The sequence below is a fragment of the Vibrio sp. TMPB1044 genome (assembly GCF_030442075.1).
Taxonomy (GTDB): domain Bacteria; phylum Pseudomonadota; class Gammaproteobacteria; order Enterobacterales; family Vibrionaceae; genus Vibrio; species Vibrio satsumensis.
The window spans coordinates 17,476-57,899 of record NZ_JAUJED010000027.1; the positions used below are offsets into that span (position 1 = coordinate 17,476).

The window sequence follows — 40,424 nt, forward strand, 5'->3', positions numbered from 1 at the left end:
AAGAGATGAGTTAGCTTCTTGCCGAGCTTGGTGCTTTCATCGCATCGATAAAGCCAATAATCACACCAGCGGCTAGGCCAGCTAAATGCGCAGTATTGGCGATAGCCATAAATGGCTGCATGTACCCAAGTACCAACCACACCAACATAAAGCCGACAATCTGTCTCGGAATACCTAAACCAAGTTGCGGCGCCTTCGCACCGACAACCCATAAGTAACCAACCAAGGCATACACAACACCAGACAAACCACCGAAGTTCGCCCCCTCAACCCAATACTGCCCAGCACCTGAAAGCGCAGAAGAGACAGCAAATATTTGCAGTAACTTAAGACCGCCTAACTTTTTCTCAATATCTCCACCCAGTTGCCACCACCACAAGATATTAAATGCGATGTGCATAACTGAGAAATGCAAAACAGCATGACTGAGCCAGCGCCACAATTGCCATTGCTGCCCATCAACCGCAGGGAAATGCAATGCGTTAAAAATCGCTTGCCCGAACCCTATCTGCTGCAAAGCAAAAATCACCACACACACCAACATGATACTCAGTGTCACTGGGCCAGCTTTGGCTTTTATCATGCCCATGAAGCTTGGCGTGTGATAATGAAAGTTGCTCTTTCTAGTCTCTGCCATATCCCAAGACGCCGCTTGATAACGCTTATGATTGGGTTCCGACAAAAAGCGGTTGAGCTCAGCTTCAGTTTCCACCTGAAATTGACCATCAATAAGCCAAAGAGCAAAACGCCCTTCCCCCTCAGGAGACATCTGAATAGGGATCTGACGAGACGCCATATAATCAATAAATGCTTGAGCAAGACGTGGGTTGTCTAACACCATCAATCTAATCATTGTTACTTCCTATTCATACTATGAGAGATGCTTGAAGCGATAAAGGTAATTAACCAGCAATCACAGGAAGTTCAGCACGGTGCCAAGCTTCGAAACCGCCGTCTACACTATATACCTCTTCAAAGCCTTGGTTCACTAAATATTGTGCTGCACCTTGGCTACTAATACCGTGGTAGCACATCACCAAGATAGGTTGTTCGAACTCAACCTCATCCATGAACGACACCATTGTATCGTTAGTCAGGTGGTAGGCTGTTTGTGAGTGAGCAACCGCAAAAGACTGCGGGTCACGTATATCGACAAGTCGAGCGTTGCCTTGTTCAATGAGGGCTTGAGCGCCTTTAACATCGATATGTTTAAACTGGTCCATGACTTTCTCTTTTATACTGATTTACTTTGCTGCCATTGTAACCTATCCCAAGGCTAACATTCACATCCACTTAATAAGGTTATCCACCAGCGATCACTTTTACACCATTTGTGGATAAATCTGTGAATTGCGTGAATAAAGTGCCTTTTTAAAAATAGATCCACAACATGTAGTAAGGATCCTGATCTAACTGTGGGTTAACTGAAAAATATCCCCACTCTAAAAACCCCGTCAAAGCCTTACTACACCCTGCTTTTAGACAGCTGACGAATAAACTTCTCACAGAGTTATCCACAAAATCATTTTGCAAATTTCGATCGCAAAAGTTGAGAAATCGATCCAAAACAAAAAGGCCGAGATCTCTCGATCTCGGCCTTTTCAAAATTCAGTTATTTGCTAGCTCTACTATTAGAAGGTAGAAGCTAATAGAAACTAGATGCTATTAGAAATCGCCAACGGCTTGCTTCAATTTCTTCATCGCATTCTTTTCTAACTGGCGAACACGCTCTGCAGAAATGCTGTAGGTATCCGCTAAGTCTTGCAGGGTTGCTTTGTTGTCGTCTAACCAACGTGAGCGAACAATGTGTTGGCTACGCTCGTCTAAGCTTGCTAGTGCGAGTCCTAGGCGATTATTGGTGTGTGACTCCCAGTTAGCCGCTTCTACCGTTTCAGCAACGTCTGATGCTTTGTCTTCTAGGTAGTAAACTGGAGCTGTGTAAGCAGAACCGCCGTCGTCATCGTCCATAGGCGCTTCAAACGTCGCGTCTTGTGCCGCCAAGCGAGATTCCATTTCACGAACTTCAGAAGGCTCAACACCTAGCTCACGAGCAACTGTCTCAACTTCACCGTTATTAAACCAACCTAAACGCTTTTTAGACTTACGAAGGTTAAAGAACAGTTTACGCTGTGCTTTAGTTGTCGCAATTTTAACGATGCGCCAGTTACGCAGAACGTATTCATGGATTTCAGCTTTAATCCAGTGAACTGCGAAAGAAACCAATCGAACACCAACTTCTGGATTGAAGCGCTTAACAGCCTTCATCAAGCCGATGTTACCTTCCTGGACGAGATCAGCCATTGGCAACCCGTAGCCAGAGTAGCCTCTTGCAACGTGCACCACGAATCGTAGGTGGGAAAGGATCAAACCTTTCGCAGCATCGATCTCACCTTTGTAATGTAATCGCTCTGCAAGTCCACGTTCCTCTTCAGGTGTCAGCATTGGGTAGCTGTTCGCTGAGCGGATATAGCTATCTAAACTATCTTGTGTGACTAAAGCCATTTGATACGCTTGGTTTGCCATTCGGTTCCTCATCAATCTCTGATCTGGAGTAATACATCTATTAAAACCCGACAATCTTGAACCTAAAATGAACAGGTTTCAAGGAGGGGGAAGTAATTATGCATAATCAATTCGTCTATACAAGACAAAAACTGGTTAAGAAGTGCCTATTTTTCGTCTAAATATGACTCTATTCACCTAAACTGGTTCAATTTCTTTTAGGTGACGCTGTGCAGAAAGCTTCGCAGCCACACTACCCAGCAGGGTTCCGACGATCAAAAGCAGTAAAGACTCATCCCAACTCAGGCCAATTAAACGGAAGTGACTGTCGTATAGCTGAGCCAAGTCATCCACTGCGCTGTTCAGTAATACGGTAATCAATGCCGTCATTACCCAAGCGCTAATCGAACCTAAAACGCCAAACCACATCCCTGCATAAAGGTATGGTCGAAGAATATAACTGTCGGTCGCACCAATCAGCTTCATGGTTTGAATCTCTTCTTTATGCGCCAACACATTAAATCGTAGTGTATTGCCGATAATCAGAAATACCGCGCCCAACATCAATACCGTTAAGGTAATCACGATGACAGCCGCTAATGCTTTGATCGCATCTAATCGAGCTAACCAATCTTCGTCTAAACGAACATCGGTGACTAATTCTTGTTGTTTAACTGTGCCTGCCAGTTCTTTAATTAGGGTATCGCTGTGTACGCTTGGCGTAATCACCAGCACACCTGGCAGTGAATAATCGTCTAAGATGGTTAGGGCATCTTCAAAACCAGAATACTGGCTGAGGTCTGCAAGCCCTTGCTGTGGAGAGATGTACTCCACCAGCTCGACTTGAGCCCAACTTTCGATTTCATCCTTAAGCACCATTACTCGGGGCTCAGGAATACCATCCTCTACATAAGCACTTATTTGTGACGGGCTAGTGACATCTTGCGCTACTTCACCCACATTTTTACCCAATAGGTACAAACAAGCTGGCATCGCCAACGCCATTGAGATCACCGCAAGGGTCAGCAAGTTGCCTAACGGGCGCTGCCACATTTGCGAGAACGATGACTTGGCTTGTTTCCAGTGAACGATAAAGAAGCCGTCGCTTGAGGTGCGGTTCGCTGCTCGATTAGATTGAGGTTTCTTAATGCGCTTATTCGCGGCCATAGTCTTCAACCTCACTCAAAAATCCTTGGTTTAATTCAAGATGGCGGTATTGAGGGCGAGTGTTCACTAACCCGATATCGTGCGTCGCTAGGATGATCGTAACACCTGCGCGGTTGAACTCTTCAAACAATCGCAACACACGGTTAGATAATTCAGGATCTAGGTTACCGGTAGGCTCATCTGCTAAAAGCAGAGTTGGGCGGTTCACCACAGCTCGAGCAATACCCACGCGTTGTTGTTCACCACCCGAAAGTTGGCTTGGCAAACAACGGGCCTTGTCTAGTAAACCTGTTTTGTCCAACGCAGCACTGACTCGGCGTTTTATTTCGTTTTCAGAAATAGATTCAATGCGCATAGGCAGAGCAACGTTATCGAAGATCGAGCGATCCATCAGCAGGCGATGGTCTTGAAAAACAATCCCAATATTACGACGTAAGAAAGGAATGTCTTTGGCTGGGATACGAGTGATATCGTGATCGTTGAACCAGACTCGTCCATCGGTTGGACGCTCTATCGCGCAGATCAACTTCAGCAAGGTACTTTTACCAGCCCCAGAGTGCCCACCCAAAAAAGCCATCTCTCCACGTTTCAGGTGAAAGTCTACTTTTTGGAGCGCTTGTCTTCCACCTCGGTAAGCTTTACTCACTTGCTGAAATTTGATCACCGAAAATTCCTCTTACGATCACTAATATCAAATTTAAAAACGGTAGCAAATTAAGGATAAACCACTTTGCTACTCGCGTTACTCTTCGCGGCTAAATAGTGCTTCAATGAAGTCTTTAGATTCAAATGGACGCAGGTCATCAATACCTTCACCCACACCAATGTAGCGGATTGGAATCTGGAACTGGTCAGCAATTGAGAAAATCACACCACCTTTCGCCGTACCATCTAGCTTAGTCAATGTAATACCCGTGACCGGAGCCACTTCACTGAATAGTTTCGCTTGGCTGATAGCATTCTGACCCGTACCTGCATCTAGCGTTAGCATGATTTCGTGTGGTGCAGAGTCATCAATCTTCTTCATTACACGAACGATCTTGCGTAGCTCTTCCATCAGGTTGCTCTTATTCTGCAAACGACCCGCTGTATCGGCAATCACAACATCAACGCCACGCGCTTTCGCTGCTTCAATCGCATCGTAGATAACAGACGCACTGTCCGCACCAGTGTGCTGAGCGATAACTGGCACATCGTTACGCTGACCCCAAACCTGAAGCTGTTCAACCGCTGCTGCACGGAAGGTATCACCCGCAGCTAGCATCACTTTCTTGCCTTCATTTTGGAATTGTTTCGCCAACTTACCGATCGTAGTTGTCTTACCCACACCGTTCACACCAACCATTAAGATAACGTAAGGTGTTTTAGTGGTATCAACAACCAGTGGCTGTTCCACTTGACTTAAGATGTCTGCCATCTCTTCTTTGAGCAAACCATATAGAGCTTCGCCATCTTTTAAGTCATTGCGAGATGCTTTTTCTGTCAGGTTTTCAATGATCTTAACGGTAGTATTCATACCCACGTCAGCAATCAGAAGTTGTTCTTCTAGCTCTTCAAACAGATCTTCATCGATTTGCTTACCTTTGAATAGACCAAAGAAACCCGCACCGATGTTTGCTTTAGTACGACTTAGGCTGCGCTTAAGGCGAGCAAAGAAGCTTTCTGTCGGCTTCTCTTGTACTTCTTCAACCTTAGCTTGAGGAGCCACCACTTCTTCCTGCTCTGCTTCTGCTTCTGCTTCTGCTGCGACAGGTTGCTGCTCTTGTTGAGTTTCTTCAAGCGCTTGCTCAGATTCAGTTGGCATAGCGACTTCAGCTTCAGGCGCGACCTGTTCAGCCTCAACTTGTGATTCAACTTCAGTTTGATCTTCAACGCTTTCTACGTTCGCTTCATTCTGAGTTTTTAGGCTTTGTTCTTCTTCACCAAAACCAAGCCACGATAATAATCCGCGCTTCTTTTTTTCCGTCATCAGAGGAGTTTCCTAGATCTACTAATTAGCTGTATTGACTTAATACACGTCGACTCTTTGCTATTGTTATACAATACAAGCTTGTACAAACGAATAGTAAAGAAAAATGACAAAGCAGTGATAAGTTTGCTTTTAGCTTGATACACTTTGTCATTGCAAATTTATTTAATACACAAACCCACTTAAATTGGGCTCGGTATAGTATCACTTTATTAGCGGTCAAAAAATCTATGGTAAGACGTCGCCAGCAAAACACATCACAAAAAAAGCCATCCGGAGGCTTTGTTCGAATTATTAGTGGCTCATGGAGAGGTAGAAAGCTACCAGTTCATGATTTAGAAGGATTACGCCCAACCATTGACCGAGTAAAAGAGACACTCTTTAACTGGGTGGCTCAAGATATCCCACATTCAACTTGCTTGGATGTATTTGCTGGTTCTGGCGGTCTAGGTTTTGAAGCAGCTTCTCGCCAAGCAAAAATGGTGACACTGCTCGAAATGAATCAAAAGGCAGCCAAACAGCTTTCTGATAACGCGAAAGAGCTCAAAGCAGACAACATCAATGTCGTGAATACTGATGCTATCTCTTTCCTTAAGAAACCGGGCACTCCTTACGATATGGTTTTCCTTGATCCACCATTTCGTAAAGGCTTACTGGCAGAAACAGTACAACTGCTTGAGAGTAACGGTTGGCTTGCAGACAATGCCATCATTTACGTCGAGACAGAAAAAGAACTGAAACTCGAAGCTATGCCAGAGAACTGGGAATTGCATCGCGACAAGACCACCGGACAGTCAAGCTACCGACTGTTCAATCGAATCACTGAAGAATAGGAGTTATTGAATGAAGTTCTTGCTTCCACTAGCAAAAGCAGCCATCGCCTTTGTTTGGTTTATCTTAATCGTAAATATTTTCTACCCGTTCCCGGGTAATGCTGCGATTGCGCTTTATATCATGACAGCATTCTTGTTCTTCATGCACGGCCTGCAGATGCTGATTTTCATCGGTGCATTCGGCGATAAGATCGAGATGTCACGTTGGGAGAAGTGGTCAATATTGATTTTCGGCGTCTTTGCCTTACTCGATATCCGACGCAAACACATGATGTAATCAAGCTTAAGCTCAGATATAAAACGCTTAGCTACAGAAAACATCATGACAGAAACAGTGAAACAAAAACGCCGCTCATTTGAGCGGCGTTTTTTTATTTACTGTGGTAACGACATTAAGCCATGTAGCCTTTCACACCATCTAGGAACATTTGCGTCGACAACATAACCAGCAACAAGCCCATCAAGCGTTCGATGGCTTTAAGGCCCCTCTCACCCAGCACTCGCAGGAAGAAACCATTAAACATCAGAATAAAGAAGGTAGCCCCCCAAGCCAGCATCACCGCGCCTGAAAGCTCTAACATATTGTCAGGGTGCTGAGTCGACAACAGAATCAATGCCGCAATAACTGAAGGGCCAGCAATCATTGGGATCGCCATCGGCACAATAAACGGTTCTTCACCCGCCGCAAGGCCGGTAATACTGCCCGCACTTGGGAAGATCATCTTAATCGCGATGATGAACAGAATAATACCGCCAGAGATACTCAAGGTTTCAGGCTGCACGTGCAGGAAGTTCATGATGCTTTGACCAGCAAACAAGAACAACAGCAGAATAATCAGCGCAAACATCAGTTCACGAACAAGAACAATACGGCGACGCTTCGGATCAATATGCTTAAGGATAGAGAGCACGATTGGTAGATTACCAAGCGGATCCATAATAAGAAACAGCATGGTCGCTGCAGATAAAATTTCCATAAGTTTGTCTCGAAAAGCGTAAGTGCGCGGAGTATAGCAGCCTCAACATTGATTTTCGAACGCAGTAATAAAAGGATTAACTTATGTAATTAGAAGGGAATTTTTCGAGAGCAAATAGAAAGGTAGAAAGGTAATTTAAAGAGTGGAACCGAAAACATCGCATCCACTCCTCTTAATCTATAAAAGCCAAAAGGCTCTAAAAACCAAGTCACTGGGAATTAGTGGTTACACACACGTTCGCGATTAGTGCAAAGCTTGTCATCAATAACTACGACCTTTTCCATCTTCAAGAAAAACTTCAGCAATCCATCTAAATCCAGGCCGTTCAGCTTACAGGTATGAAAGCGCGCTTCTGCGCCATAAGTTTGAGCAAGCTCCTGCGTCAACTCTTCGCGAGTCAGTGGCTTTTCACTCAGTAGATTTAAAACGTTGTGTGCATGAATTTCGGTAGTCATAACTCTATCTCATGTTTAATGAAGTAGATGTAGAGTACCTACTTTCATCTGAGCTGTCTTGATGTAGCTCAGAGTTAAGCTAGCTCTACCCTAAATGGTAAGGGAAGCAACAATGAGAGCGTGAGCCAGAAAGTAACTGCCCGTCACCCAAAAGTAGGCACCCTTAATTGGGCTACGATAGAAATTTAGCGCGTATGCTAATGCCGAAAGCAGCAACACGGCACAACCAGCAAAGCCCACCGCATGCGACAGTTGAGGATCAAGCAACCAGAGTTCACCAGAAGCCCATGCAAGCTGAATAAGCACAATACCCATGATAACCACAGGAAAGACGAGTTTGTCTAAGCGAGGCAGTAATAAGAAGAAAGCAACGACACAAGCCGCCAACAGCAGCGCGAACAACCACCAGACCATTTCTCCTGATAGCTGTAACCAAAATGCTTTGCTGTAACAGAGCTGAGCCAACAAGAAGCAAACAAAATGCAGAGAACGTTTTTGAGTAACAGTATGCAAGACATCTGCGATCGCAGAAACCGCCAACCCAGCAACGACCCAATAGGTAAAATCAGCAACGACAGATTGAGTTAAAGCAATGGTCGCTAATAATACAAAGGTAAAAACCTTATACGATAAGGCCTGACCGATATGTCCATGTTTCGTTCCTGCTATTGCTCCGATACCAGACAAGGAAACCGCCAACCAACTCCACATACCATTTGCCCTATTGCTTTAAATCGTCGCCAGTCTAGGCACACGAGTGTTGATGTAAAGCCTCAGCGCCTCAAAGTTGGATCTTGATTACGCTTCCACTAAAAAGAGTCTCTTTAGATTGAAGTCGTAACAATTACTACCGTGACAATGGCCATTCGTTTAAAACTAGCGCGAATCATCATAAAACCCATTCAAAATGGCATTAGAGTCATCATACTTGAATTTTGGTCAATTCTAACCTATCAGACCCACCAAAACCGACCATATTCCGCCAAAAACCACACTTGAAAAATTAAAATAAACACATTTAAAGCAAACAATAACAATAACTTAAAGAGATAAACTCAAGTTTAATAGGAAAATAAAAACACCAACCAACCCTAGACTTGTAAAGTAGCCAGTTTTCTTTTTTAAAGCCCAGTTTTGTCAGGTTATTTCAAGCCCCCGGTAAAAACCGCCACAAAAACCAAGCCGAAAATTTAAAAAACTAACCAAAACAAACCTCACCACCACCAACCCCCATTAATACAGTTTAACAACCTTTAACAATATAAATCACACATAACAACCATTATAAAACAGCAACTTAAGATAAATAAGAACAAACATGAATCACAACGAACAAAATAAGAACACACCAAAATACACAGTTAAACAGAGCCAAACAAGCCAAAAACTAATAGTTTTCTACTACTTTTGGAGCTTTCGAAAGTAATTCTTGATCTAAACCTATAAGTGGGCTATTCTTTAAAACATAGCGAGAGACAACCAAATTTAGGAGTAGTGTTATGATTTCATCTTCGCAAAGACAAGGACTTGTAATGATCGCGGTAGTTGTAGGTCTAATGACACTACCGATGATGTACTAAGCAAGTTACAGATAAAAAAAAGGGACGCCATGAGCGTCCCTTTTTTTGTTCAATTTTTTCACTTCGAAAACAGATGCAGTGTTAGCACATCCCAGTTCGCATAATAGAAACCTGCGGCAGCTAAAGTCATTGCCATCATCAGTAAAATCGCAACTCGCCAGATAAAACGACCACTACGTGGAGTCAGCTCCTTCTCACAGTCGTTACACATCATGATGAATTTATGTTGGTCTTCCAACTTAGCCTCATGTTCATTGACTACCTTGTTACGACACGTTGCGATATAACGCAGCTTACTCACCATATCGTGCGGTAACCTTTCTTCACAGCTTGTTACAAGCTCATGCAATCCTTCGCCTTCGGCATGATATTGAAGCCTCAATAATTTCTCTATATTGCGAGTTCTTGTCACCACTTTTTCAATATCGGTCATCTTGGCCCTCCCACTCCACACTATAAGTCTAGTCGAGCATTTCCCTATTCTTATACAAAATCACTGTTATTTACGAGAGAAAGAGACAATAAATAACAATGCTTTATCCCAAACTGGCCATTAAATGTGATGTCTGCCGAAAAATAATCAGCTTGGCTTACAACAGTTCACGAATAACGGCTTTAAACACATATCCCTATTGCCTGAAAGACTAGAATAACCATCACGACTACATGGAGGTTATATGCCTAATTCACTCTTTTTTGCCATCTTTGCACTCGCTGCTCTAGCGGCTTGGGTATTTATTGGTTTCTATAGAAAACACTCGCAAGGTGAAAATGCGCCAGAGAAGAAAGTGAATGTCACGGTGTTAGACAAACAATCCATCGACCTTCCTGACGCAGAACCTGGCCAAGAAGATCAAGAGTACTGGATTTACGTTCAACGTGGTGTGGTTGGTCCGAAGCGAGAATTCCAAGTCGGCATCCACTACTTCCACGCCCTTAACCCGGGCGACAAAGGAACCTTAACCTACCAAGGCGATAAGTTCTTACACTTTGCGTTGAAGCGCTAAACGTCAGCCGCTTCAACTGTCTCCCCTAAGCAATCCATCAGAAAGCCTTAGCACTCACCGCTAAGGCAATAACCAACGTGTTTTCTCTGACTTAGAGACCAACCAGCTCATCCATAACGCGCCAGCTCCGCTGATCACAATCCATAATGGAATAACCCAAGCTGGATGTCCTTGGTACCAACCGAACTCTTTCATTGGCCACAAGACAATAGGGTGCAGCAGGTAAATACCTAAGCTGTGCTTACTGATAAAGCCAACTACTTGGTTACTCTTCTCAGACAAGCCTTCACCATAGTAACGGCATACCATGAACACCATGCTCGCTGCTAATACGGTATTCAACGTCTTGTAAGATAACCAGCGCCCTACCGTGTACTCTTCTGCCACCAAGCTTGCATCAACCACCATGTAAACCGTGGTTAGTAACGCAAATCCACCCAGTAATACACTCACGCCAACTGTCATCTTGTTAAGTGGCACAATCTTATACAGCAAGTAACCCAATGGTAAGTAACCGGTGTACAACCACAACTCGTGACTCCAAGGGCCATCGATTTTCAGTAAGAACAGCAATGTTGTGAACAACCATACCGCCGTAAAGGCATAGACAGATCTATCACCGTACTTTCTGACCATGATCTGCAAGAACGGAATCACAAAGTAGAGCGGGATGAAGTAATAGAAGAAACCAAGGTGGTAATAGGTGTAATGATGGTAGCTATTAAGCAACACGTCCCAACTGACGTCGGCATCAAAGCCTATTGCCGACCAACCCGAAAGATAGGTATAGAAAAGCGACCAGACAATGAAAGGTATCAGTACCTTACCCAGACGACGCTTGAGGTAGTATTTGGCGTCAAACGGGCGCTGATCACTGAGCATCAGTGCGCCAGTAATCAAAATGAAAACAGGTACTGCCCAGCGGCTGAAACCGTTTACCGTAATGGCAGTAAACCATTCACCGAAAGGAATAGTGCCCAATTCATTGCGATAAGGCGCCAAAACATGAATCGCGATAACCGCTACGGCCGCGACACATCGTGCTAAATCAAAAAAGAGAATTCGCTGCTTCATGTAAATGCCTGATTAATATTCAATCATTCTACTATAGCAATAAAAAAGCTGACCGGAATAAATACCAAGTCAGCTTAGTGTTAAAGGAGATGCTTATCGCGAATTTAGCTCATACGACGCTAGCTCATACGACGCTAGCTTATGCGACTTGAGCTCTTACTCATGCGGCTGAAGCTTATGCCGCTGAGATTTGCGGTACTTTAGGTAAACGCAGAGAGATCACCGTCGTTATAGCTAAGAATGCGAAGGAAACCCACAGACACGCAGACAAACCTGCCATTTGGAATACCAAGCCCGACAATATCGTGCCAATCAAACGGCCCATCGCGTTTGCCATGTAATAGAAACCGACATCAAGAGAAACGCCATCGCCTTTCGCATAACTCACAATCAAATATGAGTGAAGTGATGAGTTCACCGCAAAGATGGCACCAAATACCATCAAACCACCCACGATAACGAGCTCTGGTTGCCAACCAATCTGTACTGCATAAGCGATAGCAGCAGTCACGATAGCCAGCGCACCTGCCCATAACAGCGCAGCATGGCCATCTGGCACCTTGCCTTGAGCTTTACCAGTAATCTTCGGCGCAATGCCCTGTACAAAGCCATAAGCGATAGTCCAAGCAGCTAAGAAACCACCAACCCATGAATGATCCCAACCAAACACACTGCCTAGGTAAATCGGCAAAGCAATCACAAACCACACATCACGGGCACCAAATAGGAACATACGCGCTGCAGATAGGATGTTGATGGATTCAGACTTAGAGAAGATCTGTTTGAATTTAGGCTTGGTTTTCGCTTTACCCATGTCCGCTTCTAAGCTCAACACACTGCCAACGAAGACTAATGCCAACACGACTGCCATCGCAAGCACAGCGTATTGGAAGCCAATCGTTGAAAGCAACAAACCACCAATAAAGAAGCCTGCACCCTTCAGCGCATTCTTAGACCCAGTCAGAATCGCAATCCACTTATACAAAGCACCTTGCTGCTCATCCGGTACCAAGGTTTTGATTGAGCTCTTGGCACTCATCTTATTGAGATCTTTAGCGATACCTGACAAGGCCTGCGCTGCCATTACCCAAGGAATAGTCAACATAGCCGATGGCAATGCCAACATACCCAAGGCAAAGACTTGCATCCCGAGGCCAATGTTCATGGTCTTATTGAGGCCAAGACGCGCCCCCAGCCAGCCACCGATTAGGTTCGTCACCACACCAAAGAATTCATAGAAAAGGAACAGTGAGGCGATCTCTAACGAACTGTAACCAAGGTCGTAGAAATACAGGACCACCAGCATACGAAGTGCACCATCGGTAATGGTGAAGTTCCAGTAGTTGAAAGTCACCAACATGTATTGGCGAACGCTCTTACTTAGATTTGAAAACATAATGCTATCTCTGCAATCAAAACAAAAAGAGCTTTTGGATCACGATAAGCTTAACACTCCAGATACCAAAAGCTCCTTGTCTAACACCGATGACTATTAGCTATTCGCTACGCCATTGATGTACTCAACCTGGATAGGTTTAGTGAAAGCACCTGGACGCAGTGCTTGAACTTCTTGAACGATCTTGTCGAGATCCCAGCCTTTTTCTAAAAGCAGATGAGCCGCGAACAAACCGGTACGACCTGAGCCGCCCATGCAGTGCATTGCTACCTTAGCGCCACTATCAACAATTTTGTGTAGCTCTGGGCTTGCTGCAGACCATTTCGCCGCAAACTCAGCACCCGGAGCACAATCGTCTTCGATTTCGATTTGGAACCACTGCATGCCTAGCGCACGCGTTTTCTCGCCAAGTGCTGCCACGTCTTTGCTTGCTAGCTCTGCATCATCGAGCGCAGTCACAATAGCTTCAACGCCTTGCTCTTTCAGTTGTGCCAGAGATGTATCAAGATCAGCGTCTTTAGTACCTGGGCATGGAGTCAGAATCAGCGCGCCTTGTTCAAGGTCTAGTTGCCATGTTGGGTGTGTCATAGTGTTATCTCTTAAATTCTTATAGAACCAATACTCAAAATAATTGGAGTTGCAGCTAGGTAACCTTTTCCCTACAAAGGAATGAAGTTCAGCCCTATGAGCATAGGGGCTCTATGTGATTAGGGCGGCCGGCGCTCCAGTGAACTTACGCAGTTAACAACGCTGCAGCTTCAAGTATGAAGAGTATTAAGCTAAACCAACGGTACGCACTAACTCAGCGGTACGTGTCGCGTAACCCATTTCGTTGTCGTACCAAGCGTAGATCTTAACCATGCGCTTACCTACCAACATAGTTGATAGTGCATCTACGATGGTTGAACGTTGGTCACCTTTGTAGTCGATAGACACAAGTGGGCGCTCTTCAAAGCCAAGGATGCCTTTTAGCTCGTTCTCAGATGCTTCTTTCAACATCGCGTTCACTTCTTCTGCCGTCGTGTCTTGCTTCACTTCGAAGATGATGTCAGTCAGAGACGCGTTCGCTAGTGGTACACGAACCGCGTGGCCGTTGATGCGGTTTTCTAGCTCAGGGAAGATCTCAACAATCGCCTTCGCAGAGCCAGTTGTTGTTGGGATTAAGCTCATGCCACATGCACGTGCACGACGTAGATCTTTGTGTGGCGCATCTAGAATGGTTTGCGTGTTAGTTAGATCATGAATCGTTGTGAATGACGCATTCTCGATACCAAGCTTCTCGTTGATCACTTTCACTACTGGAGCGATGCAGTTAGTGGTACAAGACGCAGCCGTCACAATTTTGTGTACTGCTGGTTCAAAAATGTTGTCGTTCACACCAACAACGATGTTTGCGATGCCTTCTTCTTTCACTGGCGCTGATACCACAACACGCTTCACGCCTTGCTCTAGGTATTTGTTTAGGAAAGAAGTCTTACGGTGAACACCGGTCGCTTCGATAACCACATCACAGCCAGACCAATCGATCGCATCGATGTCGCGCTCTTTGGTGGTTTTGATGCGTTGACCGTTGATGATCATCTCATCGCCTTCAACCGAAACTTCGTGGTTCCAACGACCTTGAACTGAATCGAACTCTAGAAGATGTGCTAACGTTGCGGTATCGCCCGCTACATCATTAATTTGTACAAACTCTAGCTCTGCCCAATCGAATGCTGCGCGAAGTGCTAGACGGCCGATGCGGCCAAAACCATTAATACCTACTTTAACTGTCATCGTATGCTCTCTCAGCTAGTGGGGAATCTAAAAATATTCAATTAAACGCAACATTGAGGGCGTGAAGTCATAGCTTCTAGGCGTTCAATGTCTTGTTGATATTCAGTTTTCAAACAGTTCGATGCGATAAGGTCATCAATTAACTTTAGCATCCAACCCGGTAAATCTTTGGACAAGCGGTAGAAAACCCATTGTCCTTGGCGAACGTCAGTCAAAATGCCGTTTGAGCGCAACTGCGCAAGGTGGCGTGAAACCTTTGGCTGACTTTCTTGTAATGCCTGAGTCAACTCACCAACAGAGAGGCACTCTTGGCGCACAATCATCATTAAGCAACGCACTCGCGTTTCATCAGACAGTAATTTAAAAAATTGGTGAGGAAGCATAACTACATACTCATATATGGATATGCGCATATATTAATTATAAAAAAACGCACGTCAAGGCGTGCGTTTCAATTGTCATAAAAGTTTAACGAAGAAACATCAGAGCTTGTTGGTCACGGTATGACTCCAACGGCGAGCTTCGGTAAGCTCCGTTTTTACCTGATCCACGCTTAATCCTAAATCAGCGCAGTGCTCATCAAGCTGTTGCCAATCGGCATGTTCAAAGCTCTCTTCAAGCGCGAGCAAGGTACCATATGGCCCTTCTCTACGTAGCAGAGCCACCTTGATACTTTTACACAAAGGCAGTTGCTCAACTAAATTCTCTAACGATAGATCGAGCAATGCATCCAACAATGAGAACAAACCAATCATAAAGGCTTGCTCAGTGTGCCCTTCAAATACCTGATAACGAGACATACGCTGACAAAATTGCGCTCGCTGTAAAGACAAGCCATACAACTCTTTCGGCTTTTTATCAGAGACATAAGACGCCACCGCCAGCGAAACAAACATTTTCAGCTTCTCTTGCCCCAAGTAAACCAAGGCCTGACGGAATGACGAAATAGTTACCTCAAGACGAGGCGACATTGTGTTCACAAAGCGCAGTAGCTTATAAGACAAAGCGACATCCTTCGCGACGATGCTCTCGACACGTTGGAAGTCGACATCCGGCTTACACACTTCTTGGAACAGCTCCATGGCAATCACTTGTTCAGGGCTGATGTACTTGGTCTTGATGATTTCCGGTTTACTAAAGAAATAGCCTTGGAAGAACTTAAAGCCCGCCTCTTTGGCTTGCTGGAATTCTTGTTCGGTTTCGACTCGTTCAGCAAGAAAGCTAAACTTTTTCCCTTGATGAGCTTTTACCAAATCACACGCCTCATCCAAGCCCATCTGCATGATATCGAGCTTAACAATATGTGTGTATTTAAGGAAACGCTCCCATTCTGGCGTCGAAGTAAAGTCATCTAGAGCAATCATGTACCCCGCTTGGTATAGCTCTTTAACGGCTTCTAATAATTCGTCGGTCGGTTGGCAGGTTTCGAGGATCTCAACCACAACCTTGTCTTTCGGCAAGCTCAAAGGCAACCGACGAATCAAGCTTTGATACGGGAAGTTAATAAAGCAACGTGAAGATGGGATCGACGGGTTAAGACCAACCGACAAGAAATTCTCAACAATCAGACGATACGTTGCTCTGTTAGACTCTATATGCGCTGGATAGGCATTCCTTTCTCCGTCACGAAACAGCAGCTCATAACCAAGTGTGTTCTTGTTACGGTTTAAGATAGGTTGTCGAGCAACGTACGTAGCGGTCATTTCTTGATAACTCTAATTGATTTAACTATAACTCTATTGCTTTCACTAGGCTTTAGCGGCAGCCAGCAATGCGCCGCAGCCCATGAACATACCACCAAAGATTTTATTTATCTTACCCATTATGCGATCTGAACGAATAAAACGTCCCATTTGTGAAGCTAATGAGGTGTAGCCCAACATAACAACGCTATCAATGAATACCGTCGTCACACCTAGCACTAATAACTGCGGTGCTTGTGGTTGTGTGGGATCGATAAATTGAGGAAACAAAGCCACCAAAAATACGATAGATTTTGGGTTGGTAAGGTTAATCAGCACCGCATTTCTAAGCAGCTTGCCACTCGATAGCGTCGAGTTTTCTTGTGAAGCCACTAAGCTAGAGTTGTCACGCCACTTTTGAATACCCAACCAAAGAAGGTAAATCACGCCCACCCATTTGATGATAGTGAATGCCAACGCAGATTGAGCGACTAATGCGCCAATACCCGCGCCCACCAGCATTATGTGGAATGCAAGACCGAGCTGTAAGCCTGCGATCGACGCGAGCGACTTCTTGGTACCATAACTTAGTCCATTGCTGATTGAGTTAACGGTACCTGAACCCGGAGCCAAACTAAACAATATCGCCGTGACGACATAAGCAAGCCAAACATGAGTATCCATTTGCATTTCCTTACTAGTTCTTTAATCTAACAACATTAGTAGCGATAAAGCTCTCACATGCACCAGTTCAGGTAATTTCCCATGGAAAACCACAGCGTCGCCCCGTTTTCGTACACGCAAGAACCTCAGTTCGAGCAAGCGATTAAACACCCGATCCCCACTCTTTGGCAACAACGAAAAGATGGGTATGTAACATCATCCGGTAAAAAGAAGCTGTACTGGTGTAGCCTAACCTCACCGACTCATACCAAAGCCATCGTTATTTCAAATGGCCGTATCGAGTGCTGCCTAAAATACCAAGAACTCTTTTATGATTTCTATCAACAAGGCTATGACGTTTATTCATTTGACCACCAAGGTCAAGGTCAGTCGGAACGTATGGTAACAGACTCTGACATTGGTCACATTCATGAGTTCGATGATTATGCATCAGACATGTCTGACATCATTGCCAGTTTTGACTTAAGTAAATATACCGAGCGTTATCTTCTTGCACATTCAATGGGCAGTACCATCGCGACTCGCTATCTACAGACTCATCCGGATCACCCGTTTGATAAGGTAACCCTGTGTGCGCCGATGTTTGGCATCAACACTGAATGGTACCTAAAACCTATCGCGATGGTTGTTGGACAAGTGCTTACCGCGTATCACGCTAAACCAACTTATGCGCCAGGCCAACAAGCGTATTACTCAAAACCTTTCGAAAACAACTTACTGAGCCACAGCAAGGTTCGCTATCAGTGGTTCCGCCGTTTGTATGACGAGTCACCCTCTTTGCAGGTAGGCGGACCGAGCACACGCTGGGTGTGGCAAGGGTTAATGGCAGCCAAGCAGGCCATCCAACAAACTCGCCAAATCAAAATCCCACTGCTTTTGATTCAAGCAGGGGAAGAGAAGATTGTCAGCAACAGTGCCCAAGTAAAGTTCATCTCTAAACTGAAGAAAACCAACTCTAATTGCCAGTTTAAGTTGATTGAAGGTTCTAGGCATGAAGTGTTGTTTGAGCAAGATGAATACCGCAATCAAACACTGGATGCGATCAATCAGTTTTTTTCCCAGAGCTAACACGCTAAGCAACCTACCAAGAAGATATGTGCTAAAGAGGAAGAGAAGTAAGTGAGCTTTGCCCTCTTTTCTTGCATGAATTTGGCATACAATTTCTAGATAGAGATATTGTATTTCAAAGGGCGCTAGCATTGGCTGGTGTCGATATTGGTTAAGCATTTTGCAATGAGGGTTAAATGACTATTCCTGCACTTAAAGATTCCGTGAAAATCGTTGCCTCTGATTTAGATGGTACGCTTCTGGCTCCCAACCATCAGTTAAGCGATTTTACCAAGCTGACACTCAAGAAGTTACACGACCAAGGTTACACCTTTATCTTCGCGACGGGTCGCCACCATGTCGATGTTGCGGGTATTCGAGAGATTGCTGGTATTCCGGCCTACATGATCACTTCAAACGGTGCGCGCGTACACGACCAAAATGATCAGCTAATGTATAGCCAGAACGTGCCTCAGGATTTAGTTCAGCCTGTTATTGATGTGGTTCGCCAAGATCCAAACATCTTCATTCACATGTACCAAAATGAAGATTGGTTGCTGGATCGTGAAGATGAAATGCTGGCTAAGTTCCACAGTGAGTCTGGCTTTAGCTACAAGCGATTTGAAGCTGACAACGCGCCGAGTGATGGCATTGCGAAAGTTTTCTTCACACACCCAGAACAAGACCATGAATACCTAGTGACGTTTGAACAAAAGCTAAGAGACATGTTTGGCGACAAACTGAACATCGCTTTCTCAACACCTTGGTGTCTAGAAGTGATGGCAGCAGAAGTATCGAAAGGCCATGCGTTAGACGCGGTTGCGAAATCACTGAACCTGACTCTTGATAACTGCATCGCCTTTGGTGATGGTATGAATGATGCTGAGATGCTAGCTATGGCGGGTAAAGGCCTGATCATGGGCACATCACACGAGAAAGTGATGAAAGCTCTGCCAGACAATGAAGTGATTGGCAGCAACGCAGACGACGCCGTTGCTCACTACTTAGAAAAACACCTACTCTAAGCAGTCCCAATAAAAACATAAAGGCAGCCAATGGCTGCCTTTTTTGAACCTTACGCTAAAAGCTTCCTCTAAGGTTAGCGAGAACCGAGTACTTCTTTGCTTAAGATGGCCAGCCACTCCTGTTCAGTAACAGGCATGATGGACAAGCGATTACCGCGCTTCACCAATGGCATTTCTGATAGCTCTGGCATGGCTTTCAATGTTGCTAAGGGAATCAAACGCTCAGTCACTCGTACAAACTCGACATCCACCATAATCCAGCGAGGATTATCAGGAGAAGATTTAGGATCGTAGTAATCACTCTCGGGATCGAATTGAAAATGATCTGGGTAGGCTTCTTTGGTTACTTTTGCGATCCCTGCTACGCCAACTTTTTTACATGATGAGTGGTATATCATCACCAAGTCTCCAAGCTTGACATCATCACGCATCATGTTTCGAGCCTGATAGTTGCGTACACCCTCCCAACAAGAGGTTTTTTGTACTCTAAGAGTCTGAATAGAAAAGGTGTCGGGTTCTGTTTTAAATAACCAATATGCCATAATAAATCCAATTAACGGTTGCTCCGAGGAAGATATAACATGAAGGTAATGAAAAACCCAGTGACATGGCTAGTCGCATTCGCGCTACAAGGTTGTGTAACGGCGCCAGATACGCCGCAACAATCTGAAGTTCCACCAGCAACCTTGGATGAGCCACTGAGCATTCAACCGCAAACCTTCATCATGCGTGGTCAGGTTGTGGTTGGCCACGAAAGCCGAACCTTCACCCCTTGCGGTAGCCAACAACAATACTGGTTAGATTTAACACCAGAACTCGCATTAGAAGCGCAAGGGCTCTCAGCGAGACCTTACCAAGCCTTATACGGCGAGCTGATTGGTCATCTAACCGTACCGAGCCAAACAGGGTATAACGCAGATTTCACGGCACGTTTCGTGGTTGATCAAGTGAATATCCTAACCGCAGAAAACCCTGATCGTTGTGACCAACCCTTGCGTTCAACACGTGTATTCGGCAATGAACCTTTCTGGTCAGCAAGCTTCGATAAAGACCAGCTCAAATACACTAAGATGGGCGAACAGCCACAGATCCTCGATATTGAATCAAGCCGCACCACACCAAGCAGTCGTGATTACCAATTAGAAGGTAAAGCAGCGCAAGGCAAACTCAACCTTACAAAAGAGAGTTGCAGCGACGGCATGAGCGATTCGATCTATGGCTGGGAAGCGAAACTCAACCTTAATGACAACAAATACAACGGTTGTGCAACAGTATCTAACCAAGATCCAACTCTGGACTGGAGCGGACTCTACTTCGCAAGCTCAACACAAAACTCTGGGTTCTCAATTAACCTAGAGCTCAACGATGACCACAGCGCGATCACGACTTACTCTTACAGCAATGGCGATCCTTCGATTGTTGAACAAGGCTTCTGGCAGCAACTCAACCAAAATCAGGTTCAAGTTGTGATGACTCGCCACCAGCAGCAATACCTGATCTCAGAGCGTATCTTCACGCTCAATAACGGTAAGCTGGTCGCTGAGAAAGAAAAAGTGGGCAACGTTGTCTATCCGATTGCCAATGGTGGTCTGGTGCTATTTGAGGCCAAGAGTGAACAGGCACAAGTGAACACGACCACGGCCGTGGATCTAACCGCAAAGCAGGTCAACTCTAGCGATCAACTTGATCCAAAAGTCGACCAAGCGATCCGCGAGTATTTTAAGATCAACAGCAGCTCACCTGACGACACCAAATACCGCTGGTTAACCTACGACCTCAATGGCGACGGTAAAGAAGAGCTGTTCGCCCAACTCGATTGGTGTGGTTCTGGTGGCTGTACACTGCTAATTTTCGAAAACCATCAAGATAATTGGCGCTTCAATAGCCGAGTGACATTGGTTAAGGGCGACATACGCTTAGGTAAATCGCAAAACCACGGCTGGCAGGATCTGATCTTCAACGTCAGTGGCGGCGGTGCAACAGCCGCGAAACACACACTGTCATACTCTGGTGTCAGCTACCCACTCAACCCAAGTGTCGCTCCAGTTGCAAATGATGCTGATATCAGCGATGTGGTTTTGTTTGCTGATGGTGTCTCACCTGCACAAAGTGGGGTTAAGCTGTAAACATGAGTAACCTACAAGCTTGCCCTGGTTGTGGCTTCACTCACCAATGTATTTGTCACCTGATACCTAGTGTCGAAAGCCAAATCGATCTTGTACTGCTCACTCATGAGAATGAACTGTCGCGCGATACCAATACTGGAAAGCTGCTTCAGCAATCCCTTGATCAGTGTCGGTCCCTTGTATGGCAAAGGAAAACACCACCAGCGGAGCTAATGGCGCTGCTTGACGATGAAACACGGCAACCGTTTCTGTTATTCCCAAGTGATAAAAGTATCGAGTGCCAGCAAGCTGTGATGACCCAAGCCCTGAGTCGTAAACCGCTATTCATCATCTTAGATGGCACATGGCAAGAAGCGAAGAAGATGCTTAACAAGAGCTCATGGTTACAAGCCGTTCCACAAGTTCACCTCGACACCACTAGCGAATCTTCATACACCTTGCGCCGTAATCAAGACAGTGGCCACTTGTGTACTTGCGAGGTGGGCGTTGAGTTACTCAAGTCTTTAGGTGAGGGTGAACCTGCCAAACTCATTGATGACTACTACCAACAGTATCTAAAGGTATTCCATGCCGACAAGTGTGGCCATGCCCTCAAATAGACCAAGCAGGCGCGCGGGAAGGCAATAAACACATTTCAGGACGGAACAGATACTAAAAACAAAAAGGGTGAGCCATAAGCTTACCCTTTTTACATCGTACTTTAGCTATTGAGCCACTAGTGTTTCACGTGAAACTCTCGCTCCATCAGAACAAACGCTGAGGCTGACCAAAGTAGTAACCTTGCAGGTAATCGACACCCATATCCTCTGCGATTCGACACACCTGTTCATTATGTACGAACTCCGCCACCGTCTTAGCATTCAGAATCTGACATAAGCTCACCAGCTGTTGCGCTATCTTACGTTGCTTTTTATCCGTATCGATATTGCGAATTAGACTACCATCAAGCTTTATGACTTGTGGTTCTAGCTTCAATATCTCATCAATGTTCGAATAGCCTGAACCAAAATCATCGACAATAATATTCACACCAAGATCACGGAAGTGGTTACACACCTCAATCAAGCGACCGTAATCCTGAATTTGTTCCGTTTCCAACACTTCTAAACCAATACGCTGTGGGTGACTGATTTTCTTGATGGCTTGTTCAAGATGAAGAATGGTTTTCTCATTGCTGAAATCTTGTGGCGCTAAATTAATTGAGAACGAATCGGTTCGCTGACTCATAAAATCAAAGGTGCGCGTTATCATCTGACGACTGAGGCGTGTATAGAGGTGCGTTCCTTCTATGATTGGCAAAAACTTACCCGGTGCAATCAACTGACCGTCTTCTTCAATTCGAACCAAGCACTCGTAGCTCTCTACCTGATGGCTATGCGCCGAAACAATCGGTTGAGAACACGCCACAATATTCTGATTAAGCACAGCGCGACTCACGCACGACAGCCAACCAAGTTGTTCTTGGCGATGCTTCTCCAGTTGAATTAACGTCTTAGCATTAACTAAGTGTTTATTCTGGCTGACGGCACTGCGCCTCGCATCAATCGCCTTCAATAATAAGTCATCAATAGAGGTCGTTGGGAAATCTCGACGGCTGGCAATACCCGCACAGATAGACACCGACAAGTAATCAATATCGGGTAAACCTGTAGGTTCGAAATTTACATGCTCGGTTTGATCGGCAAACTCCGAGAATCGCTGATGAATATGTTCTTGGCTCGCCCAGCTATCGAACACCACTGCCCATTCACCAATACCGATACTGTAGAGCTGACATCCCTCATCAAAGAACTGCCACAGCGCCTTTTGAAAATACTCACTCAAATCATGCAGAAGCTTGTCACCCACTCGATAGCCGTACTTTTCATTGATCTGACCAAAGGTCGTGACCTTCAAAGCTAACAAGTGGCTATCACTGCTCATCTTCGACAGCTTCTCACGCAATACACTTCGATTAGGCAAGCCAGTACGGTGATCAATTCGGTAGCTCGCCGTTAATGCGGTGGCTTGTTGCTGAATCTTACTCGCCATGCTGTTGTTCATGTCATCGACATCAAGCAGTGCATTTCGGATCAATGAAAACAGAGGGGATATATTGGTCGCGGGTTGTGTATCTAATGGCAATACTACCTTACCCTCGCCTTCTCTTAATGCGAGGTAAGTGAGGCTATGGTGCAAGATTCGCTGTTGATCATTCTCTTGATAGAGTTCTCCCATGCAGTACACGCCATAGCTGTCGGCCAGCTTCTGGAAAACCTCAACCTCTTGGTTGCCATCAATAAAGTCGATGCGAGAGATACAGTTATAGATAAAAAACTGTTCCGGCTTATGAGAGGCAAGCTGTTGAACCCCCAGTCGGACCTGCTCCAGGGTCAATGAGGGATGGTCATAACAAAACCGGACCTCATCACCCACTTGGAATTGGCCACTGAACTCTATCTCTCCATATTCCGTCACCTTGAGCGGTAAGTGAATCCTTTGCTCTTTCGGATCACCAACCATCAAAGGAAAATTATGCAGTTGCTCAAAAGGCAATTCAAGGCCATCAGCGAGGTAACGATTGTAGAGCTCACGAACAGGTATACCATCCAATTCAACCAACCAGTTATCTTGGGCTCCTGTCACTCGGAAAGTCCGGCCAATAGGGTTCCATTCAGTGAAATAACCTTTAGTGATGGATAGCTCTGCACTGTGCAGCGCCAACATCACATAGGCATTTTCATAGCAAATACCGTTTAGCATCACCCATCGTCCATTATCTGTGATGGTCGATGCACCACCACAGATAGGTAATAAATATCTCGACTGCTCAAACGCTGAAAATAGAACTCGGTTATTTATCTGCAAGCGGTCTGCGAAACAGATGATGCTTTGAGTATTATCATTGCACTCAAGCTGTTGCCACATAGCGTGGCTATCGACCAATGGTTGCTCGCTATATTCGACAACACCACAAGAGTAAGACGTCGCGTCAAAACGGGTAACAATCAGATAAAGACCTTGGTGCAGGATGACGCCTTGGCTGATGTAGTGGTTAGCACTGCAACCAATCAGTTTGGCATTGGGGAAAGTCGATTGAATCACTTGGCAGGCAGCCGCAACAGAACCCTTCTCGAAAGACGAAAACACCTGAATTAGTAGGCTTTCGTGTTGATGAAAATCTATCTTTTCCAATTCACGTTGGGTTTGCTCAATGTCTTGTATCAGGAGAGAAGTCGACTGCATATTCACATTAATCGCTAGGTTAATGATTTGTTATTGTGCTTATTATAGATAAGGCTTGCACGGAATACTTACAATCGTCTTATAAATAATGTGACGTTAGTTAGACATCACTTATTCCACCACAAAGCAGACATCAATGGTGATTGAGCATTTTCGAAGCCAGCCGGCATGAGAATCCATTAGTTTTAATAACTAAAACAATCGCTTAGGCTCACCAAAGTAATAACCCTGCAGATAATCGACACCCATTTGTTCTGCTATCTCACAAACCTGTTGGTTATGGACAAATTCAGCAACCGTCTTAGCATTGAACACTTGGCATAAGCGAACCAACTGAGAAGCGATATTTCTTTGTTTTTGGTCTTTGTCGATATTACGAATCAAGCTACCGTCGAGCTTAATAATCTGTGGCTCAAGCTTAATGATCTCATCAATATTGGAGTAACCAGAGCCAAAATCATCAACAATGATTCTCGCCCCGAGTGCACGGAAGTGATCACACACCTCTATCATGCGGCCATAATCCTTGATTTGCTCAGATTCCAAAACCTCTAAGCCAAGTCGAGTGGGATCGTTCATACCACTGATCGCAGCCTCGAGTACCTCAAGCGTCTTGTCACTCAACAAATCTTGTGGGGATAGATTGATAGAGAACGAACTCTGTTTATCCGCCATATAACCGATAGTGCTCTTAATCATATGTCGACTAAGGCGTGTGTAGAGGTGCGTGTCGGCAATGATAGGTAAGAACTTTCCTGGTGCCACAATAGTACCGTCCGACTCCATGATTCTGACTAAACACTCTTGGCCAATCATTTCGTGAGTGCCCGATTCCACAATCGGCTGAGAGTAGGTAATGATGTTCTGATCTAAAATCGCACGGCTCACACAGCTCAACCAACCGAGCTGCTCTTTGCGGTCCTCTTCGCTCACCTGAATGTCTTTGGCATTGGTGATGTGGGTATTGTTCCGCACCCCATAACGTCGAGCTTCGATCGCTTTTAATAAGATCTCGTCACCGCTGTCGGTTAAGAAATCACAACGACTAGCAAAGCCGCCACACAGAGAAACTGACAGGTAATCAATATCAGCCAAACCATACGGCTCAAAATTTATGTGTTCGATGTCATCGGCAAACTCAACGAAACCTTCTTTTATTTTTGTACTACCAACACTGGCGTTAAAGATAATCGCCCACTCTCCGACCCCAATACTGAACAGCTCAACCTTCACGCGAGGCTCCTTCACGACACGAAGCTGCAATCGCTCAATAAAGTGATTAGACAGGTCAAGCAGTAACTGGTCACCCACCTGATAGCCGTATTTTTCGTTAACTTGATGGAAATTCGTGAGCTTTAACGTGAGTAAGTGCTCACTAAATAGAATCGTATTGAGGCGCTCCTTCAGTACAATACGGTTCGGTAAGCCAGTGCGTGAGTCAATGCGATAGCTCTCGGTTAAGCGACGCGCTTGTTGATGGAGTTTTTTCTCCATCTGGGTATTCATACTGTCGAGATCAGCGACTGCATTTCTGACCAAGTTAAGCAATGGCGACACTGTTGAGCCACACTGAAAATCTTCACAACGAAACTCTTTAACCTCGTCAGACTCGCGCATAGCGATATAAGTCAGGCTGTGGTGTAGTATCTCTTGGCGGTCTTCATTGCGGTATAGCTCACCCATGCAGTAGGCACCACATGTATTCACTATCCCTTCAAATGGCTTAAGCTCAAGTTTACTGTCGATAAACTCAAGTCGAGATACACAGTTATAGATGATCACCGATTCAGGCTGATGCATGGCTAGCATCTCGGCACCGTGACGCACCTTTTCCGCGGTCAAAGAGGGGTGGTTATAACAAAACTGCGCCTCTTCACCGACATGCCAAGGGCTATCAAACTCGATACTGCCATCATCATTAATGCGTAGAGGTGTTGAAATACCCTTCTTTCTGCCAAGTTCTCGATAAAGTGGAAAGCTCATCAGTTGGCTAAAAGGAAGGTCTTTGCCATCCGCAAGGTAATGTTTGAATACTTCAATCGCCGGCTTGTCATTCAACGCGTATAAGCGATTTCCGACCGCATGTGTGACTCGCAGTTTCATCCCAATCGGGTTCCACTCAGAGTACGCATCCGACCAAACCTTCAATCTTGGGTTAGTCAGAGCCACAGCAACACAGGCATGCTGGTAGGTTTGCTCGTTATACATAACCCAACGGCCAAATTCATTCTCATGGCACAGTCCACCAGCAATCGGCAATGCGTAAGGCAGGTTTTCAAAAGCGCTATAGATAGGGTAATCACGCCCTTCGACCTGATCGCACAAACTGATGACCGTTTTGGTGCCTTCGGTAAGGTGCAGTTGCAAAGCTAAGTCTTGGCTATCTTGATTTGGATTACCCGTAAAAGGCTGGACTGCCGAGGTTAGATGGGTTTCGTTGAACTCACTGATGATAACTAAGGTGCATGCACTTTCAAGGCAATTATCACAGATAACATGACGAGCACTCTGACCAATTAGCGTCGCATTGTTTAAACGATTGAGAGCGACACTCGCGATTTGACGAGCTAGATCTGAAGATTGAGCTGAGAAAATTTGGATAAGGTACTGTTTGCTGTCACACCATTCTCGCTGATCAAGTTGAGCTCTAAACAACGCCTCAGTATTTGCGAGAAATGTAAATGTTTGCATGCCAACCCTTGTTCAAATTCTAATGGAGTAGAGAACCCGCAACCACTGCTATGACTGAAATGAATCGATAAAAAGTAGCCGCCAATTATCCTAGCCTAATCAGGCTTTTATAGGCGACTAATGTAACAATTCACTATCATAAATGCGACACAATAAGCTTACCAAGCCATTAAATTAGTCGCATAAGATCGCTAAGTTGGTCTATTTCAACATCAGGGAGCACGCTCGCCTTCGAAGAGAGGTATAAATTGGAACCAGTGTCATTAAACCAGCACGCTTGGAAGCCATTTTGCTTGGCTCCATAGACATCCGTTTTGAGGTGATCACCAACATGAAGAATATTCTCAGCGTCACAATCTAGGTGTTGCTGAGCTTTTTCAAACATATCTGGGCAGGGTTTAGCTCTTCCATCAGGGCCAGCTTTAAGGATTAATTGAAAGTACTGCCCTAAGCCAATTTTGTGTGGGTCGACATTACCATTAGTAATCGCAACTAGAGGAATGCCTTGACTAAGCTCAGTCATCACACGATGCGTTTCGTCAGGAACATTGACTTGATTACGTAGCCATAATGCATGCTCAATACCTTCTCGAGCCGCTTGTTCTGCTTGCTGCTGAGAATAACCCAATTGCAGCAAACCACTTTTAATCTGAGTTTCACGCCATACTGTGACATCATGTTTCAAAGCTGGGTTTTCAGAGGCGATTTGCTGCTTAATGCCCTGCCACTCTTCGAGCGATAAAGAAGCCGACACTGGGTGCTTTTGATAAAGCCACTGTGCCATCTCCTTCTCAACCTTCATGATCACAGGCCAGTTGTCATACAGGGTGTCATCTAAGTCAAAGGTCATGGCTTTGATGGGCTTTAACCCTCGATAAATTCGCATAGTAAACCCTTAAATCTAATCTTTGTTCTTCTTACGCGCTCTCGGGTGAGCCTGATCATAAGCTTGTGCTAAGTGTTGGAAATCTAAGTGGGTATACACTTGGGTCGTCGAGATGTTTTCATGGCCAAGCAATTCTTGAACAGCACGAAGGTTTTGGCTCGACTCTAGCACATGCGTTGCAAAGGAGTGACGCAGTTTATGCGGGCTGATGTGGCTCGCGACAGATTGCTTCTTTCCCCACTCTTCCATACGTTTTTGCACGCTTCGATGAGAAATACGAGTCCCTAACTTCGAGACAAACAGTGCGGTTTCACCCGGTGAAGCCAACTCACCACGAACTTTAAGCCATTTATCGACCCACTCTTTAGCTAAACCAGAAAAAGGCGCTTTGCGTTCTTTATCGCCTTTACCGATGACTCGGATTTCACCCTGGCGACCCAACACATCTTTGAGGTTAATACCGACCAGTTCTGCCAGTCGTAACCCAGCGCCATACATCACTTCCATCATCGCGCGGTCACGAATCGACAGTGGGTCGTCCTCGTTAACATCAAGCAACTGTCCAACCTCATCAACATCGAGGTTTTTAGGCAGAGGACGCTGTTTACGTGGAGCAGAAACACCTTTGGCTGGATTGGCCGTCATTTCTCCACGCAACACAAGAAAATCAAAGAAACTGCGCAGTGAAGATAAGCGTGTTGCAATGCTGCTTGCTTTCATTCCCTCACGCATGCCTTTACTGGCAAGTTGTCTTACCCACGCTGCATCGACCTGGCCCCAATCCTTTAGCCCTAGCGTGACTAAATGACCGGCCATAGTTTCAAGTTGTTGTTTGTAATTACGTTGAGTGTGTAGGCTGAGTCCCTTCTCGCTTCTGAGATACTCATAGAAGCGAGAAAGTGGCTTTTGAAGGCTGTTAGGAAGAGGTATTTTGGGCTCTAGGCTCATTATTTATCTGCCAAGGTAAGGTGTCCGCCAAATGAGCGACAACAAGTGCTAAATGACGTAAAAAGAGCGTATCCATATGGGGTTGGAAATGTCCGCCTTCTTCACTAGAAAAGGCGAGCAAGCCCAATGGAGACTGCTTAGCAAGCGGTAGTACTACATAAGAGCCTAGCTCTGGAACTGGATAATCACCAAACAAATCGTGTCTGTCGGCTTTTCTCAAGCGCCCAAGATAAGCATCTTTGCCATTGAAATGGTTCAGCGAAAACTTAGAGTAGCCCTCAGCACTTAAATGATAAAAACCCGATTGTGAAAGAATTCGAACATGAGCCTTAAGCCCAAGGTCTAACGCTTTTTGTTCAACGGCCTTTATCACCTGCATGAAGTCACTGCATTTCAGCACTTGCGCTTGCAGATCCATAAACTCATAGAAGGTTTTATCGTTATTTGCCGCCAACGACATCAAGCCAGTGATCTCTTCTTCAAGCTCTTCGATTCGATGACGCTGGCGTTTAAGCTGAATCTCAACCAGAGAAACAGCGCCCTGCTCAACGTTATTGATAGCAAGGCGATCAACCAAATCTTTTCTGTCTTGGAAAAAATCTGGGTTATCACGTAAATATTCCGCGACCACTTCTGCGGTGAGTGCGTCGGCTTCAACGTAAGACAAAACCTATCCTTTATGTTTTATGAATCTATTGGTTATAAATCGTTATTAGCAAGAAAGTTGACCATCAAACACATGCGTTGCCGGGCCGGTCATAAACAGAGGTTTACCCGGTCCTTGCCAGCTAATGTGTAAGTCACCGCCTGGTAGACGAACCTTCACATTCTCAGCCAGTAAGCCTTGAGTGATACCAACGGCAACTGCGCCACACGCTCCGCTGCCACATGCCTGAGTTTCACCCGCGCCACGTTCGTAAACACGCAAACGAACTTCTTCACGGCTAACCACTTGCATAAAACCAGCATTAACACGCTCAGGGAAACGTTCGTGTGATTCGAGAAGCGGACCTAGGGTGTCCACATCAGCAGTATCGACATCATCAACGACGGTAACCACATGTGGGTTACCCATGCTTACCGCACCACAGAACAAAGTATGTACATCCGTTCTCAGGATATACGTCTTCTCTGGCTGCTTGGCCTTGAATGGAATCTTACCTGGTTCGAACTCAGGAATACCCATGTTCACCGTGATCAGGTCATTCTCTTCAATTTTGAGAACCATTTTACCTTTCTTGGTGCTGACGTTGATACTGTACTTATTCGTTAAGCCTTTCATGCGAACGAATCGTGCAAAACAACGAGCCCCATTACCACACTGCTCCACTTCACTGCCATCCGCATTGAATATGCGGTAATGGAAATCAGTTTCAGGATCATAAGGAGCCTCAACCACAAGTAGCTGATCGAAACCCACACCAGTGTGACGATCCGCCAAACGGCGGATCAAATCTGGAGAAAAGAAAATATTTTGAGTAATGCAGTCCACGACCATGAAATCATTGCCCAAACCATGCATTTTAGAAAAGTGGAAGTGCATAACGCTTAAAATTACTCCGGAAGAATGTTTTCAAGTTCCCATAGACTCGCAAGCTCTTCACGCTGACGAACCAAATGAGTTTTATCGCCATCAACCATCACTTCAGCCGCACGCGAACGAGTGTTGTAGTTAGATGACATCGCGAAGCCATAAGCGCCCGCAGAACGAACTGCTAGCAGATCACCTTCTTCAAGAACAAGGTCACGATCTTTACCTAGGAAATCACCCGTCTCACAAATTGGGCCAACCAAATCGTAAGTCACGGCTTCACCCTGTCTCGGGCTAACTGGAACAATATCTTGCCAAGCTTGGTAAAGCGCTGGACGCATCAGGTCGTTCATTGCTGCATCGATGATGGCAAAGTTCTTGTGTTCGGTTGGCTTGAGGAACTCGACTTTTGTTAATAATACACCAGCGTTAGCAGCAATCGCTCTTCCAGGCTCGAAAATCAGCTCTAGATCAGAATGATTCTCTAGGCGAGCCAATAAGGCTTTCGCGTAATCTGAAGGCTGTGGTGGTAATTCATCACGGTAAACCACACCCAATCCGCCACCGACATCAAGGTGTTTGATGTTGATACCATCAGCTCGTAGTTGGTCGATCAGTGCAAGCAGGCGATCGGTAGCATCAATGAAAGGTTCGATATCCGTTAGCTGAGAACCAATGTGGCAATCAATACCATGAATAGACAAGTTATCGAGTGTTTGTGCAAACGCATAAACGGCTGGAGCACGGTCGAAAGCAATACCAAACTTGTTATCACGCAGACCAGTAGAAATATAAGGGTGAGTGTTGGCATCAACATCTGGGTTGATACGCAGTGAAATTGGCGCTTTAACACCAAGCTCACCAGCAACTTTATTCAGTCGCTCAAGTTCTGGCTCAGACTCTACGTTGAAACACTTAATGTTCAACTCAAGTGCGCGCTTCATTTCAGCAGCTGTTTTACCGACACCAGAGAACACAACTTTTGCCGGATCGCCACCAGCAGCTACTACACGCTCTAACTCACCGCCAGAAACAATGTCAAAACCTGAACCCAAACGAGCCAAAGTATTCAACACGCCAAGGTTCGAGTTAGCTTTAACGGCATAACACACCAAGTGCGGATGCTCACCAACCGATGAGTCAAACGCGTTCCAATGACGCTCTAATGTTGCACGAGAGTATACATACAGCGGCGTACCATATTGCTCTGCGAGTTGTGAAAGTGCGACGTCCTCAGCCCAAAGCTGGCCATCTTCCTGATAGTTGAAGTAATCCAAAGTTCTTATCCCTTATAAATAACGATTTCTGCGTGTTTCACTTATTGTGATTGTTCAGTCTGCTGAACTTCATCAGGATCGTATAACGGACCCGTTTGACCACAACCAGAAAGTCCAATAACGGACACCATAAACAGAGCGGTAATTAATTTTTTCATTTTGCATATCGTGATTATTAACTCAATGCCCCCTATAATCGCACCACACTCAGGAAAAGCAATAGGATAGAAAGGATGAACGAGACTGAATTTCATCAACTAGTCGATATACAGATGCAAAACATCGAAGAAGCTATCGACGATTCAGAGGCAGATATTGATTACGAAGTGACTGGTAACGTGATGACGCTCGAGTTTGAGAACCGCAGCCAAATCATTATTAACCGCCAAGAACCAATGAAAGAAATCTGGTTGGCGTCTAAATCTGGTGGCTTCCACTTTAAATTAATCGACGACAAGTGGACATGCTCTAAGACGGGCATGGAGCTGTTTGAGATGGTAAAAGAAGAATGCGTGAAGCACGCAGGTGAAGAGATCGATTGGGTCTAATCATTTGTAAGCAAAACTAAAAAGGAGTGAATCAATCACTCCTTTTTTAATATCAATCAGTCTCAATAAGCCTAGATGTTGACTATCTTTGAACTCCGAGAAGACAAGGTAGCGTCGTTACGGTAAGGCACAACATAAGATTTACCCTCTTCAGGGTGCACGATCTGGTAGTACTGAGGGAGATTGAAGTTAATCAACTTAGACGACATCTTCGACTCATCTTTTACCGATGTGTAGAAAGAATTCACGTTCGCGATCATCTCATCTTTTTCACCATTGTACTGGTGATACACCTCTACTTGATTCGACTCGTCCAATACATAGATATTGAAACCTTTATCGGTATCTTCAAAGAAGAACTGAATTAAACCCTCACTCGCAAAACCATCCACCACTTCTGGCAGTTGATACTCCTGCTCTTTATCGAGCATCAGTAACGGTGAACCTTTCAACTTATTGGTTGAGATACTACGGTAGAAATCAACCGAGTTTTCCAACATCTGTACCGATACACCACGACGCTCGAAGAACAGACCAAACATCTTATTAGCTAAACGAATAGCCTTAAAGCGGCGACGCTTCTCTGGTTCAATCGGTTTCAATCGTAAGTCGATACACTCAGCAAGCAGTTGATACACCATATTACGCATCACACCACGCAGGTTTTTGCTGTAACAGAACACATCCACCGACTCTGGCGGCAACGCATCTTGGTGCATTTTGCCAAGAACCGTTTTAAGTGCATCCAGCATTGCTGTATCACCTTGGAAATGAAGCGTACGTACTTCATGCCAAGAGTTACGATAAACCAGATCGACACTGCCGACTAAGCTCTTACCTTCTTCACCAAAGCTGAAGATATCAGCATTCTTGAGGTCCACTTTTAATGCACGACCACTTAACTCAGAAGTTGGGTCATTTTCAAAGTTGATGAACATCGCGAGCTGGCTTATCTCACACGGACTCGCCAGTGCTTGCATACTCGGGCGACGCTTACGCAAAGAAAACGTATTACGCAGATCGCTCACCATTTGATAGAACTTATCGATATCAATGTGAGCATCACGCACCACAGAGTGCAAACGCGTCGACTCCGTAATCAAGCCATTAAAGAATGACCAAGCAACCAGTTTACTCAAGTACTCATGGTGCTCAAGTGAAGGCTGACCAAGAATACGATGCGCTACCAATGGCTGCTTATACAGGTACCAGCCGGCTTTATTCGACTGACCCTGACGAACTTCGATAAAGCTCAAGTCTGGTTCATGCAGATCAGGAGAGATTTGCGGATTCAGTAACGTCACTTTACCTGGCAATACCTCAAACGCAGCGTAAAGCTTACGCGCCAAAATACTAATATCTTGTGGGCTAATTGCAGAAGTGATGTCGTTGCGACGCGCAAATTGAATCAGATTACGATAGCTCAGCATCAAGGCATCAAGCAGTGCATGGTGTACCACTTTAACCTGCTCAACCTTCCAGTTACGGCGGTTATCGAGCTCAGCAATGGTTTCATGTCCCCAATTCCAAGACTTAGTCATCTCAGTTAAGGCTTCACGACGCCACGCAACAGAACCAATGCCCGCATCTCGTGACAACTTCTCGTGGGTCTTAAGGTAGAAACAACGTCTCACCAAGTCCAATCGAGTGTGGTCGTTAATGCGTTCTAGATAGCGCGTTACCTTCTCAAGCATCAGATAGTAGCTATCCATGCCATACAGATCCGGTTCATCCGCGAAGAAGCGACGCTTGGTATCAATACTCAGCAGTTGAGTGTTTGGGTATTCCCATGAATAGGCTTCTAACAGGATCGCCTTTAACACCGATTTATACGGAGAGTCGATACTCTTATAAAGCTGCCATAAGTTTGAACCAAAGTACTCTTCAGCGGGAATACGATTTAGCTTACCGAAATCGATCCACTGCGAGCAATCAAGATAGCCGTCCTGACATAAACCTTGAACATACTCGTCGTAGCACTCTTCCATTTCAGGCGGAATGATTTGCCACAACAAACGTTGACCGGCTAAACGAACCGCTGAGCGATAGAACTCATCAAGCAGTAACAAGTGCTGTGAAGAACCACAGTTATCACCGGTCATCTCTTCCGAATGATTCGAACGGAAACGCTGTTCATCCATCAAGAAGAAGTTAGCTTCCACACCTAAGGTCTCAGCCCAATCGGTAATAAGCAAACACTTGTTGGTCAAGCTATCACGAGATGCGCCATCCATATCTGGAGAAACACACACCCAGATATCAAGATCACTTGAGGTACTTTGCCCAATAGAAGAAGTACTACCCATGGTGTACAAGCCAAGGATTGCAGGTTCAGCAGCCTCGGTAAGTTTGCCACCCAGCGTTAATTCGGTATCAGAGACAAATTGCTTTTGGAATTCATTAAGCGTGAAGCTACGAATTCCAAAAGGAACTTGTTGGTCATAATAACCCGGCATCATCGGGTGATTGAAGTGAAGCAGTGCGGGAATAAGGTTGAAAACTCGCTGGCCTTGCACATTCATCAACGCCAACGCACGATCAATGCGCTGCTGATTTAGATTGTCTAATCGTTGAATCAAAGTTTGAGTGTAAGCCTGCAAGGTAAGTCCTTGGTTTGAGGTTAAGTGCAGTTCTGTTTAGTTACTGAACGAAAGCAGCAACAAAACGTGATCAATTTAACACTTTTACCCTTAGTGGTAAAGCAAAGGAATCCGTCATACTGGTCAATTCCTTGATGACAGAAAGTTAAACTCACGGCGCCGTAGTGTCCTCTTTATTGACTATTTCTAATAATAGCCCATGTTTCAAATGAGATACCAATCACACTATTTTGGTGAACTAATGAAAATCTCTCAGCTATCAAAGTATCGAATGATCAAACAGTAAGAATTCTCGCCTCATAATGGTAGGATTAGGCTATTACAGAACCTATATCGGAACCACCATGACAAATTCAGCACCAATCCGTATCGCGACCAGAAAAAGCCCTCTTGCCCTTTGGCAGGCATACTTTGTAAGGGATGCACTGCAAGCTGCTCACCCTGGTTTAGAGGTTGAGTTGGTAACTATGGTGACCAAAGGTGACATCATCCTCGATACTCCGCTTGCTAAAGTTGGCGGTAAGGGCCTGTTCGTTAAAGAACTTGAAGTAGCAATGCTAGAAGGTCGTGCTGACCTAGCAGTTCACTCAATGAAAGATGTCCCAGTAGACTTCCCAGAAGGTCTAGGTCTGGTGACGATTTGTGAACGTGAAGATCCTCGTGATGCTTTCGTTTCAAATACCTACAACAATATCGACGAGCTACCACAAGGTGCCGTCGTGGGTACATGCAGCCTGCGTCGTCAGTGTCAATTACTTGAGTCTCGCCCTGACTTAATCATCAAAGAGCTGCGCGGCAACGTTGGTACTCGTCTAGGTAAACTCGATGATGGTCAATACGATGCGATCGTACTGGCTGCTGCTGGCCTTAAGCGTTTAGAGCTAGAAGAGCGTATTCGCAGCTTCATCGAACCAGAACAGTCTCTACCAGCTGTAGGCCAAGGCGCTGTTGGTATTGAGTGCCGTCTAGATGATGAACGTCTAATCAAGCTTCTTGAGCCGCTGAATCATAAAGACACGGCTGATCGTGTACTTTGCGAGCGAGCAATGAACCTTACTCTAGAAGGTGGTTGCCAGGTGCCTATCGGTAGCTATTCACTATTAGATGGCAACAACATCTGGCTACGTGCATTAGTTGGTGAACCGGATGGTTCGAAGATGGTTCGTGGTGAGATCTCTGGTCCTCGTAAAGACGCAGAAGCGCTTGGCGTGACTCTAGCAAATCAATTGCTGGATGATGGTGCAAGAGAAATCCTAACCAAACTCTACGCTGACCAAGAATAACCATGACTGTGTTGGTGACTCGCCCCGGTTCAGAGGGGCAATCGCTTTGCCAACAACTAGCGGATGAAGGAATTCAAGCAATCCATCATCCGCTGATTCGTATCGTTGATAATCCAAACTCTTCGGATTTAAGCACCCAGCTTAATAACAGCGATATCATTATTGCAGTCAGTCACCACGCCGTGACCGCTGCTCAAAACATCCTTTCGAAAACCTCATCCATTTGGCCCACTTCGCCGCTTTATCTTGGCGTTGGTCAAAAAACTGCGCACGTTTTAAGCAAAGTCTGTAAACAAAAAGTAAACTACCCTCAAGTTAGTGATAGTGAACATCTTCTTAAACTTACTGAACTTAATGGCGTAGAAAATAAGTCCGTTTTGATACTACGTGGTAATGGTGGGCGTGAGCTCATTAGAGATTCCCTACTCAATCGAGGTGCACAAGTCTCTTATTGTGAGACCTACCGTAGAGAATATATTCCCATTAGCGACCACAATACCTATCAAACATGGATAAACAAAAAAGCGTCCAAAGTTGTCATCACTAGTCAGGAACAATTGGAGTATCTCTGCTCAATTACCCCTGATGAGTATTTGGCTTGGCTGTCAACAAGACATCTATTTGTCCCAAGCCAGCGCATTGTAGAACGAGCACAACAACTCGGTTTCTCGAACGTGACCAATACTCACAGTGCTACGAACCAAATATTACTGGCTGCTCTCCGGCCCTAGCTAGAAACAGGAAATAAGCATGACAAGCAAAAAAAATAATGAGCATATTGAACCTGAAAAGAAACAAGACACTCAGCCAGTTGTTGTTGAAAGCGAAAAAGCTGACTCTACAGAGACAAAACAATCTGAACAGAAGCTCGATGCCTCTGTCTCAAATACCGCTAATAATGAACAGCCTCAAGCTGAGCATAAAGAGCAAATAGAGAAAGCAGAAAAGCAAGGTAAGCGCGGTGTCAAGCTAGGTGCTATTGCGATCGCTATTTCTATTATTTTCAGTGGCGGTATCGCATTTCAAATGCAGCAAAAGAGTGCTGAGTACTCAGCTCAAATCGCCACTCTTCAAGCGCAACTTCAGAATACCCAATCTGCAGTAAATAAAGACCTGCAAACCATCAAGCAAGAGACTATCCAAGAAGCGTCGCACGCGGTGGAGAAAACTCAGGTAGTACAGTCTCAACAGCAAAAGAGCATTCAAAGCCTACAGTTAGCAGTGGCTGACGTTAAAGGTCGCCGCCCGAATGACTGGTTACTTGCCGAAGCCGATTACCTTGTGAAACTAGCAGGACGTAAACTGTTTCTAGAGCATGATGCCGTTAGCGCAACTAAGTTAATGGAAAGTGCCGATCAACGTATCGCAGCACTGAACGACCCTAGCTTAGTGTCACTGCGTCAATCAATGACCAATGACATTACCAAGCTTCGCACTATTCCTCTGATCGACCGTGATGGCTTAGTTCTACGCATCACAAGTCTTCAGCAGCAAGTCGATTCGCTGCCACTTGCCAATGCTATTCTTCCAGAAGCCGCAATTGTTGAGAAAAAAGCAGTATCGCAAGATATTAATGATTGGCAAAATAACCTGATGACGTCGATGAAAGACTTCTCAGAAAACTTCATCACATTCCGCAGTCGTGATGGCGAAGTTATCCCTCTACTTTCTCCTGAGCAACACTTCTACCTGCGTGAAAACATCAAAGGTAAATTAGAGACCGCTATTCGCGCCGTCTACAAAGAGCAAGGTGAACTCTATAGTGTAGCTCTTAATACCGCTAGCGAGTGGTCGAAAGCGTACCTAAACCAAGATAACAACTCAGTGATTGAATTTGAGAAAGCGATTAAACAGTTAAGTGAACAGAACATCTCTGTGAAATACCCTGTAAAGCTTGAGTCTCAGAATGAGTTATCAGATGTGATACGTGAGCGCCTACGACGTGAAGTCACCGTTATGACCACGGAGGAAAAATAATGATTCGTTGGATTTTTCTTTTTCTCGTTCTCGGTGCTGGGTTAATTGTTGGTACTCAGTTCTCTGGTCAACAAGGCTACGTTCTGATCTCAATTGCCAATAAGACCATTGAGATGAGCGTGACAACACTGGTTATCTTTGTTATTGCTCTTCTAGCTGCTCTGTTCGGCTTAGAGTACTTGTTTAAAAAGCTTATGTACGCAAGCTCGACAACTTGGAACTGGTTCAGTGTTCGTAAACTGAAACGCTCTCGTCGTTATACCAATGAAGGCATCATCAAACTTCTTGAAGGTGACTGGAAAGGCGCAGAGAAGAAGGTAACTCGTTGGGCTAACCACCACGACATGCCGCTGCTTTGTTATTTAGTCGCTTCTCAAGCGGCACACGAACAAGGGAATACGGGTGAACGTGACAAATACATCGAGCTCGCTAGCCAGCAAGACAACTCCCTACTGGCGGTAGAGCTAACTAAAGCAAAACAACAGATCAGTGAGTCAAACTACGAAGCCGCATTCGATACACTTTCTACCCTAAAAGGCACATACCCTAATAACACTGCTGTACTTGGCCTGTTAAAAGCCACCTATATGCAACTTAAGTTATGGCAGCCATTGCTAGAATTAACGCCGAAGTTAGTAAAGAACAAACTTCTAACAGATGATGAGCAGCGCGAATTAGAACAGAAAGCACAATGTGGTTTACTTCATGATGTCGCGCAACAGCAAGGTAGCGAAGGTTTAATTAGCCATTGGAACAAGCTTTCAAGAAAGCAGAAACAAAGTTCGTACCTTGTATCATGCTTTGTGAAACAACTGATTGCTCGTAAAGCTGACACAGAAGCGTTCACAGTGATCAAAGAGAACATTGCAAAGAGTGGTTCAAATGAGCTCTACATGTTGCTTCCAGAGCTGAACCTAGCCGATCACCACCCAGTAGTGGTTATGCTAGAACGTGCAATCAGTAAAGACAGTGATAATGCTGAAGCACACAGCGCGTTGGCTCAGTTCTACCTAAGAGAGCAGAAGTGGGCAGAAGCACAAAGCCACTTTGAGAAAGCGCTAGCACTTCGTTCAAATGTTTCAGATTACGGATATCTATCTGACGCACTAGAGAAGCAAAACTTAACGAAAGCAGCTCACGAGGTTTCTCGTAAAGCGCTCGCTCTAGTTCAACCCGCTTAACTCGAAGCAACTCAAACGAAGCCGATGCCCAGCATCGGCTTTTTTATATCTGTTGTTTATCCCCAGATAACCGCAACGATACTTATAAACCATAATCTATCGAGCCCTTACTCGCATTCCCCACCAAACCAAGTGTATTAAAGTAACTATGAAATTGTGCGTTAGGGCCTCCAAAACACACATAGAACTACTTTAATTGTGTCTGTATGTAGTTTACGATTTTTATAAACAAGCTCTTAGAAGAGATTCAAGAGGAATCATAGAGAAAAGTGACACCTTTAAGCCCAAGAGTAAATGGAGATCACCTTGAGAAAAGGCGTTTAAAGATATTTACCCGCAGACAGATGCCCACTTAAAGTCACGCTGAATTAACAAAATAGCCATCAATAGTCCAACTATAAACCGTTATAACCGAGGCTTCACGTAACGGCCCTGTAGATTCATTCATGAAGTAAAAGGGATAAAGCAAGAGTTACAGACCAACAAAACCTTGTTATTAAAAACGAAGCATCTTTATCAGCCAGTTAAAATTAATAGGAAGTAAAGATCTCGGAGACAGATAATAAAACTCAGATATCGGAAACGACGAAAGCCTAGTTGTCAAACTAGGGTTTCTAATACGTAATGAAGGGAGTAGCGAGAACGCTAAACGCAGGGTCGCCAATTTAGGACTAAACCTTTGTGGGACTGATTCTGCTAGAGAAAAACACTTTTCTTCAAATGTAAAAAAGCCCTGCTATTGCTAGCAGGGCTTTTCTAATAAGTGGCGGAGTGGACGGGACTCGAACCCGCGACCCCCGGCGTGACAGGCCGGTATTCTAACCAACTGAACTACCACTCCGCAGTGGAATACTTGTCGTCGCTGACAAGTGTTCAAATTTAAAGCCTGGCGATGTCCTACTCTCACATGGGGAAGCCCCACACTACCATCGGCGCTATTGTGTTTCACTTCTGAGTTCGGCATGGAATCAGGTGGG

The 40,424-nt window shown here is 45.0% G+C and carries 39 protein-coding genes, 1 tRNA gene and 1 rRNA gene; 12 read left to right on the plus strand and 29 right to left on the minus strand.

Translation table 11 applies throughout. From position 1 onward, the window contains the following. Positions 1-10: 10 nt before the first annotated feature. The 6 genes from glpG to ftsY all read right to left on the minus strand — a co-directional run bounded on the left by glpG (position 11) and on the right by ftsY (position 5,638). Positions 11-853: a rhomboid family intramembrane serine protease GlpG gene (gene glpG / locus QQ041_RS19420; protein ID WP_146489780.1), complete on the minus strand. Its 843-nt coding sequence runs from the start codon at positions 851-853 to the stop codon at positions 11-13. Positions 854-902: 49 nt separating this feature from the next. Next, on the minus strand, positions 903-1,223 hold the full coding sequence (glpE, locus tag QQ041_RS19425; protein ID WP_048658877.1) for a thiosulfate sulfurtransferase GlpE: 321 nt from the start codon (positions 1,221-1,223) through the stop codon (positions 903-905). A gap of 442 nt (positions 1,224-1,665) precedes the next feature. Continuing rightward, the gene (gene rpoH, locus QQ041_RS19430) at positions 1,666-2,523 is read right to left on the minus strand and encodes an RNA polymerase sigma factor RpoH (protein WP_017055518.1); all 858 of its coding nucleotides are present in this window, start codon (positions 2,521-2,523) and stop codon (positions 1,666-1,668) included. 177 nt (positions 2,524-2,700) lie between these two features. Further along, a complete protein-coding gene (gene ftsX, locus QQ041_RS19435) occupies positions 2,701-3,669 on the minus strand; it encodes a permease-like cell division protein FtsX (protein ID WP_285954863.1) in 969 nt (322 codons plus the stop codon). Next, positions 3,656-4,333: a cell division ATP-binding protein FtsE gene (gene ftsE / locus QQ041_RS19440; RefSeq protein WP_004736585.1), complete on the minus strand. Its 678-nt coding sequence runs from the start codon at positions 4,331-4,333 to the stop codon at positions 3,656-3,658. The genes ftsX and ftsE overlap by 14 nt, the downstream gene beginning before the upstream one ends. Positions 4,334-4,411: 78 nt before the next feature. Continuing rightward, a complete protein-coding gene (gene ftsY / locus QQ041_RS19445) occupies positions 4,412-5,638 on the minus strand; it encodes a signal recognition particle-docking protein FtsY (RefSeq protein WP_285954864.1) in 1,227 nt (408 codons plus the stop codon). 230 nt (positions 5,639-5,868) lie between these two features. On the opposite strand from ftsY, the gene rsmD reads away from it, so the two are divergent. Further along, on the plus strand, positions 5,869-6,471 hold the full coding sequence (rsmD, locus tag QQ041_RS19450; protein WP_017061036.1) for a 16S rRNA (guanine(966)-N(2))-methyltransferase RsmD: 603 nt from the start codon (positions 5,869-5,871) through the stop codon (positions 6,469-6,471). Positions 6,472-6,481: 10 nt separating this feature from the next. After that, positions 6,482-6,748 carry a DUF1145 domain-containing protein gene (locus QQ041_RS19455; protein ID WP_016784000.1) on the plus strand — a complete coding sequence of 89 codons (267 nt, stop codon included), beginning with the start codon at positions 6,482-6,484 and terminating at the stop codon, positions 6,746-6,748. Positions 6,749-6,863: 115 nt separating this feature from the next. Here the strand turns inward: QQ041_RS19455 and QQ041_RS19460 are convergent, their stop codons facing one another. The 4 genes from QQ041_RS19460 to QQ041_RS19475 form a co-directional block, all read right to left on the minus strand. After that, positions 6,864-7,448, minus strand: coding sequence for a YhgN family NAAT transporter (locus tag QQ041_RS19460; protein ID WP_146489783.1), 585 nt, complete (start codon positions 7,446-7,448; stop codon positions 6,864-6,866). 218 nt (positions 7,449-7,666) lie between these two features. Next, positions 7,667-7,903, minus strand: coding sequence for a YecH family metal-binding protein (locus tag QQ041_RS19465; RefSeq protein WP_017061034.1), 237 nt, complete (start codon positions 7,901-7,903; stop codon positions 7,667-7,669). A gap of 90 nt (positions 7,904-7,993) precedes the next feature. Further along, positions 7,994-8,614, minus strand: a complete 621-nt coding sequence (locus QQ041_RS19470) for a lysoplasmalogenase (protein WP_146489784.1) — start codon at positions 8,612-8,614, stop codon at positions 7,994-7,996. A 927-nt stretch (positions 8,615-9,541) separates the two neighbouring features. Beyond that, positions 9,542-9,916: a hypothetical protein gene (locus tag QQ041_RS19475; RefSeq protein ID WP_004736595.1), complete on the minus strand. Its 375-nt coding sequence runs from the start codon at positions 9,914-9,916 to the stop codon at positions 9,542-9,544. A 244-nt stretch (positions 9,917-10,160) separates the two neighbouring features. Here QQ041_RS19475 and QQ041_RS19480 point away from each other — a divergent pair, with 244 nt between their 5' ends. Beyond that, positions 10,161-10,490 carry a DUF2500 domain-containing protein gene (locus QQ041_RS19480; RefSeq protein ID WP_017061032.1) on the plus strand — a complete coding sequence of 110 codons (330 nt, stop codon included), beginning with the start codon at positions 10,161-10,163 and terminating at the stop codon, positions 10,488-10,490. Between the two features lie 60 nt (positions 10,491-10,550). Here the strand turns inward: QQ041_RS19480 and QQ041_RS19485 are convergent, their stop codons facing one another. The 7 genes from QQ041_RS19485 to rhtB all read right to left on the minus strand — a co-directional run bounded on the left by QQ041_RS19485 (position 10,551) and on the right by rhtB (position 17,102). Then, positions 10,551-11,564, minus strand: coding sequence for an acyltransferase (locus tag QQ041_RS19485; protein WP_285954865.1), 1,014 nt, complete (start codon positions 11,562-11,564; stop codon positions 10,551-10,553). Between the two features lie 175 nt (positions 11,565-11,739). After that, the gene (gene arsJ / locus QQ041_RS19490; RefSeq protein WP_210447748.1) at positions 11,740-12,960 is read right to left on the minus strand and encodes an organoarsenical effux MFS transporter ArsJ; all 1,221 of its coding nucleotides are present in this window, start codon (positions 12,958-12,960) and stop codon (positions 11,740-11,742) included. 96 nt (positions 12,961-13,056) lie between these two features. Then, positions 13,057-13,548: a cyclin-dependent kinase inhibitor 3 family protein gene (locus tag QQ041_RS19495; protein WP_285954866.1), complete on the minus strand. Its 492-nt coding sequence runs from the start codon at positions 13,546-13,548 to the stop codon at positions 13,057-13,059. 186 nt (positions 13,549-13,734) lie between these two features. Further along, complete coding sequence (locus tag QQ041_RS19500; protein WP_285954867.1) at positions 13,735-14,736, minus strand: ArsJ-associated glyceraldehyde-3-phosphate dehydrogenase; 1,002 nt, start codon at positions 14,734-14,736, stop codon at positions 13,735-13,737. Between the two features lie 41 nt (positions 14,737-14,777). Beyond that, on the minus strand, positions 14,778-15,119 hold the full coding sequence (locus tag QQ041_RS19505) for a helix-turn-helix transcriptional regulator (RefSeq protein WP_146489789.1): 342 nt from the start codon (positions 15,117-15,119) through the stop codon (positions 14,778-14,780). A 99-nt stretch (positions 15,120-15,218) separates the two neighbouring features. Further along, positions 15,219-16,439 (minus strand): EAL and HDOD domain-containing protein, encoded by a 1,221-nt coding sequence (locus QQ041_RS19510; protein ID WP_285954868.1) that lies wholly within the window; start codon positions 16,437-16,439, stop codon positions 15,219-15,221. 45 nt (positions 16,440-16,484) lie between these two features. Further along, entirely contained in the window at positions 16,485-17,102 is a 618-nt protein-coding gene (gene rhtB, locus QQ041_RS19515) for a homoserine/homoserine lactone efflux protein (protein WP_210447744.1), read from the minus strand. 81 nt (positions 17,103-17,183) lie between these two features. Here rhtB and QQ041_RS19520 point away from each other — a divergent pair, with 81 nt between their 5' ends. Together QQ041_RS19520 and QQ041_RS19525 are read left to right on the plus strand one after the other, a co-directional pair. After that, positions 17,184-18,170, plus strand: a complete 987-nt coding sequence (locus QQ041_RS19520; RefSeq protein WP_146489791.1) for an alpha/beta fold hydrolase — start codon at positions 17,184-17,186, stop codon at positions 18,168-18,170. 176 nt (positions 18,171-18,346) lie between these two features. Next, positions 18,347-19,174: a Cof-type HAD-IIB family hydrolase gene (locus QQ041_RS19525; protein ID WP_146489792.1), complete on the plus strand. Its 828-nt coding sequence runs from the start codon at positions 18,347-18,349 to the stop codon at positions 19,172-19,174. 74 nt (positions 19,175-19,248) lie between these two features. Here the strand turns inward: QQ041_RS19525 and QQ041_RS19530 are convergent, their stop codons facing one another. Continuing rightward, entirely contained in the window at positions 19,249-19,716 is a 468-nt protein-coding gene (locus QQ041_RS19530) for an EVE domain-containing protein (RefSeq protein WP_285954869.1), read from the minus strand. A 39-nt stretch (positions 19,717-19,755) separates the two neighbouring features. Here QQ041_RS19530 and QQ041_RS19535 point away from each other — a divergent pair, with 39 nt between their 5' ends. After that, positions 19,756-21,300 (plus strand): COG3650 family protein, encoded by a 1,545-nt coding sequence (locus QQ041_RS19535; RefSeq protein ID WP_285954870.1) that lies wholly within the window; start codon positions 19,756-19,758, stop codon positions 21,298-21,300. 2 nt (positions 21,301-21,302) lie between these two features. Continuing rightward, the gene (locus tag QQ041_RS19540; RefSeq protein WP_210447739.1) at positions 21,303-21,899 is read left to right on the plus strand and encodes a tRNA-uridine aminocarboxypropyltransferase; all 597 of its coding nucleotides are present in this window, start codon (positions 21,303-21,305) and stop codon (positions 21,897-21,899) included. 145 nt (positions 21,900-22,044) lie between these two features. Here QQ041_RS19540 and QQ041_RS19545 read toward each other — a convergent pair whose 3' ends face one another. The 8 genes from QQ041_RS19545 to QQ041_RS19580 form a co-directional block, all read right to left on the minus strand. Further along, complete coding sequence (locus tag QQ041_RS19545) at positions 22,045-24,525, minus strand: EAL domain-containing protein (RefSeq protein WP_210447738.1); 2,481 nt, start codon at positions 24,523-24,525, stop codon at positions 22,045-22,047. Between the two features lie 192 nt (positions 24,526-24,717). Then, on the minus strand, positions 24,718-27,216 hold the full coding sequence (locus QQ041_RS19550; protein ID WP_132982602.1) for an EAL domain-containing protein: 2,499 nt from the start codon (positions 27,214-27,216) through the stop codon (positions 24,718-24,720). A gap of 169 nt (positions 27,217-27,385) precedes the next feature. After that, entirely contained in the window at positions 27,386-28,102 is a 717-nt protein-coding gene (gene yigB / locus QQ041_RS19555) for a 5-amino-6-(5-phospho-D-ribitylamino)uracil phosphatase YigB (RefSeq protein ID WP_017071800.1), read from the minus strand. A gap of 15 nt (positions 28,103-28,117) precedes the next feature. Next, positions 28,118-29,050 carry a tyrosine recombinase XerC gene (gene xerC, locus QQ041_RS19560; RefSeq protein WP_017061015.1) on the minus strand — a complete coding sequence of 311 codons (933 nt, stop codon included), beginning with the start codon at positions 29,048-29,050 and terminating at the stop codon, positions 28,118-28,120. After that, positions 29,019-29,717 (minus strand): DUF484 family protein, encoded by a 699-nt coding sequence (locus QQ041_RS19565; RefSeq protein WP_132982604.1) that lies wholly within the window; start codon positions 29,715-29,717, stop codon positions 29,019-29,021. The genes xerC and QQ041_RS19565 overlap by 32 nt, the downstream gene beginning before the upstream one ends. A gap of 45 nt (positions 29,718-29,762) precedes the next feature. Then, complete coding sequence (gene dapF / locus QQ041_RS19570; protein ID WP_060983632.1) at positions 29,763-30,593, minus strand: diaminopimelate epimerase; 831 nt, start codon at positions 30,591-30,593, stop codon at positions 29,763-29,765. Between the two features lie 11 nt (positions 30,594-30,604). Further along, the gene (gene lysA, locus QQ041_RS19575; protein WP_061019782.1) at positions 30,605-31,858 is read right to left on the minus strand and encodes a diaminopimelate decarboxylase; all 1,254 of its coding nucleotides are present in this window, start codon (positions 31,856-31,858) and stop codon (positions 30,605-30,607) included. Positions 31,859-31,899: 41 nt separating this feature from the next. After that, positions 31,900-32,112, minus strand: coding sequence for a lipoprotein (locus QQ041_RS19580; protein WP_017104751.1), 213 nt, complete (start codon positions 32,110-32,112; stop codon positions 31,900-31,902). Between QQ041_RS19580 and cyaY the strand changes: the two genes are divergently transcribed. Then, complete coding sequence (cyaY, locus tag QQ041_RS19585) at positions 32,092-32,406, plus strand: iron donor protein CyaY (RefSeq protein ID WP_004740462.1); 315 nt, start codon at positions 32,092-32,094, stop codon at positions 32,404-32,406. The two genes, QQ041_RS19580 and cyaY, sit on opposite strands and share 21 nt — an antisense overlap. Positions 32,407-32,477: 71 nt before the next feature. On the opposite strand, the gene QQ041_RS19590 is transcribed toward cyaY, so the two are convergent. Continuing rightward, positions 32,478-35,006, minus strand: coding sequence for a class I adenylate cyclase (locus QQ041_RS19590; RefSeq protein WP_285954871.1), 2,529 nt, complete (start codon positions 35,004-35,006; stop codon positions 32,478-32,480). 344 nt (positions 35,007-35,350) lie between these two features. On the opposite strand from QQ041_RS19590, the gene hemC reads away from it, so the two are divergent. The 4 genes from hemC to QQ041_RS19610 are packed head-to-tail and all read left to right on the plus strand — an operon-like array spanning position 35,351 to position 39,447. Continuing rightward, positions 35,351-36,289: a hydroxymethylbilane synthase gene (hemC, locus tag QQ041_RS19595; protein ID WP_019825210.1), complete on the plus strand. Its 939-nt coding sequence runs from the start codon at positions 35,351-35,353 to the stop codon at positions 36,287-36,289. A 2-nt stretch (positions 36,290-36,291) separates the two neighbouring features. Beyond that, the gene (locus QQ041_RS19600; protein WP_132982608.1) at positions 36,292-37,020 is read left to right on the plus strand and encodes a uroporphyrinogen-III synthase; all 729 of its coding nucleotides are present in this window, start codon (positions 36,292-36,294) and stop codon (positions 37,018-37,020) included. Between the two features lie 19 nt (positions 37,021-37,039). Further along, positions 37,040-38,266, plus strand: a complete 1,227-nt coding sequence (locus tag QQ041_RS19605) for a uroporphyrinogen-III C-methyltransferase (RefSeq protein WP_285954872.1) — start codon at positions 37,040-37,042, stop codon at positions 38,264-38,266. Further along, entirely contained in the window at positions 38,266-39,447 is a 1,182-nt protein-coding gene (locus QQ041_RS19610) for a heme biosynthesis protein HemY (protein WP_285954873.1), read from the plus strand. The genes QQ041_RS19605 and QQ041_RS19610 overlap by 1 nt, the downstream gene beginning before the upstream one ends. 764 nt (positions 39,448-40,211) lie before the next feature. On the opposite strand, the gene QQ041_RS19615 is transcribed toward QQ041_RS19610, so the two are convergent. Then, positions 40,212-40,288: transfer RNA gene (locus QQ041_RS19615), tRNA-Asp, on the minus strand. Positions 40,289-40,331: 43 nt separating this feature from the next. Then, a 5S ribosomal RNA gene (rrf, locus tag QQ041_RS19620) occupies positions 40,332-40,424 on the minus strand; the annotation flags it as partial.

Excerpts from the sequence above, each read along its gene's own strand:
- glpG (WP_146489780.1), bottom strand. The coding sequence starts at position 853 with ATGATTAGATTGATGGTGTTAGACAACCCACGTCTTGCTCAAGCATTT.
- glpE (WP_048658877.1), bottom strand. The coding sequence starts at position 1,223 with ATGGACCAGTTTAAACATATCGATGTTAAAGGCGCTCAAGCCCTCATT.
- rpoH (WP_017055518.1), bottom strand. The coding sequence starts at position 2,523 with ATGGCAAACCAAGCGTATCAAATGGCTTTAGTCACACAAGATAGTTTA.
- ftsX (WP_285954863.1), bottom strand. The coding sequence starts at position 3,669 with ATGGCCGCGAATAAGCGCATTAAGAAACCTCAATCTAATCGAGCAGCG.
- ftsY (WP_285954864.1), bottom strand. The coding sequence starts at position 5,638 with ATGACGGAAAAAAAGAAGCGCGGATTATTATCGTGGCTTGGTTTTGGT.
- rsmD (WP_017061036.1), top strand. The coding sequence starts at position 5,869 with ATGGTAAGACGTCGCCAGCAAAACACATCACAAAAAAAGCCATCCGGA.
- QQ041_RS19455 (WP_016784000.1), top strand. The coding sequence starts at position 6,482 with ATGAAGTTCTTGCTTCCACTAGCAAAAGCAGCCATCGCCTTTGTTTGG.
- QQ041_RS19460 (WP_146489783.1), bottom strand. The coding sequence starts at position 7,448 with ATGGAAATTTTATCTGCAGCGACCATGCTGTTTCTTATTATGGATCCG.
- QQ041_RS19465 (WP_017061034.1), bottom strand. The coding sequence starts at position 7,903 with ATGACTACCGAAATTCATGCACACAACGTTTTAAATCTACTGAGTGAA.
- QQ041_RS19470 (WP_146489784.1), bottom strand. The coding sequence starts at position 8,614 with ATGTGGAGTTGGTTGGCGGTTTCCTTGTCTGGTATCGGAGCAATAGCA.
- QQ041_RS19475 (WP_004736595.1), bottom strand. The coding sequence starts at position 9,916 with ATGACCGATATTGAAAAAGTGGTGACAAGAACTCGCAATATAGAGAAA.
- QQ041_RS19480 (WP_017061032.1), top strand. The coding sequence starts at position 10,161 with ATGCCTAATTCACTCTTTTTTGCCATCTTTGCACTCGCTGCTCTAGCG.
- QQ041_RS19485 (WP_285954865.1), bottom strand. The coding sequence starts at position 11,564 with ATGAAGCAGCGAATTCTCTTTTTTGATTTAGCACGATGTGTCGCGGCC.
- arsJ (WP_210447748.1), bottom strand. The coding sequence starts at position 12,960 with ATGTTTTCAAATCTAAGTAAGAGCGTTCGCCAATACATGTTGGTGACT.
- QQ041_RS19495 (WP_285954866.1), bottom strand. The coding sequence starts at position 13,548 with ATGACACACCCAACATGGCAACTAGACCTTGAACAAGGCGCGCTGATT.
- QQ041_RS19500 (WP_285954867.1), bottom strand. The coding sequence starts at position 14,736 with ATGACAGTTAAAGTAGGTATTAATGGTTTTGGCCGCATCGGCCGTCTA.
- QQ041_RS19505 (WP_146489789.1), bottom strand. The coding sequence starts at position 15,119 with ATGCTTCCTCACCAATTTTTTAAATTACTGTCTGATGAAACGCGAGTG.
- QQ041_RS19510 (WP_285954868.1), bottom strand. The coding sequence starts at position 16,439 with ATGACCGCTACGTACGTTGCTCGACAACCTATCTTAAACCGTAACAAG.
- rhtB (WP_210447744.1), bottom strand. The coding sequence starts at position 17,102 with ATGGATACTCATGTTTGGCTTGCTTATGTCGTCACGGCGATATTGTTT.
- QQ041_RS19520 (WP_146489791.1), top strand. The coding sequence starts at position 17,184 with ATGGAAAACCACAGCGTCGCCCCGTTTTCGTACACGCAAGAACCTCAG.
- QQ041_RS19525 (WP_146489792.1), top strand. The coding sequence starts at position 18,347 with ATGACTATTCCTGCACTTAAAGATTCCGTGAAAATCGTTGCCTCTGAT.
- QQ041_RS19530 (WP_285954869.1), bottom strand. The coding sequence starts at position 19,716 with ATGGCATATTGGTTATTTAAAACAGAACCCGACACCTTTTCTATTCAG.
- QQ041_RS19535 (WP_285954870.1), top strand. The coding sequence starts at position 19,756 with ATGAAGGTAATGAAAAACCCAGTGACATGGCTAGTCGCATTCGCGCTA.
- QQ041_RS19540 (WP_210447739.1), top strand. The coding sequence starts at position 21,303 with ATGAGTAACCTACAAGCTTGCCCTGGTTGTGGCTTCACTCACCAATGT.
- QQ041_RS19545 (WP_210447738.1), bottom strand. The coding sequence starts at position 24,525 with ATGCAGTCGACTTCTCTCCTGATACAAGACATTGAGCAAACCCAACGT.
- QQ041_RS19550 (WP_132982602.1), bottom strand. The coding sequence starts at position 27,216 with ATGCAAACATTTACATTTCTCGCAAATACTGAGGCGTTGTTTAGAGCT.
- yigB (WP_017071800.1), bottom strand. The coding sequence starts at position 28,102 with ATGCGAATTTATCGAGGGTTAAAGCCCATCAAAGCCATGACCTTTGAC.
- xerC (WP_017061015.1), bottom strand. The coding sequence starts at position 29,050 with ATGAGCCTAGAGCCCAAAATACCTCTTCCTAACAGCCTTCAAAAGCCA.
- dapF (WP_060983632.1), bottom strand. The coding sequence starts at position 30,593 with ATGCACTTCCACTTTTCTAAAATGCATGGTTTGGGCAATGATTTCATG.
- cyaY (WP_004740462.1), top strand. The coding sequence starts at position 32,092 with ATGAACGAGACTGAATTTCATCAACTAGTCGATATACAGATGCAAAAC.
- QQ041_RS19580 (WP_017104751.1), bottom strand. The coding sequence starts at position 32,112 with ATGAAATTCAGTCTCGTTCATCCTTTCTATCCTATTGCTTTTCCTGAG.
- hemC (WP_019825210.1), top strand. The coding sequence starts at position 35,351 with ATGACAAATTCAGCACCAATCCGTATCGCGACCAGAAAAAGCCCTCTT.
- QQ041_RS19600 (WP_132982608.1), top strand. The coding sequence starts at position 36,292 with ATGACTGTGTTGGTGACTCGCCCCGGTTCAGAGGGGCAATCGCTTTGC.
- QQ041_RS19605 (WP_285954872.1), top strand. The coding sequence starts at position 37,040 with ATGACAAGCAAAAAAAATAATGAGCATATTGAACCTGAAAAGAAACAA.
- QQ041_RS19610 (WP_285954873.1), top strand. The coding sequence starts at position 38,266 with ATGATTCGTTGGATTTTTCTTTTTCTCGTTCTCGGTGCTGGGTTAATT.